Below are 57,671 nucleotides of genomic sequence, written 5' to 3' on the forward strand. Positions count from 1 at the left end.
AAGAGAACCATAGTGATTATTAATCCATGAACGTAAAAAAGCTGTAGGAACAGAAAGCTTTACAAGAGTATGGCTATATTCAGCAAGCTTCACACGTCCAAACCAACTGGTATAAGCCTCAACACCAACCTGCACCTTTAATTGCGCCATAACACGTATAAAAGCCGCCGCACTTTCCTCCTCTGAAACAATAGAATGCCCTATAGAAGCATTTCTACAAACGTCCTCATCACTCTCTGTCATCCTATTCTTTATTATGTTCTCTGCCGACAGGATATTCACCGAAACCCTTTTAAAGGAACTAGCTTTAGAGTTCAATTTATCCACCATCTTTCATCCTGATAAAAATAAAATTCTGTCCTGCCAAACAGCTAAAATAAATCTAGCGAAGGCAAAACGCCCTACCCCAAATAAGATTACTCACCCTCCCCTAGGATAGCCTCATCACAACCCCACTAACAAAGATGACCAATAAGATTTACTTGCACTCATGATATGACCCACCCTTCTAAAATGGTAAACATATCTATTCAGAAAACTAAAAAATCGTCAGAAAACCTCCCCAGCACAAAAGCTTCAAAAAGCCTAAGTCAAAACATCTTGTACTCAACAAAATACAGAACAATGTGCTGGTGTGACCCCTTCATGCTTTTTAGTCTTCATAAGAACCATACAAAACAGCAGAGGTAAAATGCAAGAGGTCAAAATAAAATCAAAAAACCCGAAAAAAATGCTTGTATCAATGAGGAATGAAAAAAATATTGATTCAATTCATTTTTTTTCTCTAAATTTACCAACAATTAAAGAATCTCTTCAGATTTAAAAAAAAAAATAAAATGCTTGACAAAAAAGACTCTGTAAAAATCCACAAAGCTTGTGGATAACCATACCCCTCCTATAAACTTTCTCTCCTTTTTCAAGAGGAGAATCATTATCGATTCTTATTTTCGATAGAAACTTTTTGAAATAATAAACAAAAAGCCAGCATCCTCATGGATACTGGCTTGATTCTCAATAAAGGAGAAAAAGCTTAAACGCTGAGAGCCTTCAAACGTTTAGCTAAACGCGATACTTTCCTCGCAGCAGCATTTTTATGAAAAACTCCTTTAGAAACCGCACGCATAATTTCAGGCTCAAAATTCTTAAATGCAATCTCTGCAGATGCCTTATCACCACCCGCTAAAGCATCATCAAACTTACGTATAAAGGTACGAACGCGCGAACGGCGGGCCCTATTAACCTGTGTGCGCGCCGCAACCTTGCGCACCGCTTTTCGAGCAGAAGGTGTATTCGCCATAAATATAATCTCTCTTTCAACACCTTGGTAAAATGAGTCTAAAGAACAACTCTACCAATATAAATAAATTCAACCCAAGCAAAACTATAAAGCTGCCTATAACTGTGTGGCTTATAGCGCAATCCCAAAGCTAACGTCAATTAGATTTTCAAAGATAGTCATAAAAAAACGAAGCCAAACTCTTTGATCCGCAGCTTTATAGCTTAATAATAGACATTCCTTAACAAATAAAAGAATTTAAACGGCCAACTTACGCAAGACATATTGCAAAATCCCCCCATGATGCAAATAATCTAGCTCATCTTCAGTATCAATACGGCATAATAACGGAGCGGTTTTTATCGTACCATCAGAAAAAGTAATTTTCGCTACTGTCTTTTGACGAGGTTTCAAGTTATGAATTCCTTCAATTGTCACCTTTTCATCTCCCTTTAAGCCTAAAGATGTCCAACTTACACCCTCCTCAAAGACAAAGGGAACAATGCCCATACCAACAAGATTAGAGCGATGAATCCTTTCAAAAGACTGTACAATCACTGCTTTTATACCAAGAAGATTGGTGCCTTTGGCTGCCCAATCGCGCGATGATCCATTGCCATATTCAATACCAGCAAAAACAACGAGTGGAGTACCTTCTTGTTTATACGCCATTGCCGCATCGTAAATGGCTTGTTCTACCGCTGACGGATAATGAACCGTATAACCTCCTTCTCGACCATTTTCTCCCAACATGAAATTACGAATGCGAATATTGGCAAAGGTCCCACGCACCATAACTTCGTGATTCCCACGACGCGTTCCATACTGATTAAAATCAGCCACTTTAACACCATGATCCATTAAATATTTTCCGGCAGGAGAAGCTGCTTTAATAGAACCAGCAGGAGAAATATGATCCGTCGTGATTTTATCACCAAATAAACCTAAAATCCGTGCATCTTTAATATCTGGTAAGATATCAGGTGTTTTCTGCATATCATCGAAATAAGGTGGATTGCGTACATAGGTGGATTGCTCATCCCAAGAATAGGTAGAACCCGTAGGAATCTGAACTTTTTGCCAATTTTCATCTCCCTTAAAAACATCTGCATACTTTTCAGCAAAAACCTTACGCGTGACATTTTTTTCGATGAATTCCTGTATTTCTTGAGAAGTTGGCCAAATATCTCTCAAATAAATGGGTTGGCCATTTGAATCTTCACCAAGAGGTTCCTTGGTTAAATCTTTACACACCGTCCCGATGAGCGCATGTGCAACAACTAACGGTGGTGAAGCTAAATAATTCGCTTGCACATCAGGGGAAACACGCCCTTCAAAATTACGATTTCCTGAAAGAACTGCAGATGCAACTATACCATTGTCATTAATCGTTTTGGAAATAGCTGGATGCAAAGGACCAGAATTCCCAATGCATGTTGTGCACCCAAATCCTACTAAGTTAAATCCTAATGCATCTAAATCTTTTTGCAGACCCGAATTTTGAAGGTAAGCTTCAACGACTTGTGAACCAGGTGCAAGAGAAGTTTTTACCCATGGCTTGCTCTTGAGACCTTTTGCCACAGCATTTCGTGCCAAAAGACCCGCTGCAATAAGAACACTTGGATTCGATGTATTCGTACACGACGTAATCGCAGCGATCACCACATCACCGTGACCAAGCGTATATTCTTCACCCTCGACCTGATAACGCTTATCTTGTTCAGAAGTCTTCTTATAGTCTTCGACCAATGCCTTCTCAAAACCCTGCCCAACGTTTTCCAATGCAATACGTCCTTCAGGACGTTTAGGACCAGCCATAGAAGGAACAACAGTTCCCATATCCAATTCAATTGTATCACTAAAAATGGGATGAGCCACCATTTCGTCATGCCACATCCCTTGTGCTTTGGTGTAAGCTTCTACTAAGGCAATCCGATTTTCATCACGCCCTGTCATATTGAGATAACGCACTGTCTCCTTATCAATTGGGAAAAAACCACACGTCGCTCCATATTCAGGTGCCATATTTCCAATCGTTGCCCGATCAGCAAGCGTCATCTGCTCCAAACCAGGACCAAAAAACTCAACAAATTTACCGACAACACCCTTCCGGCGTAGCATTTGAGTCACCGTCAATACGAGATCGGTGGCTGTTACACCTTCTTTAAGTTTACCTGTTAGACGAAAACCAATCACTTCAGGTAACAACATAGAAACAGGTTGACCTAACATTGCTGCTTCTGCTTCAATACCACCAACACCCCAACCTAAAACCCCTAAACCATTCACCATAGTCGTATGCGAATCAGTTCCCACACAGGTGTCAGGATAAATCGTCTCACAGCCCTCTTCATTCTTCATCCATACACATTGTGCTAAATATTCTAGGTTAACCTGATGACAAATCCCTGTTCCTGGAGGAACAACGCGAAAATTTTGAAAGGCTTGCTGCCCCCATTTAAGGAAACGATAGCGTTCACCATTGCGTTCATATTCATGCTCAACGTTTTCCTTAAAAGCCATGGAATTGCCAAAAGCATCAACAATAACTGAGTGATCAATGATGAGATCAACGGGAATGAGAGGATTGATTTTTTCAGCGTTACCGCCAAGTTTAACCATAGCATCACGCATTGCAGAAAGATCAACAACTGCTGGAACACCTGTAAAATCCTGCATAAGAACACGTGCAGGACGGTAAGCAATTTCTGCCCCGGCGCTCCCTTTGTCGTTTAACCACTTAGCAACATTGAGGACATCCTCTTTTTTAACTGTGCGACCATCTTCAAATCGCAATAAATTTTCGAGAATAACTTTCATCGAAAACGGTAAACGAGAAACACCTTCAAGCCCATTCTTCTCCGCTTCGATCAAGCTATAATAAGTATATTCTTTGCCACCAACATTTAATACTCTGCGACAATTAAAGCTATCAATTTGAGTCATGACTGTCCACCCTCATACTATAACCACCCAATTTCCAGGAATGAACAACACAAACTACGATTCAAGGTCGCAGCTTGAGCGCAGACGCTATCACCTCCGCTATCCATTTCCCCCTCCACCTCTCATAGGCAAATGCGGAAATCAGCGCCAGAAACCATTTTACACCAGATATTGATGTAAGGTATCCCTTATAGAACTATTTCTAGAACTATTCTAGGTACAATTGCACAAAAAATGTGTTTTTTATTCTATAATGCAATAAAGAATATGAAAATAAAAACAAAATAGGTAATCACATGGTGTTATCAGGCAAAGATTTAGCCGCTTACAGAAACGAGGAAATTCTGTTTAAAGGTCTTTCTTTTTGTTTATTTTCACAGCAACTGATGACAATCACCGGTCCTAATGGTATCGGAAAGTCTACATTACTCCGAATCATTGTCGGTCTTCTTGAAGCTGCTGAAGGTCATATAATACTTAAAGACCATGATCAAATATACCCTGTTGCAACTGCGTGTCATTATCTTGGTCCTCAAAATGCTATGAAACCTCTCTTATCTGTCATTGACAATTTGCAATTTTGGGCAGATTTTTACGGTCAACATTTACGCTTTGTGCATGAGGTTCTTGCCGATATTGGTCTTTCTAACCTTGAACATTTACCCTTTAAAGCTCTATCAACTGGACAACAAAGACGCGTAGCTATTGCTCGCCTTTTGCTCTCCTATCGTCCTCTTTGGATTTTAGATGAACCAACATCTGGGCTTGATAACCATGCTCAAAAACTCCTTGCTCGTATTTTCCAGCGTCATCTCAATCAAGGTGGTATGATTATCGCTGCAACTCATAATTCCCTAGGTATTCCAGAAAACCATAAAATCGCTCTGGAAAATTTTTTACCTCTCTAGGAGAGAATAAAATGAAAGCACTGTTCTGGCGTGACCTTAAACTATTATTAGCGCCACAAGCCTCTTCACTAACAGGACTATTGTTTTTTATCGCTGTTGTTGTCATAACCCCCTTTGCCATTGGACCAGATCCCAAAATTCTTGCACAAATAGGGCCTGGTATATTGTGGTTTGGAGCCCTTCTTGCAGGACTCCTCAATCTGAACAAACTTTTCCAAATCGATCGCGATGATGGTAATCTCGACCAATTTATCCTTTCAGGAAAAAGACAAAGTTTTACACTAATTGTCTTTACCAAATGTCTTGCCCATTGGGTAGGAACAATGCTTCCTCTTATTTTTGCTACACCTATTTTAGCCCTCATGCTCCATTTAGATGTAGCAATAACTTTTACAACAATACTTACCCTTTTATGCGGAACACCAGCCATTATTTTTATTGGCGCCATAGGTGCTGCACTCGCAACCTCATTGTTGCACAGTACTCTGCTTATTTTTATCATTATCTTGCCGTGGATCATTCCAATTATGATTTTTGGTGTTTCGACTGCTACAGCCCCAATAAATCCAAATATTTCTTTTCTCACGTCCTTGGCTCTTCTCAGCGCTTTTTCACTTCTTTTGAGTCTCTTTGGCTCTTTTGTTGCTGCGATAACGCTTAAACTTTTATCAGAATAATAAAAGATGATTGCCGCATTGAAAAACTCTGCCTATTATGAATTTCATGAATGAACTATCTCGTCCATATAAAATCAGGTCACTCCCTGAAAGTTTTATCCTTTTTATGAAAATAAGCAGTGTCGTCTTACCTTGGTTGGCCGGTATAACATTGTGTTTCCTTATTTTAGGGCTTATTCTGGTGATGCATTCCCCTGATGACTATCAACAAGGCATTACTGTTAAGATTATGTACCTTCATGTACCCTTTGCGTGGTTGTCTACATTCTGCTATGTAACGATGAGTGCAGCAGCATTAGGAAATCTGATTTGGAAATATCATCTTGCTGATGTGGCCCTTAAATGTGGGGCGCCTATTGGGGCAATTTTTACCGCCTTGGCTCTCATGACAGGAGCACTTTGGGGGCGACCTACATGGGGAACATGGTGGGTCTGGGATGCACGTTTAACATCAGTTTTAATTCTGCTTTTTATCTATCTTTCCATTATCCTGCTCGGACGTACTTTTGAAAACCAAGTAAAAGGTGCTCGCGCTACTGCAATTCTTACACTTGTTGGATTTGTTAATATCCCTGTTATTAAATTTTCCGTTAATTGGTGGAATACATTGCATCAGCCAGCATCATTGTTACGTGCTGGAGGATCAACAATCGACAATGCTATGTTATGGCCTCTTATAACAATGCTATTTTGTTTCATCTTTATGTTTATTGCGCTCTATTTGATGGCTATGCGAAATGAAATCAATAGTCATTATATCCGAATACTTCAGATTAAAAAATCCCGCCGTGCACAACAACAGGACTCTTCATCATGCTCGACCTAAATGGCATCCAGGGCGGACTTTTAGGAAATCTATCTCAGAAAATTGATTTTTTCCTTAGCACCCTTAAACACGAGCAAATTGTTGTTTTAAGCTATGTGCTTTCTGCAATATCCCTCTTATGTCTTATTGGATATATTCTTTGTAAAGCCCTATACCAAAAAAAAATTCTCCAACAGCTAAACAAAAAAGAGCTGCCACAAAAAGAAAAGTATAATGAAAAACATCCCTCCAAAACTTAAAAAAAATATATCTTTGCCTGTTCTGCTTGTTTTTTTTGGACCATTTGTGCTTTTTCTTCTTCTCATGGTGTTTTTTTTCAACTTTATGGATAAAAAATACCTTCAAGATTCTTCTCTTCTCCCAAACGCATTAGCTGAAAAATCTGCTCCCAATATTCATCTTCCTCTTCTTGATAAAGAAAGTTATCTCAATTCAAAACAGTTTAAAGGACGTGTCACATTGGTTAACTTTTGGGGCTCTTGGTGTTTGCCATGCCGCGAAGAGCATCCTATTCTTATGAAAATTGCACAAGATAAACGTTTTGATCTGATTGGTATTAATTATAAAGATAACAAAACAAACGCCCTGCGCTTTTTAAACAATTTTGGTAATCCTTTTAAATTTATTGGCTTTGATGTTTCAGGATATACAGCCATTGATTGGGGAATATATGGACCCCCAGAAACCTTTCTCTTGAATAAAGAGAGCATCATTATTGTCAAACATGTTGGTCCCTTAACATGGAAAATTTATCAAAAAAAAATTCTACCAAAAATTGAACAAGCGCTCATGACAGAAGAAAAATAAAATATCAACATATTGATTTATAAATAATAATTTACCATTTTTATCTATTAAATGAAAATGCCCTATACTATGAGATTTTTAAAATTTCTATATGTTGAATCAAAAAAACATTTAAGATAAAGACTAAAAATACCTTTTATGAATTGTCTAAACGTGAAAATAATTGGCAATATTTTAAGTTGAAAAATATAATAATGCAGGTTTGTAAAAACATAACGTTTTATCATGCTATGTATGCTATTTTATTTATATGGATCCTCATTCTTCTTAGGAAAATTTGACAAGAGCATTACCATTGTTGATTCAAAAACATGTGCAAAGAAATATCTGTAGAGCAAACCTCCCAAGTATGACAAAAATTTAAGTAGTTTTCATTTTTTTAGCGATTAAATATCTGTTTGGGAGCTTTATTTTTGATTATTTGGACAAAACAATATTGTTATAGAAACATCGTTAGATTAGTGAAAGAAACCAACTATTATTTTCAAAATCATATAGTGTTCTGTCTCCGCTTTTTTATCTGAAATGCACATTGTTATGAGGGGACTTCACCACTATTTTCATCTTTATAAAATAACAAATCCATTCCTTCGCAGCGTTATTGGTATATTTATTCCCATTATACTATCTGTTCGTAATAGACTCCATAAATTCCATATTGAGTCTATACATTCTTATTCTTTCGATAATTTATCTTATGATTATAACTAATAAGCTTTTTTGACTCTTAATAAGATAAATTCGAGTAAGCAAATATGACTATAATCAAAAAATCTCATTTAACAGAAAAGATAAGTTATGAGTACATGATCAATCTATCAATGAATATTATAAAAGAATTCATTGTAAGAAATAGGCTTTTGAGATGAAAAAAATAAACAAGAAGCTTTTTCGAGAGGAGAAAATATATTTTACAGAGAACTCTTTTTTAAGCACTCTGTGACGTGATTACTGATTTCAACAGAAAGATCACTCGTATACATTAAAAAACTCTAAGACAAGAAATATTCTAGAAGTTTATATGAGCTTATGGGTAAACTTTTATAACGCAAATAAAATAGGCTTTTGTTGCAATCATCATTTTTTATGAAAAATATTTGATTATGTTTTTTCTTCTAAAAATTCTTGTGGTGTAAAACAATACGTTTTTGAGCAAAATTCACATGTGACTGAAATATATTTATTTTTAACCATTTTATTGCGTTCATCAATAGAAAATCCTTCTAGGATTCCTTTAATTTTTTCGTGTGAACAAGAACATTGATCGACAAGAGAAAAAGGATTAAAAACTCTAACACCTTGTTCATGAAAAAGACGGAACAAGAGCTGTTTACTACCAACTTGGGGATCTGTTAATTCTGAACTTTCAATCGTTGCCATGAGTATTTTAGCTTCCTGCCATTGGTTATCCAATTGGGTGTGGGTTTTCGTTTCTTCTCGCTTTTGATGAGAGACATCTATTTTATGATGAGAGGATTCTTGAGGTAAAAGTTGGATCAAAATACCTCCAGCTCGCCAGCTTTTCTGCGTTTTTCCTTGTTGGTCACGATTAATTAATATAGCAACAGCCAAACGGATATCGGTAGGAATTTGTTCTGATTGATCAAAATAAATACGAGAAGCTTCTTGTAAATTTGATCCATCTAATGCAACTATCCCTTGATAGGGTTGCATATGGGGACCTTGATCAATTGTGAAGGCTAAAGTGCCTTTCCCTAAAAGTGTTTCTGAAGAGATTTGATTATTGTCTATGGCTTGTTTAAGCTGTTCTTTATCAAAACGAGCGTATCCACGTAAACTGGAAGGAGGCGAAAAATCGCATACCAACATATTAACCGGTCCATCGGAATGAGTTTGTAAAATAAATTTTCCCGTAAGCTTTAGAGAAGTTCCAAGCAGAACAGTTAAAAGTAAAGCTTCTGCTAGAAGATAAGAAACCGGTTCAGGGTATTGATGTCTGTTAAGAATAGAATTTAAAGTTTCCCCAAGTTGTACGGCACGTCCACGGATATCAAGTTCTTCGACTTGAAAGGGAATAACAGTATCATCTTCATGCAAGAAGTTGTTGTCGAGAGAGGCTTCATCTTTAGCTTGTTTACTCATAGCTTTGCCTTTTTTATATAATTTGTTGTAGAGGAGCTATTGTGGAGAGAAAAACGCATCTTGTAAACACCAAGAAAGAATTGCTTTTTGAGCATGAAGACGATTTTCAGCCTCATCGAAAACAACGGAGTGCGGTCCATCAATCACAGAATCAACCACTTCTTCACCACGATGAGCAGGAAGACAATGCATAAAAAGAGCATCAGATTTTGCTAATTTCATGAGAGCTTCATTGACTTGATAAGGCTGAAAAATAGAACGACTGCGAGCACGAAATTCTTGTCCCATGGAGACCCATGTATCGGTCATAATACAATCAGCATCTTGAGCTGCTTTTTGGGGACTATGAGTTAGTGTAAGGTGTGCTCCTCGTTCACGTGCCCAATGTATAAATTTTTCTTGTGGTTCACTGCCCTTTGGAGTAGCAATACGCAAATGAAAATCAAAAAGAGCTGCGGCCTCAATTAAGGAATGGAGCACATTATTACCATCCCCCATCCACGCGAATATTTTGCCAGCAATTGGCCCCCGATGCTCTTCATAGGTTAATATATCTGCTAAAATTTGGCAAGGATGTGTATCATCTGTAAGGGCATTAATGACAGGAATTTGTGCATATTGTGCCAATTCGAGCATACGTTGATGTTTTGTTGTTCGTAATATCACGATATCCACAAAACGGGATAAAACACGAGCTGTGTCAGCTATAGTTTCACTATGACCAAGCTGCATCTCTGAACCCGTGAGCATGATTGTATCTCCCCCAAGCTGGCGCATACTGATATCGAATGAAATACGGGTTCGTGTGGATGGTTTTTCAAAAATCATCGCAAGTGTTTTACCCATAAAAGGTTTTGAACCTTTCCCTGCTTTAAAAGACGCTTTAAGGATTTTTGCATAATCGATCAGTGCGCGCGCTATTGCTGGCGTTAAAATGGATAAGTCCGTGAAATGACGAAGAGCATTTGTCATGTGTGTAATATTTGTCTTTCTTTGTTTACTTGCGAAAGATAAGCTATTGCTTTTTCAATACGATGCAAACTTTCATCTATTTCTTCTTCCCTAATGATAAGAGGAGGCAATAAGCGCACAACGTTGTTGTTGGCAGCAACACTTAAGAGATATTCATTTTCTAAAGCATTAACGACAAGATTTGAAGGCACAACACACTGAATACCCACCATTAGGCCCATCCCCTGAACTGCGCAGATAATATCAGGATAGATATTGAGAATGTGCAAAAGTCCACTTTTTAGTTTATCCCCCATGCGCTGAACATGGTTGAGAAAATTTGGCTCTAACAAAATATCAAGAACACTATTTCCTACAGCCATTCCAAGAAGATTTCCTCCAAAGGTTGAACCATGGGTCCCAAGTGTCATGCTTTTTGCAACTTTATCAGTTGCAAGGCAAGCACCTAATGGAAATCCTCCTCCTAATCCTTTTGCGAGGGTAAGTATATCAGGAAAGACATCACTCCATTCATAAGCAAAAAGCTTTCCTGTTCGTCCTATACCCGTTTGGACTTCATCCAAAATCAATAACAGACCATTATCATCGCATATTTTGCGCAAAAATCTTAAATATTCATGAGGGACCGTTCGTATTCCTCCTTCTCCTTGAATAGGTTCAATAAGAATAGCGGCGGTATTTTTATTAATAGCGTTACGCAAAGCGATTTCATCACAAAAAGGTACTTGAATAAATCCACCAGCTTTAGGTCCAAAGCCTTCAAGATATTTTTCATGCCCAGTCGCAGCAAGTGCTGCAAGTGTACGTCCATGAAATGCCCCTTCAAAAGTAATTATTTCAATGCGTTCTGAATGACCCGCAGCATAGTAATAATGACGTGCCGTTTTGAATGCGCACTCCAATGCTTCAGTGCCTGAATTGCAGAAAAAAACCTTATCCGCAAAACTATTTGCACAAAGCCGCGTAGCAAGAGCTGATTGTTCAGGGGATTGAAAAATATTAGAAACATGCCAAAGTTTTTCAGCTTGCATTTTGAGCGCATCAACTAATTTTGGATGTGAATACCCTAATGCATTAACAGCAATGCCAGATGTGAAATCAAGATAATGTTCTCCCTTATCGGAAATAAGCCATACACCATGCCCCTGTTCAAAATGCAAATCTCGTCGTGCGAAGCATTCATAAAGTGGTTGTATAGAGACGGCATCCATCATAATTTCCTTTATATTTTAACCTTTTCAATATATATACAAAGCAACACTACAAATAAAACAACATGGTACATTTCGTTACGGTGCTTTCAACATTTCATTACGATTAATGATTACACCTATGGAATAGATCATTACACCAATTGAAAAAAAGTCAATGAAGGTTCTACAAATAAGCATTTTTGGAAAAATCCTTAAACAAAAGTAAAAGTTTAACCTATGATTGATTTGCAAGTTGGGGAAAACATTCTAAATAAACTCTTCAAGAGGTAAAGACTCTTGTCATAGAGTGAGTGCATATTGTAATTTATTATATAATAAGCAAGATGATGTGTTTTGGTTTGTAAGTCCAAAGGTTGGATGATTTTCTTATGCTCGCTTAGAGTGTAAAATTCTTTCATTCAGCGTAGTGAAAACATTATTAAAACATTTGAAGATGCAAAGGGGGAGAGCATCTTAGTGACGTAATCGGAATGGAGTGCTGGTATGGGTTGGACATGTGAACGCGTTGAGCTTCTTAAAAAGCTTTGGAGTGAAGGGTTAAGTGCAAGTCAAATTGCTGCTCAATTAGGTGGGGTCAGCAGAAACGCAGTCATCGGCAAAGTACACCGATTAAAGTTGCCAGGACGCGGTAAAACACCACAAGGAAGTGCGCGTACGCAAAAAACCCCCGTGGGAAGCAGCCCATCATCTCCACGTGTGCGTCGCAACACATCCACGGTATCGCCAATAAACACATCATCTGTAGGTATTGAAGAACCAGTTTTAAAGACAGAATTTGTAGCAGAAGATGTAAAAGAAGTTGATATGTCCACAAAATCCAATGTAGTTGTGCCTATATCACGTCAACTTAATCTTTTACAATTGAGTGAAAATACATGTAGATGGCCGGTTGGCGATCCATTATCAGCAGATTTTCATTTTTGTGGTGCAGATTCTGATGAAAATAGCCCCTATTGTGCCTTTCATGCTAAGCTAGCATTTCAACCAATATCTGAAAGACGTCGGATAAGAGTGTAATATCCTCGATTGAATCTCATATTCTAAGCCTTCTGCGCTTCGTTATTAAATTTTAATTATCGAATTATTATGAGAAAGAAATTTAATAAAGCTTTTAATGAGTGAAAAAATTTCTTCATGAAACTATTCAACGAAATTGTATCTTTTGGTGCTATTGCACAATTATGTATTGTAAAGTTATATTCCTGTTTATTTTCAAGATTCTCTTTAATTTAGTTGCACTACTTTTAACACTATCCATAGCAATATCTTTTGAATAAGATAATTTCTCATGTTTTTATTCTTCGTGTATTTAATAGAGTAATGCTGTGGTTTATAAAAATAATTTATCGCGTTGCAACCTAAATGCGACCCATCAATATCTCTTTCATTTTAAGCCTCTTATATTGAATCAATCAAAATCTTTCGTTTAAGCGTCACGAGCAAGATGAGAGCTGCGAAGAATAAAAACACTTAAAGAAAAGCATGCCTTTTATAAATGCTTTCAAGGAACAAGGGCTTCAAGGGGTGTCGCAAAATAGGCTTGGGAGCGTTGAGAAATGTTTCTTTAAAACAAGCCTGTGAATATATGCAACAATGTCATTCTGTTTTGCGTGAGGGATGTGCTCCATTAAAGAACGCGATAAACAAAAGCGTGAAGCAATACGTAGAATGTAAAATGATATATTTATAATTATTTATAAAAAATTATAAATAAGGGGATATTGTATTCAAGACTCTTACGAAATATACGAAAACAATAAATTATTACGTATAAATAAATATTAAACCTAGAACGACCACAATAACATCACTTTCCTTTTCCCGACACAAAACGGCGCAACCAAACATAAAGTGCACCTTCTCCGCCATGTTGACGCCCTGCTTGCTCAAACGCGTGGACATAATATCGAAAAGCTGGTGTTGATAACCAATACGGAACAAATCTATACAAAGTTCCATCGCTCCCAACGGATCGTCCTTTTCCTGTAATCACAAGGACATAACGTAATCCTCTCTGCTGAGAGGATTGTAGAAATTTTTTTAAGAAAAAATAAGCTTCTTCCTGCATATAACCGTGGAGATCAAGGCGCGCCTCAAGAGGATAACGACCTTGGGAAATTTTACGATGTGCAACATGATCAAAGAAATGAATCTTTTGTGCTTGTGTAACTGCCCTCTTTTCGCTTTTAATAATTGTCGAGGGTTGTTGATTTTCCTGAGACAATGAGGAGATTTGAGTTACAAGCTGTTTTTTATCATTAATATTTGCAATCGTTTCTGAAGTAGAAGAGAGCATCTTACCGTGAAGCGGTGTTATCGTACGACAAACCGTCTCCCATAAAAGGCGATCTTGTGAAGCCAATAAATCTCTTTTTTGTCTCCATTTACTTGAGGACATTTTAATTTCTCATAAATCATTGAATGCTTATGGAAGAAAAACAAAAAGTATTTTAATTTTCATTTTCTGTAGCAAAAAGCTTCCAGTTTGGATCTGATGATAAACTATTGCGAACAAAAGTCCAAATATCTCTGATTTCTACAATAGCATCAGGATCACCGTCTATACGCTCGCCCTGTTCATTATAAGTAACAGAAATCATCTCACTGACAATACGTATCGTTAGAAGTTCATCCTTTTCTTGTATTGCCGCCGCAACAAATTCGATCTTATTAATTCCAACAAAAGTGAACTCTATTCTCTCTTTATTTTTTTCTCGTTGCTCAATAGCCGTACAAAAGCTCTCAAAAACATCCTGACAAAGCAAGCTTCTAAGTTGATTGCGATCACCTTTGGCAAAAGCTGTTACAATCATTTCATAAGCAATTTGTGCACCTTTTATAAAAAATTGAGGAGAAAATTGAGGATCAATTTTATGCAATTCCCGCAAATTTTTATTCAAAATACTCCCCTCCGGTGCAATTTTATCAATTTCACTAAAGTCGTCTTTTTGTGAATTTTTCTGATGAGGGAACGAAACAATATTATCAGTCGTTTCTGCTTCAACCTGTTTTTTAGAACGACGTGAATAAGGATCAAAGGGGGGCTTTTCAAACCCAATTCGTTTCCCTAATACATTACGGAGCTGCACAAAAATAACAACCATAACAACAAGAGCTATGACAAGTATAACGTCAAATTCCATGGGCGCTGTCAATCTCCAAAGCTTAAATCTCTAATAAACATTGCAGTCAATACCATTTATCAATAAATATGTAAAATAAGGAATCCTACCATTCAAATATTTTTATAGATTTTATATTAAATGGAGTGCTCTTAAGAATTTCTCCCCTTACTCATCCAGAAGGAAATTTGCATGTGATAAAATTTTATTCTATAAATCCTCGTTTTTTTGTTGTTATCTTTCTTTGCAGTCTTTTAATCGAGATCGCTGGTTTTATCTTTGTTGGTCAAGAAATTGGTATTTTAGCAACTTTGAGTTTGGTTATTCTCACAGCCATAGTTGGGGTTGTTTTATTGCGAGTTCAAGGGTTTAGCCTTTTAAAAAACATACAAACTGAACTTATCCAAGGACGCACATTAGAGAATAATATTATTAATGATGTTTTCATCATGTTTAGTGCAATTTTACTTATTCTTCCTGGCTTTGTAAGTGATCTCTTGGGAATATTACTTCTTATTAAACCAATTCGCTCTGTTGTTTGGCATTTTTTTACATCATTACAAAACAAAATGAATCTCAATACTAAAAGAAAAAATGACGCTGAAAAAGTAATTGATCTTAACGCAGAAGATTACACAATTTATGATACGACAGAATCTCCATGGCGCAAAAATGATGATAACCATTGAAATGCCTAAAAAACCTGTAACAAACTAAAAAAATATTCAAGATAAAGAGCGCATTTCTTGCAACCTTTTGCAAGGCGTGATAACCAGTTTGGTCTTTAGATCTAAAATAAATATACATATTATAATGAGAGAGGTTCGTCGTATGGCCGAAGATGAAATGAATAACAGTGGTGGAGAGCCGGTTTTTGCTGTATTAACTCAATATTTAAAAGATTTATCATTCGAAAACCCGGGTGCTCCTCGTTCATTGCGTACACGTGAAAAATCACCACAAATTGATATCAATATTAACGTCAATGCTAACCCAATTGGTGATGACAATTATGATGTCGTTTTGTCTCTCTCCGTCAAAGCCAATGATGAAACTGAAACCTTATTTCATGTAGAACTGATTTACGGTGGTGTTTTCCACCTTAAAAACATTCCACAAGAACATGTTATGCCATTGGTCTTTATTGAATGTCCCCGTCTTTTATTCCCATTTGCTCGCCAAATTATATCTAATGCTACTCAAAATGGTGGTTTTCCACCTTTATGGATTGATCCTATTGATTTTGCAGCCCTCTTCCAAAAGCGTCTCGCTGAAGAACAAAACGACAATCAAATACAACCCTCTTAAAAAATTTATTCTTTTGCTATCATAAAGCCCCTTAATATATTATTGGTATATTAGGGGCTTTTTTTCTTTAGACGACTTTTGCGGCATGATAAGCCGCAAGCATTGCGATATTGACAACATCTGTATCGCTTCCACTAAACGGTACAATTTGGACAGATTTTTCCAATCCAATTAAAATAGGACCAATGATGGTTGCTCCACCAAGTTCTTGTAACATTTTGCTTGCAATGGAAGACGCGTGATATCCAGGCATAACCAAAATATTAGCGGGCTCTGTTAATCCCATAAATGGATATTGCTGCATCAATTTGGAATTGAGTGCCACATCAGCGCTCATTTCTCCATCAAACTCAAAATCAACCTTGCGTTCATGCAAAATATTAATCGCATCCTGAATTTGCTGTATGATCTGCCCTTTCATATAACCAAACGTAGAAAATGCTAGAAATGCTACCCGTGGTTGATATCCAAATCCACGTACAAACGAAGCGGTTTGTTCCGCTATATCCGCAAGTTCTTCAGCATTAGGATTTTCATAAACAGCTGTATCCGCAATAAACACAGTTCGTCCACGGCAAATAGCCATTGAAATACCAATCAATCGTTCTTTTGGTTTTTCATCAATCGCACGACGTATATCGATCAGCGCTGTTTCATAATTGCGTGTCACCCCTGTAACCATTGCATCAGCATCTCCTAGTGCCACCATACACGCAGCAAAATAATTGCGATCATTATTGATACGACGATGACAATCACGCAACAGCCAGCCTTGACGCTGCATCTTTTTATAAAGATAATTCGCATAAGCATCTGTACGGCAAGAAAGCTTAGCATTCATAATAGAAATACCTTCACGCTCCAGATCAATTCCAGCGATAACAGCCGCTTCTCTTACTTGCTCTTCACGACCAACCAAAATCGCTTGTCCTAATTTTTGATGAACATAGGAAACGGCCGCCCGCATAACTTGCTCTTCTTCACCTTCTGCAAAGACAATTTGTTTTGGCGCTTGACGAACATGATTATAAATCCCACGCATCATCGAGGAAGTAGGATCACGTCTCGCATTCAAATCGCGCTCATAGGCCTCTAAATCATCTATGTTCTTTTGCGCAACACCACTTTCCATTGCTGCTTTTGCTACCGCTATTGAAACAACCGTTAATAAACGCGGATCAAAAGGAACAGGGATGATATAATTAGGACCAAATTTTAATCGCTTTCCACGATAAGCTTCTGCAACGCTGTCAGGCACTTCTTCGTGCGCTAAATTAGCAAGAGCCTTTGCCGCAGCAATCTTCATGTCTTCATTAATAACTCTTGCACGCACATCAAGTGCACCACGAAATATATAAGGAAAGCAGAGAACATTATTAATCTGATTTGGATAATCGGAACGCCCTGTTGCGACAATGGCATCATGACGCACTTGCATAACCTCTTCCGGCGTAATTTCTGGATCAGGATTAGCCATAGCAAAAATGATCGGCTGTGGTGCCATGGATCTTACCATTTCAGGAGTAAGAGCACCTTTAGCAGAAACCCCAAAAAATATATCTGCACCTTCCATTGCTTCCATAAGCGTACGTTTATCTGTTTGAATAGCATGCGCAGATTTCCATTGATTCATTCCCTCTTTGCGGCCTTCATAGACCACACCCTTTGTATCACATAATATGATATTTTCGGAACGAAAGCCCATCGCTTTAATCAGTTCAATACAAGCAATCCCTGCAGAACCAGCACCATTACAGACTAACCGCGTATTTTGCATATCGCGCCCTGTTAAAGTCAAAGCATTGAGAACACCAGCAGCAACAATAATTGCTGTACCATGTTGGTCGTCGTGAAAAACAGGTATATTCATCACCTCGCGTAGGCGGCTTTCAATCATAAAGCACTCTGGCGCCTTAATATCTTCAAGATTAATTCCACCAAAAGAAGGTTCTAAATGACGCACCAAATTGATAAAACTTTCTGTATCGTTTATATCAATTTCTAAATCAATGGAATCAATATCCGCAAAACGCTTAAACAGCACTGCTTTGCCTTCCATGACCGGCTTAGAGGCAAGGGCTCCTAAGTTACCTAACCCTAAAATAGCGGTTCCATTTGAAATAACAGCAACAAGATTGCCTTTTGCTGTATAATCATAAGCTAACGCTGGATTTTGAGCAATTGCCTTAACTGGAACTGCAACACCTGGTGAATAAGCAAGTGCTAAATCATGCTGTGTTGCCATAGACTTTGTTGCAACAATCTCAAGCTTTCCTGGTCGACCACGACTATGAAAATCTAGAGCTTCTCGTTCGCTCGCACTGTAAACAGTTTGAGACATTTTCTGATCCTGCTCGCTCTCTTTCATCTCACTTTATTTTCTCCAAAAACAGTGTAAATTTTGCTTGATAATGCGTATAGTCATTAAATTTGATTCATATATTAGAAATCGCTATTCTTGCCTTAGCAAATCTGATGATGCGTTGCAATTTAGAGATAAATAGATATTGAAGTAAACAAAAAAGAGTAAAAACTTCACTTAAAGGAAACAGGCCTCATACAAATGGATAAAAAAGACAACCATAAAAATAATTTAATTCCACAGCCTGCCTCCTCATCTGCTTCCTCTCAAGAACGTCTGACACCTATGATGGAGCAGTACATAGAAATCAAAGCCGTACATCATGATTCTCTTCTCTTTTACCGAATGGGGGATTTTTATGAATTATTTTTTAATGATGCGATTGAAGCTGCTCAGGCTTTAGGAATCACACTCACAGCACGCGGAAAACATTTAGGACAAGATATTCCTATGTGCGGTGTTCCCGTTCATGCTGCTGATGATTATTTACAAAAACTGATTGCTTGTGGTTACCGAGTTGCTGTTTGTGAGCAAATAGAAGATCCTGCTGAAGCAAAAAAACGTGGCTCAAAATCTGTTGTTCGGCGTGATGTTGTTCGCCTTGTAACACCTGGAACTATAACAGAAGAAAAACTCCTTGATCCAACACGCGCAAATTATTTGATGACACTTTCCCGTATAAAAACTAGCGATGGAGAGGAATTTGCTCTTTCTTGGATTGATATCTCAACAGGCATATTTCGTGTAACAGAAAGCCGCCAAGAAAAACTTTTAGCAGATATTATGCGTGTGGATCCACAAGAAATCATTGTTGCTGATTCATTCTTTCATGATAAATCTCACAAATCACTTTTTAATGTTCTTGACCGTATCATTTCACCTCAACCTGCTTGTCTCTTTGATGCACTAACCGCTGAACGCGATATTTGCAATTATTTTAAACTCTCAACTCTTGAAGGTGTTGCTGATTATTCACGTTCCGAACTCTCTGCAATTGTAGCTGCTATTCGTTATATCGAAAAAACACAAATAACGCATCGTCCTCCCCTCATGCAGCCTGAGCGCCAAAATGAAAGTGCAACTCTTTTTATTGATGCCGCAACCAGATTAAGCCTTGAACTTATTCGTACGACATCAGGTCAACGGGATGGAAGTTTATTAAAAGCTATTGATCGCACTGTAACAGGAGGAGGATCACGCCTTCTTATTGACCGCCTTATTGCTCCCCTCACCACTCCTTCAGCTATTGATACGCGTTTGGATTCTATCGATTTTTTTCTACGTAATCCTTCTCTTGCAGAAGCGATAAAGCTTATTTTAAAAGGGGGACCAGATATGCCCCGCGCCGTTTCACGTTTGGCTCTTGGACGAGGAGGTCCCCGTGATATGGCGACAATCCAGCGCGGCTTTGAAATCATTCGTGAATTGCATCAACTTCTTGATAATGAGCTTCTGCCTCAAGAAATAAGTGATGTACAACAGATGTTCTCAAACTTACCCACAGCGTTATATTTTCATTTAGAACAAGCATTAGCTGATGATCTCCCGCTCCTTAAACGTGATGGTGGTTTTATTCGTTCAAATTATCATAAAGAGCTCGATGAAATGCGTGCTTTACGTGATGAATCGCGCCGTGTTATTGCTGAACTTCAAGCGCAATATGCTCAAGAAACAGATATTAAGACGCTTAAAATAAAGCATAATAATATTCTAGGTTATTTCATTGAAGTAACCAGTACACAAGCATCTGCTCTTACAAATAATCCACAAGCTAAAGCACGTTTTATTCATCGGCAAACAATGGCAAATGCTATGCGTTTTACGACAACAGAGCTTGCTGACCTTGAAAGCCGTATTGCCCATGCCGCCAATCACGCATTAACACTTGAACTAGAGATTTTTGATATTCTCGTTCATGAAATTACCGAACAAGTTGATTTTATTCGTAAAGCCTCTGAAGCACTTGCTATTTTAGATGTCTCTGTCGCTTTAGCATATCTTGCTGAAGAACAAGGATATTGCCGCCCTAAAATTGATCTTTCACTTACCTTTCGTATCACAGCAGGACGCCATCCTGTCGTCGAGCAAGCACTTCGCAAACAAGCAGCAGAACCTTTTATTGCCAATGATTGTGATCTCTCTGTACAAGAAAATCAGCAATATGCAGCAATATGGCTGTTGACAGGGCCTAATATGGGAGGAAAATCAACTTTTTTGCGGCAAAATGCTCTTATTGCTATTATGGCGCAAATGGGGTCCTTCGTTCCAGCAAGTTCAGCACATATTGGTGTCGTTGATCGCCTGTTTAGTCGTGTCGGGGCTTCCGATGACCTTGCACGGGGACGCTCAACCTTTATGATGGAAATGGTTGAAACAGCAACGATTCTCAATCATGCTAGCCACCATTCCCTTGTTATTCTTGATGAAATAGGGCGTGGGACATCAACCTTTGATGGACTTTCTATTGCTTGGGCTGCCGTTGAATATCTCCATGAGGTTAACCATTGTCGTGCTATTCTCGCTACCCATTTTCATGAAATGACCGCACTTACCGAAAAACTTGACAGACTGCATAATGTAACCATGAAAGTCAAAAATTGGGATGGTGATGTAGTTTTTCTTCATGAGGTCACACCAGGAGCTGCTGACCGTTCCTATGGTGTACAAGTCGCAAAGCTTGCTGGACTTCCCCCAGCCGTTATTACACGAGCAACAGATGTACTCCATCAATTAGAACAAGGTGAAATGGCTGGAAAAGGACATAAACTCATTGATGATTTACCACTCTTTTCTCTTAAAGCAACATCTCCCGTCAATGAAGCAAGAAACAAACATTGTGTACTTCACGAAGCTTTAAAAAATATCCATCCCGATGAACTCTCTCCTAAACAAGCTTTAGAAGCAATTTACCACCTCAAACAGCTTGAAAAGAGCAACCCTTTATAGAAAACGGATGTTATTTTTTATTAAAAAGCTTTCTTAATAGGAGATAAAGTATCCCTTTTTGATATGCCACAGCATAAACTGTTGTTTACCGTATTCCCATCGCTTTTCTACACAATATATTTTGATAAGTGTAATGCATATAGAGGCAAAATCCTATGTATTATATTTCATATTTCCTTAGATCAATATTGGCCCGTATACAAAAAATTGGTCAATGTCGAATATTTTTACAAGATAGTCGTTTTTTGCAAAGATTGTCATGAAATCTCCTCCACCTTGCAAATACGCAATATTTAATGAATTATGCTTTTTCATAATCAATATTATTGTTATCATAGCAACAGTTTTAGTTTAAAGCTGTCGGTGTTGGGATGCCACTCCATTTTGCATAATAACTTCACAGATAATGGGTCTCGCATTTTCTTCACATTTTAAGTTATAAAGAGCTCTTTTACTGTTTTCATATGAACCATATAATCAAATATATCACAGCAGTATTTTATTTTCCTAAACATCCTTGAACTCCTTCCCGCATCTCAAAGGATAAGGATTTTCATTCGAATCAAGTCTGCAAACAGTCCAGATTCTAAGAGATTTACCTTGACTTCCTAGTCATGTGATTCACCTAAACTCAAAGCCTGATAAACAAATCTAAGAATATTCACCACACACTAAAAAAATACTTAAATATATTAAGAAGAATACCATATATCACAGCTCTAAATGACAGTGTTTTACGGTATTGCAAGATAATGCCACCACTACAATAAATATCTTTCATAAATATGAGTAACAAGAAATCGTAATTTCGTATAAAATTGGAATATGATATGAAAAGTAATCATACCATATCTATCTTTATCTGTCTTACCTAGCTGCTAAAATAAGCAATCCTCAGCAGCTTTTAGTTGTATTGATAGCTTTTTAATCATACTCATCATGACTCGAAATATTCTGTTAAGTTCATAAACTCATAAAATAATTAGCTTAGAATATCGTGCAAAAGATGCAAAAAATCAGAATACTATCTCTCTTTTATAAGACGCGTCATTCATCTCATCAAATATTACGTACTGCACCCTTTGCAGCAGATGTGGTCATCGCTGCATAGGCTTTGAGAGCCTTTGAAACTTTACGCTGACGCTTCTCAATCGGTTGCCAAGCACCTTTTCCTTTTGCTTCCATCTTAGCACGGCGCTGCTTCATCTCAATATCATCCACCAACATATGAATTCTACGATTTGGAATATCAATTTCTATGATATCCCCCTCCTCTACCAACGCAATTTCTCCTCCTTCAGCAGCTTCTGGTGAAATATGTCCTATCGAAAGCCCTGAACTTCCCCCTGAAAAACGCCCATCTGTAACAAGTGCACAAACCTTGCCCAATCCTTTAGATTTGAGATAACTTGTTGGATAAAGCATTTCTTGCATTCCAGGTCCACCACGTGGACCTTCATAACGGATTAAAACAATTTCACCTGTTTTAATCTTATCAGTTAATATAGCTGAAACAGCTGAATCTTGGCTTTCAAAAATTCTTGCCGGACCTTTAAAAGTTAAGATTGATTGATCAACGCCTGCTGTTTTTACAATGCAGCCATCTTTTGCAAGATTTCCATAAAGAACTGCCAATCCTCCATCTTGTGAATATGCATGTTCCCTATCGCGAATCACACCTTTTTCACGATCAAGATCAAGGGTCTCATAGCGACAAGATTGGCTAAAAGCTGTCTGTGTTGGAATACCACCAGGAGCAGCACGATAAAATGTACGAACTGTTGGTTCATTAGTTTGTTTCACATCCCAACGGTAAAGAGCTTCTTTCATTGTTTTTGCGTGAACCGTATAAGTTGACGTATCAATGAGTCCTGCCGCATCCAGTTCACCTAAAAGCCCCATAATACCACCAGCGCGATGAACATCTTCCATATGTACATTCGCGACAGCAGGAGCAACCTTACATAAAACAGGAACACGACGTGAAAGATGATCAATATCCGTCATGGTAAAATCCACTTCACCTTCTTGCGCCGCGGCTAAAAGATGCAGTACTGTATTGGTTGATCCCCCCATAGCAATATCAACGGTCATTGCATTTTCAAAAGCCTTGCGTGAAGCAATAGAGCGCGGCAAGACTGTTTCATCATCTTTTTCATAATAACGTTTAACCAATGCAACAATCTGTTTTCCAGCTTCTTCAAAAAGCATCCGTCGATCTGCATGTGTTGCTAACATTGATCCATTTCCGGGAAGCGAAAGCCCCAATGCTTCCGTTAAGCAATTCATGGAGTTGGCTGTAAACATTCCTGAACAAGAACCACATGTAGGACAAGCAGCACGCTCCATTTCAGCAACTTCTTCTTCTGAATTCTGTTCTGAAGCTGCTGCGACCATGGCATCGACCAAATCAACCCTTAGATCTTGATCCTTCCATTTAATCTTACCTGCTTCCATAGGACCGCCGGAAACAAAGATTGTCGGAATATTCAACCGTAAAGCAGCCATTAACATACCAGGCGTAATTTTGTCACAATTAGAAATACAGACAAGTGCATCCGCACAATGTGCATTAACCATGTACTCTACAGAATCAGCAATGATTTCACGTGAGGGCAAAGAATAGAGCATTCCATCGTGCCCCATCGCAATTCCATCATCTACAGCAATGGTATTAAATTCTTTCGCAACACCACCGGCAACTGCTATCTGTTGTGCGACTAATTGCCCAAGATCTTTTAAATGGACATGCCCTGGTACAAATTGTGTAAAAGAATTCGCAATCGCAATAATGGGTTTACCAAAATCAGTATCTTTCATCCCTGTTGCACGCCAAAGTCCGCGGGCTCCTGCCATATTACGCCCGTGGGTCGATATTCTTGAACGGTAAGAAGGCATTATTTTTTTCCCCTCAAATAATTCCATTTTGCTTGTTGTGCTGTAACTTCATTATAAAAACAAGAGCTTTAATATTCAAAAGAGAAAAATACCTTGTACTGAGGCATTTGAAGCACAAAATTAAAAGCTCTGCATAAACTTTTTCATAAAGCCTTTGTTTTTCTTATTACCTGTTAATCAACATCTAATCCCTGTGCAATTCCACGTTTGAGACAAATATCAAAACGCTTCAGTGTGGCACGAACTGTTCCAGATTTTTGTATGCCAGATTTGGCCAGATTTGGTAAGTATATTGCATCTATCTGTTTGCGTAATTTCTGGAACAAGAAGACAGCCTAATTTGGAAAGAATATAAAAGCATCATGTAAAAATCTATCATCTCCTTACAATTCAGCTTTACACTTTTCAAAAGCATTCATAGCAATATCTTTTTAATAATGATGACGCATTATCTCATGCTTTTGTTTTTACACTCTTCAATGGAGTTACTCCCCTTAGGAAGAACAGAACACCCCAAACAAAATACACTTTTATAGCCTTCATGTACTCATTTTAAAGAAACACCTTTCAATGCACACTCGAACCTATTTCACGATAGCGCCCATGAATGGTATAAAAATCCCCGTGAATAATATAAATCTATAGAGAACATCTTCACACTTATGAAGAAACAAACTGACACCATCATACATTTTTCTCATCCCCAATATTGCGAACATCCTTGGTAATTAAGACAATTAACAAGAGATATTTTTATTCCTTCCTTCAAGCGTTTTTATCTAAATGGCTTTCCCTGCGTGTGACATACAAGCAAGTGACTTTAATTGTTTTAATACAAGAGGATCTAAAATGAGAGAACCTTATGATATTCGGGACTCTCATTCCAGTTGTAAAAAATTAATTATGAATATAAACCAATACTTATCTCATTATAACTCACATTACACCCTTTACGAAAAAACAGATAGAATTTACAAAGAGTACAGCGTTTTCTCGTAAGGTAATCTAGTGCAGAGTTACAATTTGTAGTTCATGCTCATTGGCTCCAGCAAGAGCGATAGAACGCTCATCGGATAAAATGATAGGATAACCTGTTTCACCAAAGAGAGCCCATATCGTAATTCCTGGGGTCATTGGTGGAAGATCTGGAAAATTTTTAGCCAAATCATCTGTACAAACTTTTTTTAAATAGGCAATCTGTCCCGCATCAGAGTAGGATGTGTTCTGAAACGACAAGTTCTGTTTATGTTCTCCCATTTCACTGTTCCTTTACGCCTTAACTTTTATGACTCACCACTACTGACTTTAATTGGAATCTGTTTTATTTCTTTTTTTAACTTTGGTTGATACAGATTAATTGATAAAAGACCATTTTTCAACTCTGCATTTGTAACATGCATCCCTTCCGCGAGAACAAAGGTTCGCTGGAATTGTCGCGCAGCTATACCGCGATATAAATATTGATGATTTTGGTTATCTGTTTGTTTACCATGAATAACCAATTGATTATCATCGAGAAAAATATTAAGATGGTTAATCTTAAATCCAGCAACAGCCAAAGTTATGCGGATATGATTTGCATCATCATTTTTATGCAAACGTTCAATGTTATAGGCTGGGTAAGCCTCATCAGCTTTACCGATACGTTGCAATATTTTTTCTACGGTTTCAAACCCTAAAAGGAAGGGATTGGAGAAAGGTGTCACATGTGTCATTCATGAGTATCCTCTTTAAAACGGCTTTACTTGACCAAACTCTATAAAAGTGTTCGCTGCATTCCTCTCATATGGCGAGCGTGAATGATAACTTCAAGAGAGAAGATTTAAGAGAGTTCAATGCCTCAAAGTACCATAAAATTGTCAAACGTGCGAAATTTATCTGGTATATTATATAATGAAAATGAAATTGCAGAAATATTTCGCCGTTTTTCTGTGCAACGCCCAGCGCCTAAGAGTGATCTTATCTATACAAATATTTTTACGCTTTTGGTTGCCGTTGTGCTTTCGGCTCAAGCGACAGATGTAAGCGTTAATAAAGCGACAAAAGAATTATTTCGCCTTGCTGATCAACCGGAAAAAATGGTTGCATTAGGAGAAGAAGAAATAGCACATCATATCCGTTCAATTGGTCTTTGGCGAGCAAAAGCACGCAATGTTTATGCACTTTGCAACTGTTTAATTGATTGTTATGGCGGTCAAGTACCTGATACGCGTGAAGCACTTATGTCCCTTCCTGGAGTGGGGCGCAAAACGGCTAATGTTGTTTTGAATGTTGCTTTTGGTCAGCCTACATTGGCAGTAGATACACATATTTTTCGCTTAAGCAATCGTCTTGGTTTAGCGCCTGGCAAAACACCGGAGATTGTTGAGAAAAAATTATTAAAGATTATACCAATCCATTATCTTCGTCATGCACATCATTGGCTGATTTTACATGGACGCTATGTTTGCCAAGCACGTAAAGCACAATGTAGGCAATGCATTATTGCTGATCTATGTAAAGCAGCTATCAAAACAAATGCTATTCCGGCACCTTTAGTTGAGCTTCAAGGCAATGGAGCTCCGATTTTTTTGTAATACGGTCTTGCTATTTTGTGTATACTAGCTTATGGAAACACTATTAGAACCGCCCGGCAGGGCATGCCGTGGCTGTTTAAATGCTTGTTCAAGCGTTGGTCCGCTTGAGTGAATAAAATGTTTGATTGAATAAATTAATGTACGGAGTAGCAAAATGCCCAAGATGAAGACCAAATCATCCGCTAAAAAGCGGTTTAAAATCACTGCGTCAGGCAAAATTAAAGTAGCAGCTGCCGGTAAGCGCCACGGTATGATTAAGCGTTCGAATAAATTTATTCGCGATGCACGTGGAACAATGGTTTTGTGTGAACAAGATGCTAAAAAAGTCGTTCAGCATTATTTGCCGAATGGTGTTTAAACCTTACGCTTTTGATTTTGAGGAGATTATAATATGGCACGTGTGAAAAGAGGTGTGACAGCACACGCTAAGCACAAAAAAGTTCTTAAACAGGCTGAAGGTTTTTACGGTCGTCGTAAAAATACCATTCGTGCAGCTAAAGCAGCAGTTGATCGTTCAAAGCAATACGCTTATCGTGATCGCAAAAATAGGAAACGTACTTTCCGTGCTTTGTGGATTCAGAGAATTAATGCGGCTGTTCGCGCAGAAGGTTTAACTTATGGACGTTTTATTGATGGTTTATCAAAAGCCGGTATTGAGGTTGATCGTAAGGTTCTTTCAGATATAGCGATCTATGAGACAGAAGCATTTTCTGCTTTAATTGCCTCGGCAAAAAAGGCTTTGGAATATTTAAAAGATACGACACCTAATGCTTTCGAAGGCGCTGTCAAGTAAGCCAGTCGTGTTCTCTTAAAGCATTTATTTATTCGAGGTCCCGTGCTGGCTGTTGCGAGTGCGGGTTTTTCTTTATTAAAAAATAGGCAAAAATATGAATGATATTGAGCGTCTGGAACAAGAAATTTGTTTAGCCTTAGAGGCAGCAGGTGATGAACAAGCACTTGAGGAAGTGCGTATTGCAGCATTGGGTAAAAAAGGTAGTATCTCTGAAAAATTAAAAGAATTAGGAAAAATGGATGCTGGCGAGCGTCATAAAGTTGGACCAGTTCTTAATGGATTAAAAAATCGTATTTTAGAATTATGGGCACAAAAGCGTGATCTTCTGAAAAGACAGGCAATGGATGCTCGGCTTTCTCGTGAAACAGTTGATGTTACCTTGCCTGTTCGCTCTTCACCTATAGAACGGGGGCGCATTCATCCTATTTCACAGGTAATTGAGGAAATTATTGCCATTTATACGAAGTTGGGTTTTTCTCTTGCAGAGGGACCTGATATTGAAACAGATTATTATAATTTTACGGCATTGAATTTTCCTGAAGGGCATCCAGCACGAGAAATGCATGATACCTTCTTTTTTGATGTCGATAAAATGGGAGAACGAAAATTATTGCGGACCCATACATCACCTGTACAAATTCGCACACTAGAAAAACAAAAAGCACCGATACGGATCATTATTCCTGGAAAAACGTACCGCATGGATTCGGATGCAACACATTCTCCCATGTTCCATCAGGTAGAAGGTCTTGTCATTGATAAAACCTCCACCATTGCCCATATGATGTGGTTACATGAAACCTTTTGTAAAGAATTTTTTGAAGTTCCCTCTGTAAAAATGCGTTTTCGTCCCTCTTTTTTCCCTTTTACCGAACCATCTATGGAAGTGGATATTCAATGTGATCGTTCTGGTTCAGAAGTAAAATTCGGAGAAGGACAGGATTGGTTGGAAATTTTAGGATGCGGAATGGTGCATCCTCATGTGTTGAAAAATGTTGGTTTAGACCCCGATGAATATCAAGGCTTTGCTTGGGGAATGGGCATTGATCGTATTGCCATGTTGAAATACGGTATGCCTGATTTACGGGCTTTTTTTGATGCCGATCTGCGTTGGTTAGACCATTATGGCTTTCGTTGCTTTGATATGCCTGCTTTTTTTCCTAATAGAAATATGTGATCTTAGTCATCGCTTTCATGTGAGGTTTTAAAATGAAATTTACATTGTCGTGGTTAAAAGATCACTTAGAGACAAATGCATCTTTAGATGAAATTTGTGAGAAACTAACAGCTATAGGTCTTGAGGTTGATTACGTTGATGATCGGTCTTCTTTAAAAGGTTTTGTGATTGCAAAAGTTTTAACTGCAATAAAACATCCTGATGCAGATAAACTCCAGATTCTGTCCGTCGATACAGGGATTTCTACACCTGTTCAAGTTGTCTGTGGAGCACCAAATGCGCGTGCAGGTCTTGTTGGTGTTCTGGCACTACCAGGCACTTATATTTCAGGACTCGATGTGACATTATCTGTAGGAAAAATCCGCGGTGTTGAAAGTTTTGGGATGATGTGTTCGCAAGCGGAGCTTGAATTATCAAATGAACATGACGGGATTATCGAACTTCCAGAAGATGCACCTATTGGAGATTCATTTGCAGCTTATGCTGGTTTAGATGATCCGATTATTGATATTGGTTTGACCCCCAATCGCTCTGATTGTACAGGTGTTCGTGGTATTGCCCGTGATCTTGCTGCCACCGGAATGGGAAAATTAAAAGAATTATCCTTGTCAAAATTTGAACCTTCCTTTGAAACACCTCTCGATATTTCATTAGATTTTTCACAAGATTCATCATTATGTTTAGGTTTTGCTTGGCGTGAAGTTCGCAATGTTCAAAATGGAGCATCGCCACAGTGGATGCAACAGCGTTTGAATGCAATTGGTTTGAGACCGATTAATGCGCTTGTTGATATGACCAATTACATCAGTTTTGACCTTGGTCGTCCACTCCATGTTTTTGATGCAGATAAAATTAAAGGTAATTTGTGTGTACGTTGTGCTCGTGAGGGAGAACAGCTTCAAGCACTGAACGGAAAAATCTATCATTTGGGCGCTAAGAATTGTGTCATTGCAGATGACGATGGGATTGTTTCGATTGCCGGTATCATGGGCGGTGAAAGAACGAGTTGTGATGAAACAACACATCGTGTTATTATTGAATCGGCGCTTTGGGATGCGAAAAACATTGCACAAACAGGAAGAGCATTAGGTCTTATCAGTGATGCGCGTTATCGATTTGAACGAGGTGTTGATCCGGCTTTTATGGAAACAGGGCTTGAGATTGCAACAGAATTGGTCTTACGTCTTTGTGGTGGTGAAGTATCTAAGAAGAGGATCGCTGGCTATCAGCAACAAGAAATCAAACAGATCGTTTTTCCTTTTTCTGAAATTAAACGTTTAACCAATTTGGAAATAGAGCCTGAAAAAGTCATCTCTATTTTAACAAAACTTGGATTTTTCGTTGAAGGAAAAGGAGATGTCGTTACAGTAAAAGTACCATCATGGCGCCCTGATATTATGGGGAAAGCCGATTTGGTGGAAGAAGTCATGAGGATTTATGGGCTAGATAAAATTAAACCTATTCCTTTGGAAAACTTCGCAGAAGGAAAAGATCAAATTTTAACATGCGCACAAATTCGTTCACGTGCTACACGTTTGGCTTTAGTGCAACGTGGTATGAAAGAAGCGGTAACATGGTCTTTTATTTCTGAAAATCAAGCTCTTGCTTTTGGAGGAGGTCAAGAAAAGCTTAAATTGGTTAATCCTATTGCTGCTGATATGTCAATGATGCGTCCTTCCCTTTTACCTGGTTTGATTATGGCGGCACAGAGAAATGCTGATCGTGGTTTTTCCGATCTTGCTTTGTTTGAAGTTTCCAATATTTATGAAGGCGATACCCCTGATAAACAACACCGTGTTGTTAGTGGGATTCGTCGTGGAACAGAGCAATTTAAAGGGGCTGGTCGTTTTTGGAATGGAAATGCAACCGTCGTTGATGTTTTTGATGCCAAAGCAGATGCTTTAGCTATTTTAGAGGCATGCGATATGGATGTTGGAAAAGTGCAGATTGAAGTTGGAGCGCCCGATTGGTATCATCCTGGTCGTTCAGGTGTCATAAAACTTGGATCAAAGATTATTCTTGGTTTTTTTGGTGTTTTTCATCCTGCTACATTAGAAAAGTTAGATGTCAGTGGCCCTTTATGCGGCTTTGAAATTTTTCTAGACAGAATTCCAGAATCAAAGAAAAAAACGACCAAAAGCCGTCCTCCTTTGAAACTCTCACCTTTTCAAATGGTGCGGCGTGATTTTGCCTTTATAGCGGATAAAACTGTTGCCTCTTCTCTTATTATTCGTGCGGCAAGTGGAGCCGATAAAAAACTTATTCATTCAGTGCAGATTTTTGATATTTTTGAAGATTTAAGCTTTGGCGAAGATAAAAAATCTGTTGCGATTGAAGTAACTATTCAGCCCATAGAACGGACTCTAACAGATGAAGATTTAGAAAAGCTTGCCTTAAAGATCGTGGATAATGTTACCAAAATGACAGGTGCATATTTGCGCTACTGAGTATTTTCATTTTTTATGAGATATTTTACATGAAGTGGGAGCATTTTTGAGTGCTCCCTTTTTATTTGGCATTCAAGAGCGATGGAGCTTCTTGAAAGCGGTGCTCCTTACCAAAACAAGCTGCTTAAATCATCAATTTTTTCAATATGAAAAAAACTATTTCTAAACATCTTGAAAAGTTATTTTTTCTCTTAATCCTTCATTGCAAATGTAAAAGATAACTGCTATTGCTAAATGATAATGCAAATTATTTGCAATAAAAAGAAAGCATATAGAGGAAAGAGAGAATCAATGAACGTAAAAACGTTTTTCAGCATAGTTTTTGGAAGTGTTATTTTTTTTACACCCAATTTTGCTTTGTGTGCTGGTAAATTTAAAGCTGTTACGACATTCACTATCATTGCTGATATGGCACGCAATGTAGCAGGTGATGCCGCTGAGGTTGAATCCATTACAAAACCAGGTGCGGAAATTCATGAATATCAACCCACCCCACGCGATCTTATGCGTGCCCAGGGAGCTAACCTTGTATTGTGGAATGGATTAGAGTTAGAGCTTTGGTTTGAAAAGTTTTTTCAAAACATCAAGGATGTTCCAAGTGTTGTTGTTTCAAAAGGTGTTGTACCCATTAAAATTGGTGATGGCCCCTTTAGCGGCAAACCCAATCCTCATGCGTGGATGTCACCGACCTCTGCTTTGATTTACGTTGATAATATTCGCGATGCTTTTGTAAAATATGATCCTGAACATGCTGAAATTTATAAAGAGAATGCTGAAATTTATAAACAGAAAATTCGTGCAACAATTGATCCAATTAGGGCTGAATTAGAAGCCGTACCACAAGATAAACGTTGGCTTGTGACCAGTGAGGGGGCTTTTAGCTATTTGGCGCGTGATTTTGATCTAAAAGAACTTTATTTATGGCCCATCAATGCTGACCAGCAAGGAACACCACAGCAAGTCAAGCATGTTATTGATATGGTTCGCAAATACAATATTCATGCAGTTTTTTCTGAAAGCACTATTTCCCCTGCACCTGCTAAGCAGGTTGCCAGAGAAACAGGGGCTAAATACGGTGGTGTTCTTTATGTTGATTCTTTAAGTGAGAAAAATGGTGAGGTACCCACTTATATTGATTTATTACGTGTCACGAGTGGGCGTATTAGCAATGCTTTATTAGAGGGAGTAAAAAGCCAATGATGGAATCTGGAATATTTGCCCAAGGAGTAACGGTAACTTATCGTAATGGACATACAGCTTTACGCGAAGTAAATTTTGAAAGTCCAAAGGGTTCTATTACGGCATTAGTTGGTGTTAATGGATCCGGTAAGTCAACGTTATTTAAAGCGATTATGGGGTTTGTACGCCCCTCAAAGGGAAAAATTCGCATGTTTGATTTGCCCGTTGATATAGCTTTGAAAAAAAACCTTATTGCTTATGTTCCTCAAAGTGAAGATGTTGATTGGAATTTTCCCGTCTTGGTCGAAGATGTTGTATTGATGGGGCGGTACGGTCATATGAATTTCTTTCGCTATGCCCGTACACAAGATTATGAAGCCGTTCGTATTGCCTTAGAACGCGTTGACATGTTGGCTTTTGCCAAGCGCCAGATTGGAGAACTTTCTGGTGGACAGAAAAAGCGTGTTTTCCTAGCACGCGCTCTTGCACAGAAAGCAAAAGCTATTTTATTAGATGAGCCATTTACAGGGGTTGACGTTACAACAGAAGATAAAATCATTGCTTTGTTACAAGATCTTCGTAAAGAAGGAGCAGTGATCTTGGTTTCAACTCACAATTTGGGTTCTGTTCGCGAATTTTGTGATCATACAGTTTTAATAAAAGGAACCGTTTTAGCTTCTGGGTTAACAGAAAAAATCTTTACAAAGGAAAATCTGGAGAAAACTTTTGGAGGGTCTTTGCACCACCATATTTTTGATCTTCAAAGCACAAAAAAAAATGATGTTTTCATGGGAAGAAAGCAGGCTGCAGTTTGTGAAGATATTGAAAGAGTGGAGAACGTTGCATGATTTCTTGGTTGCTTGAGCCACTAAGCTATCAATATATGGTGAATGCAATGTGGGTTTCTGGGTTAGTTGGGTGTGTTTGTGCCTTTCTTTCAGCTTTTTTGATGTTAAAAGGTTGGTCATTAATTGGTGATGCTCTTTCCCATTCGATTGTTCCTGGTGTAGCAGGAGCTTACCTTTTAGGGTTACCTTTTTCACTCGGTGCTTTTTTTTCTGGTGGTCTTGCAGCAGCAGCAATGCTCTTTTTTAACCACCGGACAAAGCTGAAAGAAGATACCATTATTGGACTCATTTTTTCTTCCTTTTTTGCCTTTGGGTTGTTTCTCAAATCATTAAAACCAATGGCTGTTAATATTGATACGATTGTTTTGGGAAATATTTTAGCCGTCAGTTCATCAGATATTCTACAATTGGCTTTTATCGGCTTTTTTTCGTTGCTTATATTGCTTTTGAAATGGAAAGATCTTCTTGTTTCGTTATTTGATGAAACGCATGCGCATGCCATTGGATTAAATGTAAAGTTTTTAAAGATTCTCTTTTTCACATTACTTGCTGCTTGTACTGTTGCTGCTATGCAAACCGTTGGAGCGTTCTTGGTTATTTGTCTTGTTGTGACACCTGGGGCAACAGCCTATCTTTTAAGTGATCGTTTCGTGAATATCTTGGTTATTGCAGTTATAATTGGAACATTCACGAGTGTTTTGGGTGTTTATGTGAGTTATTTTTTAAATGCACAAACGGGGGGGGTTGTTGTGCTTTTTCAAGCATCTTTATTTGTTTTGGCTTTTATTTTTGCTCCTAAACATGGGTATATTGCTGCGCGCTTACGCATAAATGCGGCAAAAAAGGGTGTAATATTATCATGATTGATCAATTACTGCTTCCGTTTCAGTTTTCTTTTATGCTTAAGGGTATGCTTATTGTCATGATTCTTTCTATTCCCATGGCGATGCTTTCCTGTTTTCTTATTTTGAAAGGATGGGCGCTGTTAGGCGATGCCATTTCTCATGCAGTTTTTCCAGGTGTTGTTGTTGGCTATATGACAACACCATGGGTAATCGCATTTTTAACTTCTTTGCCATTTGCTTGGTTTCAGCATATGCGTCCAGAGAATATTACAATGACTTTGATTACTTGCGGTGCTTTTGTTGCAGGAATGGTGTGTGCACTATTAACGGGTTTTTTAGGGAGCAATAGCCGTATCAAACAGGACACGGTAATGGGTGTGGTATTTTCTTCGATGTTTGGTTTGGGGCTTGTTTTAGCCACGTCTATTTATAGTAGCTTAGATTTAAATCATATTCTATTTGGTAATCTTTTGGGTGTTAACTGGCTTGATATAACACAAACGGCGATTATTTCTGCTGTTGTCACTTTCATTTTAGCAGCAAAATGGCGCGACTTTATGCTGTATATTTTTGATACAGTTCAAGGACATGCAATGGGGTTACCAATATCTCTACTCCACTATACCCTTCTAACGATGATTTCTCTTACAATTGTTGCGGCTCTGAAAGCTGTAGGTATCGTGCTCGTTATTTCTTTACTGATAGCACCAGGAGCAATTGCTTATCTTGTTACAAAGCGGTTTTCTTTTATGTTAATGATCGCGATACTTGTTGCAGCTTTTTCTGGTTTTTTAGGGATTTATCTCAGCTTATTTATCGGCTCTGATTCTGCTTCCACAATTGTGTTGATCTTGACGTTGATTTTTATGGCTATTTTCATGATGATTTTCTTTCGTCAAAACACAGTTCAAGAAACTTGAAAGTGTTAAATTTCATGCATATCAGCCATGCATTTTTATATATTGTTTCTCATTTTTATTTTAATTAGAGTTCGGGGTGCTAGGTTATTTTTCCTCCTAATGTCTAGCAGGTGAATGCAGTGCATTTTCTCCCCCCCCCCAACGCTGCATTCTTAATTAAGAGGCTGCATTGATTTATTCTGCAGCCTTTTTATTTTTTTGATTTTCTAAAATCTCTTCTCTTTTCTTGAAATCATTTAAAATGATTATCATATTGCGTAAGCTATTCGGTATTTTCAAGGAACTTATAACAGCAAAGACGCTTACGCATAAAAGGGTAGAACGTAATTGTGCACTCGGACATGTAAACAGAAAAAAACAGATACAATGTTTTTGTAGAAGGTTTTGCGTAGAGGAAAATAGTACGAGAAAATGAAAAACGATTTGAAGATATCGCATCTTTTGCGTATCTGCTATTATATAGCAGGTTGGATAATGGTTATATTAGGTATTATCGGTGTAGTATTACCTATTATGCCAACTGTGCCTTTTTTATTGGTTGCCTCATGGTGTTTTACGCGTTCTTCTCCACGTTTTCATCAATGGTTGAATAATCATCGTATTTTTGGTCCCCCTCTTAAGCGATGGGAAGAAAAAAAAGCAATCTCTCCATTCGTTAAAGTTTTTGCAATGATGAGTATGACAGGAGGATTTTTATCCTTTTTCGTAATGGTACACCCTCCTTTATGGATTTCCTTACTTGTTGCGGTTATATTATTGCTAATTGGCATTTATATTGTAACACGTCCATCTTCATAAGGATAGAAAAGGCTTTATGAGATATTCTTTTTAGCTTCGACTTATTTGTAAAAACTATGAGGACTTTTAAGTTTTGAATATAAGCTCTCCATATCCAAAATGCATATGAAGTAGTAAGCTTTTTGAAAGCAATTAATTAATAATATGTTTGTGAAATGATTTTTATGAACAAAGAAGACTGTTTACGCACACTCAAAATGTTCTCACTTGGATAAACCACATTCATGGAAGAGAGTCATTATTTTTATAAGACATGTTTGTATGAATCTCTATATATACGTCATTGAAAAGTCATTGATATGATAGCCTTTTCTTTCTAAAAAGACGTTTCGTTTGTTTTCATATCTCTTAATGAGGATATAATACAAAGCTTACTAAACATCATCATTTTATACTTATACAGTTAAGAAACCGGTCTATTATATCAATCTTTAATGTTACATCTGTTCTTAGCTTAAGGATAATTCTTAAAAAACAACAGAATTTTTCAGATGGTTTTATGCATACACGCATTCTTATTATAATATGCGAATAAATAAATTCTCTATCTTTGTATAAGTTTATTCGAAATAAAAATATTATTGCATTCTCTGTTTGTTAATGAGGTCATGCCCCCCATGTAAAACAAAAGGTCTCCCAAATCATGTTATTTACACATTTATTTTTATGAAACATTTCTCAACGCTTTACGCATTTCATGATAGCAGACCATACATTGGATAAAGTAAAATCTCCTGTAAAGTTTATAAAATCTATTTGGGCACTATCATCCTTGCCTTGCAAAATGCACACTGATAGTCACCATGCTATTTGTCATCCTCCAATGTTGCCTTAGCAATTCCTAATGTTACAATTGTAGCTTATCATTTGGTTTTGTATATTTTGACGCTAGTTTTTTTACCAATTTATTTTTTTTCAAAGAATTTTAAAGGTGTTCTCAAAGGGGTTTCAAAGCCTTTTTTCATTTTTACTATGGAAACGCATTTTTTCTGATTTTCGGTAATTTTTGCAATTTTAGGCGTCAAAATTTATTTTGACAAAATGCGCATTTAATGGTCAAAATTGTACATAAAAACAACAAATTACCACGTATTCCTACTTAATCCTATCTCTTCCCACTTAGTACAAAACCTACTGTCGAGCTACAACAACAACCCTTAAAAATTGAAAATCTTCATACACGCAAGGAGATTAGTGTGCTTGATTTAACAGGGTTGAAATGAGAAAAATTTATGATATTCGCGCTCATTCAACATGCAAAATGATAGTATCTTGTTATGCCGTATAACACCGTTATTTATGAAAATGATATAAGGAAGCCCCCTTGGCTAAACTTCCCTAGCACGTTAAGTATTTTTTTAAATCTGATCTGTCGATCCTTATGTAAGTGAAGCGTATGCGTGGTAGCCCAAGTAGAATCTGCTCAAAAAACAGCCGAACTATTTACAGATCAGCAAAGGTTAAGAACCCCATCTTTAGGGCAGGACAAAAATCAATCTTATAAACAATATGGTGAGTCAATATACTCGTTTTAAAGAACCGGAAACTACGTCTTTATAGATCTAGCAATTCGCTTTTTATTACTAAAAAAATTGAGATAACGTTGTACTTCTTTTGAATTACCGATCGTTTTTTCAGGATTATCTGAAAGTTTTACGGCTGGTCGACCATTAGCATAGGTCACCTTACAAACAAGGGAAAGAGCATCAAGAGTTTCGATTTCCTGAGGTGCACAGCCTGTAAAGTCATTGGTAAGATCCGTGCCCCATCCAAAACTCATGCGCACTCTACCATGGAAATGATGATAGGTTTTTTCAATTGTATTGACATCAAGAGCATCAGAAAAAATTAAAAGTTTTTCGCGTGGATCTTTTCCTTTTTCTTTCCACCATTGAATAATACGTTCGCCACCTTCAATAGGGGGCGCACTATCGGGTCTGAAACCTGTCCAATCAGCGACCCAATCTGGTGCATTGCGTAAAAATGCTTCTGTACCAAAGGTATCAGGTAAAACAATGAGAAGATTTCCACCATAATAACGGTTCCAATCTTGCAAGACTTGATATGGAGCTCTGCGTAATTCATCATCGTTGTTGCTGAGAGCCGCAATAACCATGGGCAATTCGTGTGCATTGGTTCCAAGAGCTTCTAAATCCGTATCCATGGCAAGAAGAACATTAGAAGTTCCAGTAAAAGAATTACCAATGCCTTCTTTTAATGCTTCCACACACCAGCGCTGCCATAAAAAAGAATGGCGACGCCTTGTCCCAAAGTCAGATATTTTAATATCAGGCAATTTTTTGAGACGTTCAACTTTACTCCACATTTTTGCTTTAGCACGCGCATAAAGTACATCAAGAGCAAAACGATCTAGTTTTTTGAGAGCTGCACGTGAACGTAATTCACTGATAATAGCAAGGGCTGGAATTTCCCATATAGAGCTATGAGCCCACGAACCATAAAAATGAAGCATATATTGGCCATCTTTGCGGGTTAGTTCATATTCTGGGAGTTGAAAATTCTCAAGCCACTGAAGAAAATCCGGTTCAAAAATTTGTTTGCGTCCATAAAATGTATTACCAGCAAGCCAGATCATTTCTTTTTTTGTAAAGCGCAAACTAAGAGCATGATCAAGTTGAGCACGTAATTCACTCTCATCAATATCATCGGCAAGACGTATTGTTTTAGAGCGATTTATGAGGGAAAAAGTAACATTAACATCAGGATACAACCCCCAAATCATCTGTACCATAAGAAGCTTATAAAAATCCGTATCGAGAAGTGAACGAATAATGGGATCAAGTTTCCAAGTATGATTGTAAACACGTCTAGCAATATCCGGATGATTCATAACCCTTTTTCTTTCAGTCTCATAGAATCTAAAATTATTGTGCACCAATATGGTCAATATAGGGAGTGCAGAAAATATAACAATTCTGTGGCTTTGAGCAAGAATAAAAAAGCCTGTTATTTTTTCTGTTTTTAAGATTTAAGAATACGTATGATTTCATGTTGACCTATTTTTTTTAACTTTATTCCTGCGTTAAGTTTGGCATATTTCTTACCGTCAACACTAAGCATATTTTCAGATCCCCATTTTACTTTGATAGTATAGATGGCATCATAAAATTTTATTTTTGTTTCATATTTAGGCCAAGAGGAGGGTAAATGTGGTTTTAAAAACAACAGATTGCCTTGACGTTGAATCCCAAGAATGGCTTGTATCGCGGTATGGTAGAACCATCCTGCTGAACCTGTATACCATGTCCAACCGCCTTGTCCACGACGTGGTTCAATGGCGTAGATGTCTGCAGCCATAACATAGGGTTCAACACGATAAACTTCAGGATTTTTACCATGGGTGATTGGATTGATCATAGAAAATAGAGAATAAGCTTTGTCTGCTTCACCCATCTCAGCAAGCGCTAGAATGCTCCAAATAGCACCATGCGTATATTGACCACCATTTTCTCGAATGCCTGGAGGATAACCTTTTATATAACCAGGTTCGAGAGTACTTTTATCAAAAGGAGGCCAAAAAAGACGTATAATGCCGGCTTTTTTGTCCCATAGATGTTCAAGCATAGAAGCCATTGCTTGTTTTTGGCGCTTAAGTGATGCCATTTGAGAAATGACAGCCCAAGATTGCGCAATGGTATCAATTTGGCATTCATCATTTATTTTAGAACCAAGGGGTGTTCCATCATCAAAATAACCACGTCGATACCAAGCGCCATCCCAACCATTTTTTTCTAAAGCTGTAGTCAAATGTTTAAGGTATGCACTCCATGTGTTAGCATGGTTATGGTCGCCACGTTTTTTGGCAAGAGGAATAAATGCTTGTAGTGTAGTGCCAAGAAACCAACCCAACCAAGTACTTTCCCCTTTTTCTCCAATGCCCACTAAATTCATGCCATCATTCCAATCTCCGCCTAAGATGAGAGGAAGACCATGTTGACCACAACGTTTGATGGCAAGATCTAAAGCTAAAGAACAATGTTCATAAAGTGTTGCTGTTTTTTGAGATTGCGTGGGTTGAAAATAAGCATCTTGTTGTTCTATCTCTAGAGGAGGGCCTTCAATGAACGCAATGGGAATATCAAGAAAGTCGTACTCACCAGTGGTGTTAACATAAAGGGCGCTACCATAGGCTAGCCAAACAATGTCATCAGAAATGCGTGTGCGAACGCCTGCGTTGGTGTCAGGCAACCACCAATGCTGTACATCACCTTCGGGAAATTGATGGGCTGCAGCGTTTAACAATTGTTCACGTGCCAGTTGTGGTTCAAGGAGGAGTAAAGACAAGCTATCTTGCAATTGGTCACGGAAGCCAAATGCACCACTAGCTTGGTAAAATCCTGCGCGTGCCATGATGCGGCATGCATAGGTCTGATAAGGGAGCCAATGATTGACCATAATATCAAAAGAGGGATCCGGTGTTTTAACTTGAAAAGGAGAAACAAAATCGCTCCATTGCTGTTTTTGTTTTGTGAGCAGAATTTCAAAATCACTTGCACGTACTTGATTGAGTAATTTTTCAGCTTCTTGTCTATTTTCAGCACTACCAAGATAAAAGATGATTTCTTTTGTTTGCCCTGCTTGAAGATCAATATCATAGGAAAATGCTGAACAAGGATCACATCCTGCTTCAATGGTATTCGAAAGAGCACCAGCTTTACGGATCGCAGTTGGATGCGTTACGGTTCCCGTTGCACCAATAAATTCAGCACGATTGGTTGTGGTGCTGGTTGGCATTTCAGATGCCGATAAGAATGTGACTTGTTGAGATTTTTCAATGTGATAAGGATTTTGAATAAAATGTACACCCCTTTTGTCCTCATAAGAGGAAATAATGAAGGGGGCATATTTTGTACGGGTATTTCCCAAAACCCATTCAACATAATTATAAAGGCGTAAACTGCGTGGTTCTTTCCCTTCATTCGTAAGGATAAGACGTGAAAAGCGAATAGGTTTTTCGGGATCAAGTGTATGAGTCAGTTCTAATGCGATTTCTGAATGTGTTGATTTAAAAGTTGAGAATCCAAACCCATGACAAGCCTCATAGACAATATTTTCATCACATTCAACAGTAGAAACGGGTGAAAAACGTTTTAAAGACTGGCGATCAACCAGATAAAGTGCTTCTCCTGGCCGGTTAGATGTTGGATCATTTGCCCAAGGAGTTAATTTATAATCGCAGCTATTGTTAACCCAAGTAAAAATTGCACCTTCAGCAGAGACATGAAAACCAAATTTGTGATTAGCGATGACGTTAATCCACGGGTGCGGTGTAGTTGTACGTCCATGAAGACGTATTACATAATGGTTATACTGGTTAAAACCACCGTAACCATTCCAATATTTTAGATCTTCTCCATTTATGGGAAAAGAAGATGGTTTTCGTTGGCTAATAAGACCAATGGAAGCAAAAAAATTTTGTTCAGTTTGTGTTGTAACTTGCCTTCCTTCGTTATATTTTTGGTAATCTAATTGATCATAAGATTCTTGATAATTTTTACGAATTGTAAGATCAAAATCACTCTCATCAAATCGTTTAAGCTGTTCAGATAAAGAGCCATTTTGGGCATCAAGAACGATGCGCGCTGATGCAAGAAGCGTTTTAAAGCTTTGTTCACTCATTTGATCGCGCCGAAGCATGAAAATATGTTGGCGTTCATCTGCTTTTTGCATGTGGTGATAATAAGATTCACAGACCCACTCAAGAGCGCGTTGTGTATTTTGTATATAGGAAAATGTTTGTTCATTAAGAATGACCAAATCCACAATGAGTCCGCGCATACGCCAATATTCATGTGCTTTAAGGAGCTCGCGCAGTACGGTTATATTTCCCTCGTTATTTAATCTAAGAAGACAGAGTGGATTGTCTCCTGAGATAGACATGGGCCAAAGATCAGACTGTTTTCCTAGCGTTTTTGCTAATATTTCAGAAGGAAGACGCCACGTTCTTTCTGGATAAATAAGCGGTGTTGCATATTTTTGATAGACAATAGCTTCTTTAAGCTGGGTTCCGCTCTGATACAGTGCAACTTGTGAGCGCGTCCATGCCATTGAAAGTTCTTTTTGAAACATATCAGGTTGTCGATAATGTTTAATATGATTATTTAGTGCTTCTTTTGTATGAGCAGCAAAAGTCCAAAAAATAAGTTCTGCTTTTTCATGGGCTGGAATTTTTATACGGCATCGCAATGACATAACAGGATCAAGAACGCAACCTTGACTGTTACTGAAACGAGCATTTTGATCAAATGCAGCGGGCCGATGAATGGATCGGCCCCGCCCAATAAACAGAGAGCGATCCGTTTCAGCTTCTGTCTCTCGGAGAGTATCTGTTGTACTGGAGACAAAATGAGCAACATAGATTTCAGGATCGCTAGGTGAGCGTTTGCGCCTTTTGGCAAAAATTGTTTTACCTTCCTCAGCAATTTCTGTCTCTATAAACATGCGGGAAAAAACAGGATGAGCTTGGTCTGTGCCCATTGTGGCAAGCGCTAATTCACCATAAGAAGTCACTTCAATGAGGCGCTCTTTATTTGTCGTATTCATCAGTTGAATACGTCTACCTTCGCCACATCCTTCAGATGTAATAAGACATTCAAGTGTTGATTTTATACCATCAACCATTTTTGTATATTCAGCCTTTTCATCTGTAAAAATGCTGACAGCTTCTTCTTCAATAACACGTGTTGGTTCACCAGTAACAGACCACCACCGTCCACTATGCGTATCCCGTAAGAAGAATAAAGTACCTTGTTGATCTTCTGTTGCATCGGGAATAAAACGCGTAATCGCATAATCGCGCCAACGGCTGTAACCAGAACCATTCGCTGTTAACATAGTAAAATAAAAGCCATTAGACAAAAGTAAAGTTGCTCGTGGTTTGAACAACGGGTTTGTAATAATGCGCAAAGGGGCGGCGTCAAATGCTTGAGACTTGTTGCGCATACGATTAACAGCTTTGGTATGAATAATAGGAATAAGATGAGGCGCTCTTTCCTGTAACAGCAGTTGCGTTGCTTCAACAACGGGATCACGGTGAAAACGATCACGCATTCGCCCTTGAAAAATAACATTGTTAAGAGCAAGGATAGACATGCCATGATGATGCGCATAATAATTGCGTACAACAGCGTATTTTTCCCCTGTTTTCACGCGTGAAGGGGTAAAATCGACAGAGTCATAATAACCATATGTTCCTAAAGCTCCAAGATCACGGAGTCGTTTTAAATTAGCAACAGCACAAGCAGGAGCATATTGTGCCGCTAGAAGGCTGGCATAGGGAGCTATGACAGCATTGCGTGAAAGACCACGTTGGAGTCCGAGGTTTGGAACACCAAAATGAGCGTATTGGTAATTCATTAAATGATCGCGAGCGTTAAATGCAGCCTCTGAAATACCCCATGGCAATTCCCGTTTATGGGCATATTGTATTTGACAACGAATAATCAATCGATTTGTTTGATCTAGGAGAGATCCTAAAGGTTCATGCATTATGAGAGATGGCATAAGATATTCGAACATCGATCCAGACCATGATAGGAGCGCACCTTTCCAACCTATGGGTACGAGGAGTCGGCCAAGACGAAACCAATGTTTAAGTTTTATGTCTCCTTTTGCGATAGCAAAAAAACTTGCAAGACGTGCTTCTGAAGCAAGTAGATCATAACAATTGTCATCGAGTTTGTTTTCTTGAACACGATATCCAATAGATAAAAGATGCCGTTTAGGCTGTTCTAAAAAGTCAAATTTCATATCAAAGGCTACTTGCCGTGCCACTATAGCCAGTCTGTTTAATTTTTTACGTAATTTGTCAGTATCACAATGAGCAGTCGCATCATAATGATAAGCGTTACAGGTATCGATAAGGCATTTAGCCCAAGAAAGCGCATGAGCAGATTCTATCGTTTGAATTTTGTGGTCAAGTTCACTGACTAAGTGCACAATATCGTGGGCTGCATGTGAAAGGTCTGTGATGTGAGAAGGAATCGTATTTTCTTGTTCTACAAAAGTGAGGACAGAGTCATGAAAACGAGTGATGTTTTCTTCAATTTTTTGACGTAAAGAGCGTAAATTGGGTTGATGATCTGGAATTTCTCTGACAGTTTCTTCAAGAATAGCAAGAACATCCGATAAGCCTTCTCGATCACTTTGAAAAAAAAGATGCGGTTTTTCAGCCCATTCACTTAAGGCAGAAGAGAGTGTTATCAAATGACCGGCAAGATTTCCTGAATCAACGGTTGATACATAAGTAGGCAAAAGAGGCCTGAGTGTATCCGTTTCATACCAATTATAGAGATGACCACGGAACTTTTCCATTTTTGTAAGAGAGCGTAATGTACACTCAATACGGGTAATGGTCTCTTCAAAACCAATCCAGCCAAAATCACGTGCCGCAATAATAGAAAGGAGATAAACGCCAATATTCGTAGGAGATGTACGTTGAGCAACAAGAGGTTCAGGATCTTCTTGAAAATTATCGGGAGGCAAATAGTTGTTTTGTGCATTGACAAAGGTTGTATAATAAAGCCATGTACGCCGTGCAATAGAGCGAAGTTTTTTTTCATCTTTTGAAGAAAGATCAAGGCTATCTTGAAAGGTTGAAGGTTGACTCACAATCCAAGCAATGAAGGGTGAAAAAAACCATGCTATCCCAAAAGGCAAAGCAATCAAGCTTGCAAAACTATCAGAAAAAAGAGGGAGTGCTATAGTAAGGATACCAATAAGCGATGCTGGTGCCATTGTAAAAACATAGAAACGCAAACTATTGGGCATTGATTTTGTTGCGGCAGAAGTTTTCCATTCAAGAAGATGCTGTTTTGAAATCGTCATACGATAGAGTGTACGAATAATCGCATCGGTCATAAAATACGCCGAATGAGCAAGAAACGTCGTTTTAAGAAATATATCAGCGCTTGTAAGAGCAGTTTTGTTCCAAATTAATTGAAAATGTCCACGCAAAGAATGATCTATATTGGACGAGACTAGCGTTTTTAATACACATAGAATGGGAGAAATGAAGGAGCTAAACAACAAGAATATTTGCCAGACAATTGCACTCTTGAAAGACAAAAAAGCCCATCCTGCAAATGCTGCGATTAACCACATAAGTGGAGTAAGAGAACGACGTAAATTATCCTGCATTTTCCAACGCGTCACGAAACTTATTTGACGGTGGAAAAAAAGATAAGGCAAAAGCTGCCAATCACCGCGAATCCAGCGATGATAACGCATAACATCAATATTATAAGCGGTTGGATAATCTTCAATGACTTCTATGCTACTCACCAGAGCAGTACGAGCATAACCTCCTTCTAAGAGATCATGACTAAGGATAGTATTTTCTTTAATTTTGCCATCAAGCGCTTGTTCGAATGCATCAATATTATAAAGACCTTTACCGATAAAGGTGCCTTCTCCTAAAAGATCTTGATAAGTATCAGAAACAGCAAAAACATAAGGATCAATGCCACGGTTGATAGAAAAAATCCGTTGGAGAATTGATGTTTTTTTTCCTGTTGTAAGCGAAGGAATAATGCGTGGTTGTAAAATGCTATAGCCCTTTACAACCTTTCCACTTTGCGGATCAAAAATGGGATGATTGAGTGGATGGTTAAGCTTTCCAACAAGTTTTGCGACGCTCTCTGGAGTAAGACGTGTATCACAATCCAACGTCATAACAAAACGGCAATCCATAGGAAGATATGGATTGGGAGGGTAAAAGCTTGTGTTTTTATCGCCTCTTAAAAGCTGATTAAGTTCATGAAGTTTTCCTCGCTTTCGTTCCCATCCCATCCAACATTTTTCGCTTGTATTATAAAGACGTCGGCGATGTAAAAGGAAAAAAAGAGGAAGTTCATCACGATGATAACGACTATTGAGTTTATCAATACTCTTTTGCGCATAGTGCAATAAATCAAGATCATCTTGCGTTTCTCTCAATGGAGCATCCACCCAATCTGTAATGAGTGCAAAATGAATGGCACCTTTAGGATTGGAAAGATAGTGCACTTCAAGATTGCGCACTTGTTCATCAATATCATCGCGTGATGTCATCAAAGTAGGTACAACAACCATTGTCCGTGCATGTTTTGGAATACCTTCTTTATATTCATAACCAATGAGTTGTTTTGATGGAACAAACCACGAAACAACAGTGTTAAATAAAGCAAAAGCAGCATCGATAGAAGGAAAAAGCGCCAATACAGTAAAGCAAAAAGACTTCCATTGTGTCATGCCAGATATTTGTAAAAGGGCATAAATTACAAACAAAAGAGTGAGCGTCAGAAAAGAGACAGGAATGGCGATGACTCTCAATTTTGAGCAACAGGAAGCGCGTATCCATTTTATGAGAAAGGGCGGAATATATCCACAAGCCTTTTCAAATATGCCACGACCTTCATCAACAAGGTACCATCCCACACAAGAATGATGAGGCATATCTTTAGAAGTGGAATTTGCCATTTCTACAACTTTATGTGCAATTTCCAACTCACTAAGAGGCGAAAAGCGTGCAACTTTTTCAATGACTTGTCGATAAATATTACGTGAGTGAGAATCAATTTCAGAAAAATCACTATTTTTACGCAAAATAGAATCGACACAACTCACTGTTTCAAACCATGCTGTCCAATCAACATCATCTATAGTTTTAAGAGCACGGATAATATTTCCCATGGTCACACCATCTGCTGCTTGTCGGGTATGTTCATCGGCTGTTACAATCTCTAAGCTACTTCCTTGGCTTTTCAATTGCTTTTCAAGCCAAGTTAATGCTACGGTTGTATCGACAGATGCGCTGCGCAGGCGATAGAATAAATGTGCTGAAAAAGTTGGATCAACAGTAAATGGTTTATACCGCGTAAAAAGAGAGTGTAGATTTGTTTTATTTTCTACAAGAGAAATTTTATCCGCTACTTGACTAGCAAGATGGCGCATATGTCGCGCTTTTTCGATACGGACTGAAAGACGACGGACATTTTCAATGAGCAGCATTTGCATAACAGAAGGAAGAGCCCACAATTCACCAATTGTGAGCGCACAAACTTCTTGAAATCCGTTGGTTATAGCAGTGAGTGTTTCTTGTGAAAAGCTGCTATCGGTATGCGCAATATAAAGCCAAGTTAAAGCAAAAATTCGTGGTATTCCCGCTTTGTGTGTAGAAAGAGGAAGTTGCTTTATGAAAGACTTGGGCAGATTACGACGTAGCTTTTGTATGGTTTTATCAATGGTGTAATGATTATCAATGAGCCATTGAGCAGACGGTGCGATGGTCTCATCATTTCGGGCAGCAAAATCACTGGTATGAAAGGCATGAAGAATAAGTTTAGCATTTTCATTCAATTTCTTGCGAAAATCTTCTACTCCGTCATATTCAGGGAGTAAAATTTCTTTACCAGAAGCTATATCATGCCCTAAGTTATAAAGATCTTCCTGTACCTTATAAATTGCACGAAGAGGAAAATCCGTATTAATAAAATAGCCTTTTTTCTCTTTTTGAGAAAAAAAGCACTTTATGAAAGGTATTATGCACGTCATAATGTCCCATTGTTATCCAATTACATCGTTTTTATTTAAATTGTAAGCATTTTATCTGAATAGTGAACCGTTGATAGACAAAAAACAAACTTTTTGTTTTTATTTGCAAGCATTTATAATTTTTGACGCCAATAATTAGAAAATAAGCAGACAATTTTTTAGAAAATAAAAAGGTCACCCTAAAATGAGTGACCTTAATAACACCGTCAACTTTAGTGATTGATGATTAATCTTGTTCTTGTTTTTTCAAAGCTGCACCAAGAATATCACCAAGAGAAGCACCTGAGTCTGTAGAACCATATTGTGCAACAGCTTCTTTTTCCTCTGCAATTTCTAAAGCTTTAATCGATACTGAAATTTTACGTGTTTTTTTATCAAATGCTGTAATGCGAGCATCAACCTTTTGCCCAATTGCGAAACGCTCAGGACGTTGCTCATCACGATCACGCGCGAGATCAGCACGCCGAATGGTTGTCTCAAGGTTGTGGTCAATCAATTTCACACCAATGTCATTGTCGTTAACAGCAATCACTTCGCATGTTACAACAGCACCTTTTCGCAATTCGCCAGAAGCAGCTGCTTCTCCAACTTTATCGCTGGAAAGCTGCTTAATTCCAAGAGAAATGCGCTCTTTTTCAATGTCAACATCAAGGACCACAGCTTTAACGATATCGCCTTTATTGTAAGTATCAATGACTTGTTCACCAGGACGGTTCCAATCAAGATCAGACAAATGAACCATACCGTCAACATCGCCTTCAAGCCCAATAAACAGACCAAATTCTGTTTTATTTTTAACCTCTCCTTCAATTTGCGAATTGACAGGAAATTTATTGGCAAAAGCTTCCCATGGATTTTCAAATGTTTGCTTTAAGCCAAGAGAAATACGCCGTTTAGAAGGATCAATCTCAAGAACAACCACTTCTACTTCTTGTGATGTAGACAGAATTTTTCCAGGATGAACATTTTTCTTTGTCCAGCTCATTTCAGAAACATGGATCAGCCCTTCAATTCCTGGTTCAATTTCAACAAAACCACCGTAATCAGTAATGTTGGTAACAGCACCCGTAATTTTTTTACCAATCGGATACCGAACACTGATGCTTTCCCAAGGATCACTTTCAAGCTGTTTCATTCCAAGAGAAATACGGTGCGTATCTTGATTAATGCGAATAATCTGCACTTTAATCGTTTGGCCAATTGTGAGCACTTCAGATGGGTGATTAACACGCCGCCATGCCATATCTGTAACGTGCAAGAGACCATCAATCCCACCAAGATCAACAAAGGCACCATAATCTGTGATATTTTTCACCACACCTTCAACGATTTGGTTTTCTTCAAGATTTTGTACAATTTCTGAACGTTGCTCAGCGCGACTTTCTTCTAAAACAGTGCGACGTGAGACCACAATATTGCCACGACGACGATCCATCTTCAAAATTTCAAAGGACTGTGAATTATGCATGAGAGGTGAAACATCGCGAATGGGACGAATATCAACTTGGCTGCGCGGCAAGAAAGCAACGGCACCATCAAGATCGACTGTAAAACCACCTTTTACTTGGCTAAAGATCACTCCATCAACGCGCGCACCAGCATTGAATTTTTCCTCTAAACGGACCCAACTTTCTTCGCGCCGTGCTTTTTCACGCGATAAAACAGCTTCACCCATCGCATTTTCAATGCGTTCAATGTAAACCTCAACTTCATCGCCAACTTGCAAAGAACCGTCTTTTGCTTTAGCTCCAAATTCTTTGAGAGGAATACGTCCTTCGACTTTAAGACCAGCATCAATAATGGCCATGTCTTTTTCGATTGCAATAACACGACCTTTAACAACAGATCCTTCATTAAGATCATTAGTTTGAAAAGATTCTGTTAAAAGGGCTTCAAAATCCGCTGTTGTGGGATTGTATTGTGACATAAGAACTCCTAATATATACCTTGTATTATAAGGTATGAGCGCTAGGTTAGTGTTAACATAAGCAACTCCTAGCCTTTTTCCTTGAATAAAGGAAGAAAAGTTAGCGCTAGGCTGGAAGTTACCTTAACGAATTTATCCAATTATATGCATTTTTATGATTGGATCAATAAAACTGCATGCAATTTCAAATGTTGCTTCTATACTCAATTCTGACGTATCAAGCAAGTGGGCGTTTTTTGCTGGTTTTAGTGGACTTTGTTTGCGCGTTATATCGCGACTGTCGCGCTGTTCAAGTTGAGCTAGGATTTCATGATAATTTGCCTGAACACCTTTTTTTAAAATCTCCTGATAGCGACGTTTGGCGCGTGTTTGAACATTGGCTAGAACATAAAACTTGATATCGGCATCAGGACAAACAATAGTTCCGATATCACGCCCATCAAGCACACAGCCGGGTAAAACTTTAGAAAAGTTGCGTTGTTTTTCGACAAGAATTTTGCGTACAGCAGGGTTAATCGCTATTTTTGAAGCCGCTTCACCAAGTTCATGAGAAGAAAGAAGAGAAGGATTTAAGGTGTTAAAATCGAGTTCTTTAGCATAAATAATAGCATTTTTTTCATCATTAAGAGCTAAATTTTGTTGTAAAAGCGTATGAGCAACACTACGATAAGTAAGACCAGTATCGAGATAGCGAAGACGATAATGTACAGCAATTTTGCGTGCTAAGGTTCCTTTGCCTGAGGCTGCAGGTCCATCAATGGCAATAACAAAAGGCTTCAAGCGATTTTCCCCCCAAGTTGTTTTATAAAAGGAATAAATTCTGGAAAGCTCGTAGCGATCATTCGTTTATCATCAATGGTAACAGGTTTTTCTGATACAAGCCCAAAAATGAGAAAACACATAGCAATTCGATGATCAAGATGTGTGGAGACATGTCCACCACCCAAACCTTTGGCAGAACCTTTCCCATAAACAATAAGAAAATCTTGACCTTCTTCACAGTCTACGCAATTAATTTTTAATCCTTGAGCAACAGCAGACAGTCGATCTGATTCCTTTACACGCAATTCTTCAATTCCTAACATCACTGTTTTGCCTTCTGCAAAGGCTGCTGCTACTGCCAAAGCAGGATATTCATCAATCATCGATGGAGCACGTTCTTTGGGCACCGTAACGCCTCTAAGAACCGATGATTTTATCCGTAGATCAGAAACATCCTCTCCACCTGTTTGACGTCGGTTCAAAAATTCAATTTGAGCACCCATTTCCCACAATGTTTCGATAAGTCCCATTCGAGAGTTATTTATCAAAACATTTTCAATGGTGATATCAGAGTCTTCTACAAGAAGGGCTGCGATAATTAGAAAAGCAGCAGAAGAAGGATCACCCGGAATATGAATTGTTTGCCCAATAAGATGGGGTTGACCGTTAAGATGAATCAAACGCGCACCTTCATTATCTTTTTCTATTTCAAGTTGTGCACCGAATGCTTTTAACATTTTTTCCGTATGATCTCGTGTCAGAACTGGTTCAATAACAGTTGTAATGCCGGCGGTATTGAGTCCAGCAAGCAAGACTGCTGATTTAATTTGAGAGGAAGCTATTGGAACACGGTAACGAATCGGATTAGCCATTTTCGGGCCATAAAGCGTTAAAGGAAGGTGATCGTCGTGCGTTGCTTCAATTTCAACCCCCATGAGACGCAGTGGATCAAGGATACGTCCCATTGGACGTTTAGAGAGAGAAGCATCACCAATAAAGGTTGTTTTCATATGATATGGACCAACCATTCCCATAACCAAACGAGCACCCGTTCCAGCGTTTCCAAAGTCTAAAGGTTTTTGTGCAGCTAAAAGGCAACCATTCCCTGTTCCTCGTATGGTCCAGAAGCCATCTTTTTTAATAATACAGGCACCCATAGCTTGCATAGCAGCAGCTGTATTGAGTACATCAGCGCTTTCAAGTAATCCATGAATATGTGTCTCACCACTTGCTAATCCTCCCAATATAAGAGAGCGATGAGAGATTGATTTATCTCCTGGTATTTTAATTTTTCCAGAGAGACTACTCGATTTATAGGTGGTTATAGGGATTGCTTTTTGCATGGAAATTCTATTTAATTCTATCTAACTTTTATGAAATTGTGCATCCTTTAGCACATGCTTTAAAAGACGTCATGAAAAAATCACTGTGGAACAGTGTATTTATCTTTGACAAAGGCATTATTTTTCGATTAAGCACCATACAATTTATCTTTTAATGGAATAATAGTTAATCAAAGAGGCACGGTTTATGGCAAAACAAGAACTTGGAACTAAACGTGTTGATCCAGAAACGGGAAAAAAATTTTACGATCTAAATCGCGATCCTATTGTGTCGCCCTATACAGGAATTTCTTATCCGCGTTCTTACTTTGAAGTTGCAGCAGCTGAAGCAAACAATGAGGAAGACGTTGATGCTGAAGAGCTTGATACAGCACTTGAAAAATCTGCTTTTATGCTTCTTGAAGAGGATGATGAGGATTCTAAAGATGACGATCTTCCTGATTTAGAAGATAGTGATGTAGATCTCGGTGATGACGATGATACATTTTTATCTCATGATGATGACGATGAAGATGATGACGTTACTGATATTCTCGGAGGCGGTGTTTCTAATGATGACGATGCTTAAGAGAAGTAAAAGAGGATATCTTTTCCATTGAATGTAAATTCTTCTTGATCTTCAATTTTGATCGTTCTAGAAAAGCTGAAATTGTATACTTCCCTTTTGGGAAAGATTGTTTTTGTAGGGGCTATAGCTCAGCTGGGAGAGCGCTTGCATGGCATGCAAGAGGTCAGCGGTTCGATCCCGCTTAGCTCCACCAAAAGGACCAGCTATCCTATCAAGGGTTAATTATAATAGAGAATGTGTGCATCAATTTAAAAGGTCTATGTGCTATTTAATCATCATTCCAATAGCGCCTGTTCCTTGCATTTTTATGATATTATAACACATTTTTAATCATTTGTTGGATTATAAAATTTTACTGTCGTAACTGTAAAAGTAGATAATTTTTATGCTTTGCATAGAAATAGACGATGAGCTGTTTAACTTACGCTTTGTTTTAAAGGACAAATTTTGAATTCCCTTTATCACAATATTTCCACAAAATCATAATATGTTGGTTATCTATATCTTTTTAAAAGGTACGAAGTACCTAAACAGAGATGAGAGAATAAAATATTAAAATATACTTCTCAGTTATTGCGAATGAGAACTTTTTTTGAGTATTTTTACCCTAGTCAGATGTCCTGCAAATTAAAAAATTGCCCACCTTGAGTAGCATCTACCTGCTCAATACTAAGGTATATTCACGCTTAAATAACATATTGAATCAATTAATTTTGTTTCCTTGCCCGTCACAAGCAAGGTTGAGTTGTGAAAGCAAAGTGGCGCCATCATTATATGTGCTAATTCCCTATGTTGCCGATAATTCTTACATTTGAGAATGTTCATAAAAAACATTTTTAGTCTTTTCTTTCACAGTTTTTATCCACATGCCAATTACGCTTGTTATGTGCAAGCCAATAGTTTTTATTGATTTAATCTCAAGAGATCTGAAATGATAAAACCCTACGCCATTCGAGATTCTTACTTTGAATATGATGCTCGAATTGCATTTTTTTGATTGCTATTTTATACGCTTAACAAAGAAAATATTCATGTAATAATCAGCCAGTAATACGCATAATGAAAATAAAAAATGATATTAAACTTTAAAATTTTTCTTTAATAATCTCTGATATTTAGACCTGTGCGAAATGCCTGAGCCAAATAGGATATAGTTTCCATTGTAAATTTTTTAAACAAAGAAGGTAAAAATATCGAGAGTACAGTCAAATATATTGAGCATTGCAAAAGCTTTCTGTCTCTTGGGTTTATTCTAAAAAATAACAATTTATTTCATTTAACAATCAGAAAAACGATACAACCTTATTACGCCATAAGAAATTTGGCTCTCAAATAATTTTACCGCAACAATTCCCTAATTGAGATTTTCAAAAATCTTCCCTAATGCCATCCACATCTCTTTAATTGCTGTTCATAGAGCCTTGATATCCTTGCCATGCGCTGTGCTGCCTGTGAAAGTGCAGCAGTGACACGCCCGCCACGCGCATAAGCACCATGTCCCATATGATAATTTAAATAAAGGCTATATGCATCATCAAATCTCACCCCATTGCGTTGAACACTTTGGCGATGGTACCAAGCAATAAAATCAGCAGAATCTGCAAAATTCGTACGCCATGCAAAAGATCTACCCGTAGAGCGAAGATACATTGCCCATGTACTGTCAAGCGCTTGAGAATAACCATAGGCTGTCGATTGACGCTTCCATGGAATAAAACCAAGTAGTTTTTTACGTGGAGGACGTGCATTGTGACGAAAGCTCGATTCCATATTAATGGTTGCAAGAATAATAGGCATAGGAATCCCATAGCGCATTTCTGCACGTTTAGAAGCCTTACCCCAATTGTCAAAAAAACCATTTTTTTGTGCCAAAATAGCACAAGCATTGTTTGTGTGGGTGGGAGTGGTCGTTGCACACCCATCTAGCAGAAACACCAGTGCCCCTAAAAACAAAAGGTGTCGCATATTCCTATTCCTCTCGTTTAAGAAATAAAACAAGATAGAGATACTAAAAAAGTATTACCAATCAATAAAGAACATGATCTGACTTGTGATTTTAAAAAGCTTTCTTTGCTTTATTCCTCGTCAGCAAAACGCAATGTTTGCGACTGAGCCAATGTTGTTATTTTTGTTTGTTCAGAGTGATTCTCTTTTAATTCGACAGTTTCAATGCGATTTGCCCGTTTCATAATTTTGGAGGATGATATCAAAATTCCCTCTATATCTTCACCTGCTTTGTGAAAGTGCTTCTGTAACGCACGAACACGTATATCCATTCGTCCAAAATCTTCCATCAATTTTGCTACTTCTGATTGAATTAAATGTGCTTGTTCACGCATCCGTGCATCTTTCATAATGGTTTGTACCACTTGGACAGAAAGCATCAACAAAGATGGTGAAACAATAATCACATGGGCTCTATTGGATTTTTGTACCAATGCCTCAAAGTCCTCATAAATTGTTGCAAAAATCGATTCAGATGGCACAAAAAGGAAAGCAGTGTCATGGGTTTCTCCCGGAATCAAATATTTTTGTGCAATATCACGAATATGAACTTCCATATCGGTACGAAATTGGCGTTCTGCCTCTTGACGCTCTTGCGCTGATTCTGCCTTACGCATAGCATTCCAAGCCTCCAGAGGGAATTTAGCATCAACAACAAGAGAAGGGGCTTTATTGGGCATATGAATGAGACAATCTGGGCGCTTTCCATTGGAAAGAACAGCCTGAAAAGCATAAGCATTTGTTGGTAAGGCATCGGCAATAATTGCTTCCATCCGCCCCTGACCAAAAGTACCACGTGTCTGCTTATTGCTTAAAATGGACTGCAACTGAACAACTTGTCCCGTAAGCGATTGAATATTATTTTGCGCCGCATCAATCACTGCTAAACGCTCTTGCAAACGATTCAAATTTTCATAAGTGGATTTGGTCTGTACCTGAAGTGTTTGGCCTAAGCTTGTTGTCATCCCATTGAGTTGCTCACTGAGTGATTTATTTAATTCAGCCTGCCGTTGACCAAAAATTTCCGCCATCGTTTGCATTCTCCCTTGCATTTCAGCTTGTGTTTTCAGCAAGGTAGCCATCTGCATTTGTGCCTCACGTGCGCGTTCAGCAATTTCATTTTCCAAAAATGCTTTTTTTCGATGAGAATGTATCAACATAAAAAATGCCAAACAGACAAATATAAATAAAAGCAAAAGCATTAGTTTAGAAAAAAACTCACCAGCGAGTATGGAAAAAAACGAATCAAACATAAATTATAATATAACGCTCTTATTGTAAAAAAACGCAAGAATCCGTTATTCAATATTGACCAATAACAAACCATTGATTAATCTCTACTTATGCCAATGAGATCTTTAGTTACTTTACCTGATCCGATTTTACGGGAAGTGTCCAGACCTGTTGAGCAGGTCGATTCAGCTCTCCAAAAACTTGCGGATGATATGTTGGAAACCATGTATAATGCTAAAGGCGTTGGTCTTGCTGCTATTCAAATTGGTATACCGCTACGTATGTTGGTTATAGATGTCTCTGGAAATTCTGAAGATGAGCAGAAAAGACCATTTGTTATTATCAACCCTGAAATTTTATGGCTTTCAGATGAGCGTAATATTTACAAAGAAGGTTGTCTTTCTATTCCTGATTATTTTGCAGAGGTTGAACGTCCTAAACGCCTTCGTGTTCGCTATCAGAACCGTGAAGGAAAACAAACAGAAATTGAAGCAGACGATCTCTTAGCAACTTGCTTGCAGCATGAAATTGATCATTTAGATGGGCGCCTTTTTATTGATTACATTTCAAAGATCAAACGCGATATGGTGATACGAAAATTTAAAAAACGCGCAAAAGAAAAAAACATGCAGGAAGCAGTTTTGTAATGGCTTTACGATTAGCTTTTATGGGGACTCCAGATTTTTCTGTTCCTATTTTACATGCTTTATTGGATGCAGGTCATGATGTTGTTGCTGTTTATAGTCAACCCCCTCGCCCAGCAGGACGTCGAGGACTTAAATTAATCCCCTCAGCTGTTCAAAGTGCAGCGCAAGAAAAATCTATTCCCATCTTTACGCCACAAACACTCAAAACAATCGAACAACAGGAGCAATTTGCAGCACTTTCTGTTGATGCTGCTATTGTGGTGGCTTATGGACTCCTTTTACCCAAAGCTATTCTCGAAACGCCGCGTTTTGGTTGTTTTAATGCCCACGCTTCACTCTTACCACGTTGGCGTGGTGCTGCGCCTATTCAACGAGCAATTATGGCTGGTGATAAAGAAACAGGTATTATGATCATGAAAATGGATGAAGGACTTGATACGGGACCTATCGCTCTTTCTCGCTCCATCCCCATTACTGATAACACCACCACTGCTGAGCTTTTAAACAAACTTTCACATATTGGCGCAGAACTTATGGTAGAAACCCTATCAACTCTTGAAAAAGGACAACTTAAACTGACCCCACAATCAGAGGAAGGCATCACCTATGCTGCCAAAATCAAAAAGGAAGAGACCCGCATTAATTGGACAAAACCTGCAGAGTTTATTCATAGGCATATCCGTGCGCTCTCTTCTTCTCCTGGCTGCTGGTGCAATATGAATATTGGGGGACGAGAAGAACGTGTAAAAATTCTTGATAGTCGCTTAACAACAGGTCCTTCTCTTGAAATTGGACGAATAGAACCAGATTCTTTGATTGTCCATTGTGGACAAGGGCGGATAGAAATAACCTCTCTCCAAAGATCGGGTGGTAAAGTCCTTGATAGCGCAACCTTTTTGCGAGGCGCTCATATTTCTGCTGTTTTTTAAGATGCCACGTTTTAAACTCACTCTTGAATATGATGGCTCAAATTATGCTGGTTGGCAGCGTCAAGCAAAACTTCTCACTATACAAGGAGCTCTTGAACAGGCGCTCTTTTCCTTTAGTGGACAACAATTGACCATAACAACAGCAGGAAGAACCGATGCGGGCGTACACGCTACGGGACAAGTTGCGCATGTTGATTTCATAAAAAACTGGCATCCCCATACTGTACGTGATGCGCTCAATGCTCTTTTACGTAAACAGGGAGAAGCGATTTCAATCTTAAACGTACAAAATGTCCCTGATGACTTTGATGCACGATTTTCCGCAACCAAACGCCATTATCTTTTTAAAATACTTAATCGTCGCTCTCCACCAGCCTTAAATGCCAAACGCGTGTGGTGGTTGCCAAAGCCTCTTAATGCTGAAGCCATGCATGAAGCTGCTCAAAAGCTTGTAGGAAAACATGATTTTACCACTTTCCGTTCAGCACATTGCCAAGCCAAAAGCCCTATTCGCACCCTTGAACGCCTCGATATTCAAAGAGAAGGAGATGAAATTTTCCTTTATGCGCAAGCCCGTTCTTTTCTTCATCATCAAATCCGTTCATTCGCAGGAAGCCTCATGGAAGTGGGTATTGGACGTTGGACAGCTCAAGATCTCGAAGCAGCTCTTCATGCTAAAGATCGTAAACGTTGTGGTGTTGTTGCTCCTCCTTCAGGACTTTATTTAACCAAAGTAGAGTATTAATTATCCTTCAAG

43 protein-coding genes and 1 tRNA gene (1 of these 44 only partly in view) are annotated in these 57,671 nt (G+C 38.3%); 24 read left to right on the plus strand and 20 right to left on the minus strand.

From position 1 onward, the window contains the following. The 3 genes from dnaA to acnA all read right to left on the minus strand — a co-directional run. Positions 1-330, minus strand: partial view of a chromosomal replication initiator protein DnaA gene (gene dnaA, locus ACFIKG_RS01660; RefSeq protein WP_375648581.1) — the 5' end (the start) only. 1,242 nt of this gene lie to the left of the window's left edge; 330 of the gene's 1,572 nt are visible here — the first part of the coding sequence; its start codon is at positions 328-330; its stop codon lies beyond the left edge, outside the window. A 700-nt stretch (positions 331-1,030) separates the two neighbouring features. Continuing rightward, entirely contained in the window at positions 1,031-1,297 is a 267-nt protein-coding gene (rpsT, locus tag ACFIKG_RS01665) for a 30S ribosomal protein S20 (protein ID WP_012754537.1), read from the minus strand. A 237-nt stretch (positions 1,298-1,534) separates the two neighbouring features. Further along, positions 1,535-4,222 carry an aconitate hydratase AcnA gene (gene acnA, locus ACFIKG_RS01670; protein ID WP_375626254.1) on the minus strand — a complete coding sequence of 896 codons (2,688 nt, stop codon included), beginning with the start codon at positions 4,220-4,222 and terminating at the stop codon, positions 1,535-1,537. A gap of 296 nt (positions 4,223-4,518) precedes the next feature. On the opposite strand from acnA, the gene ccmA reads away from it, so the two are divergent. Genes ccmA through ACFIKG_RS01695 form a run of 5 tightly spaced genes read left to right on the plus strand, consistent with a single transcriptional unit; the run spans position 4,519 to position 7,440 of the window. Beyond that, positions 4,519-5,130, plus strand: a complete 612-nt coding sequence (gene ccmA, locus ACFIKG_RS01675; protein WP_375651635.1) for a heme ABC exporter ATP-binding protein CcmA — start codon at positions 4,519-4,521, stop codon at positions 5,128-5,130. An 11-nt stretch (positions 5,131-5,141) separates the two neighbouring features. Further along, positions 5,142-5,807 (plus strand): heme exporter protein CcmB, encoded by a 666-nt coding sequence (ccmB, locus tag ACFIKG_RS01680; protein WP_375648578.1) that lies wholly within the window; start codon positions 5,142-5,144, stop codon positions 5,805-5,807. 46 nt (positions 5,808-5,853) lie between these two features. Next, positions 5,854-6,633, plus strand: coding sequence for a heme ABC transporter permease (locus ACFIKG_RS01685; RefSeq protein WP_375651636.1), 780 nt, complete (start codon positions 5,854-5,856; stop codon positions 6,631-6,633). After that, positions 6,621-6,872 carry a hypothetical protein gene (locus tag ACFIKG_RS01690; RefSeq protein WP_375625432.1) on the plus strand — a complete coding sequence of 84 codons (252 nt, stop codon included), beginning with the start codon at positions 6,621-6,623 and terminating at the stop codon, positions 6,870-6,872. The genes ACFIKG_RS01685 and ACFIKG_RS01690 overlap by 13 nt, the downstream gene beginning before the upstream one ends. Further along, entirely contained in the window at positions 6,847-7,440 is a 594-nt protein-coding gene (locus ACFIKG_RS01695) for a DsbE family thiol:disulfide interchange protein (RefSeq protein WP_375625433.1), read from the plus strand. Before ACFIKG_RS01690 ends, ACFIKG_RS01695 begins: the two co-directional genes overlap by 26 nt. Before the next feature lie 1,101 nt (positions 7,441-8,541). Here ACFIKG_RS01695 and ACFIKG_RS01700 read toward each other — a convergent pair. From ACFIKG_RS01700 to ACFIKG_RS01710, 3 genes are read right to left on the minus strand one after another with little or no spacing between them, the layout of a single operon-like run. Further along, a complete protein-coding gene (locus ACFIKG_RS01700) occupies positions 8,542-9,543 on the minus strand; it encodes an Hsp33 family molecular chaperone (protein ID WP_375626247.1) in 1,002 nt (333 codons plus the stop codon). Between the two features lie 36 nt (positions 9,544-9,579). Beyond that, positions 9,580-10,515 carry an ornithine carbamoyltransferase gene (gene argF / locus ACFIKG_RS01705; protein ID WP_375625435.1) on the minus strand — a complete coding sequence of 312 codons (936 nt, stop codon included), beginning with the start codon at positions 10,513-10,515 and terminating at the stop codon, positions 9,580-9,582. After that, the gene (locus ACFIKG_RS01710; protein ID WP_375626245.1) at positions 10,512-11,726 is read right to left on the minus strand and encodes an aspartate aminotransferase family protein; all 1,215 of its coding nucleotides are present in this window, start codon (positions 11,724-11,726) and stop codon (positions 10,512-10,514) included. The genes argF and ACFIKG_RS01710 overlap by 4 nt, the downstream gene beginning before the upstream one ends. A gap of 486 nt (positions 11,727-12,212) precedes the next feature. Here ACFIKG_RS01710 and ACFIKG_RS01715 point away from each other — a divergent pair, with 486 nt between their 5' ends. Continuing rightward, positions 12,213-12,746: a GcrA family cell cycle regulator gene (locus ACFIKG_RS01715; protein ID WP_375626243.1), complete on the plus strand. Its 534-nt coding sequence runs from the start codon at positions 12,213-12,215 to the stop codon at positions 12,744-12,746. Between the two features lie 790 nt (positions 12,747-13,536). Here the strand turns inward: ACFIKG_RS01715 and ACFIKG_RS01720 are convergent. Both ACFIKG_RS01720 and ACFIKG_RS01725 read right to left on the minus strand, forming a co-directional pair. Further along, complete coding sequence (locus ACFIKG_RS01720) at positions 13,537-14,127, minus strand: Smr/MutS family protein (RefSeq protein WP_375648461.1); 591 nt, start codon at positions 14,125-14,127, stop codon at positions 13,537-13,539. 52 nt (positions 14,128-14,179) lie between these two features. After that, positions 14,180-14,872: a Tim44/TimA family putative adaptor protein gene (locus ACFIKG_RS01725; RefSeq protein ID WP_375625438.1), complete on the minus strand. Its 693-nt coding sequence runs from the start codon at positions 14,870-14,872 to the stop codon at positions 14,180-14,182. Between the two features lie 173 nt (positions 14,873-15,045). On the opposite strand from ACFIKG_RS01725, the gene ACFIKG_RS01730 reads away from it, so the two are divergent. Both ACFIKG_RS01730 and secB read left to right on the plus strand, forming a co-directional pair. Beyond that, positions 15,046-15,540, plus strand: a complete 495-nt coding sequence (locus ACFIKG_RS01730; RefSeq protein ID WP_375626238.1) for an FxsA family protein — start codon at positions 15,046-15,048, stop codon at positions 15,538-15,540. Positions 15,541-15,682: 142 nt separating this feature from the next. Continuing rightward, positions 15,683-16,159, plus strand: a complete 477-nt coding sequence (gene secB / locus ACFIKG_RS01735) for a protein-export chaperone SecB (RefSeq protein WP_375625440.1) — start codon at positions 15,683-15,685, stop codon at positions 16,157-16,159. Between the two features lie 67 nt (positions 16,160-16,226). Here secB and ACFIKG_RS01740 read toward each other — a convergent pair whose 3' ends face one another. Next, entirely contained in the window at positions 16,227-18,527 is a 2,301-nt protein-coding gene (locus ACFIKG_RS01740) for an NADP-dependent malic enzyme (RefSeq protein ID WP_375626236.1), read from the minus strand. 195 nt (positions 18,528-18,722) lie between these two features. Here ACFIKG_RS01740 and mutS point away from each other — a divergent pair, with 195 nt between their 5' ends. Next, positions 18,723-21,467 (plus strand): DNA mismatch repair protein MutS, encoded by a 2,745-nt coding sequence (gene mutS, locus ACFIKG_RS01745; protein ID WP_375651637.1) that lies wholly within the window; start codon positions 18,723-18,725, stop codon positions 21,465-21,467. Between the two features lie 1,059 nt (positions 21,468-22,526). Here the strand turns inward: mutS and ilvD are convergent. The 4 genes from ilvD to ACFIKG_RS01765 form a co-directional block, all read right to left on the minus strand. Continuing rightward, positions 22,527-24,365 (minus strand): dihydroxy-acid dehydratase, encoded by a 1,839-nt coding sequence (gene ilvD, locus ACFIKG_RS01750; RefSeq protein ID WP_375625443.1) that lies wholly within the window; start codon positions 24,363-24,365, stop codon positions 22,527-22,529. A gap of 173 nt (positions 24,366-24,538) precedes the next feature. Beyond that, positions 24,539-24,691 carry a hypothetical protein gene (locus ACFIKG_RS01755; protein ID WP_375625444.1) on the minus strand — a complete coding sequence of 51 codons (153 nt, stop codon included), beginning with the start codon at positions 24,689-24,691 and terminating at the stop codon, positions 24,539-24,541. Between the two features lie 679 nt (positions 24,692-25,370). Beyond that, a complete protein-coding gene (locus tag ACFIKG_RS01760) occupies positions 25,371-25,622 on the minus strand; it encodes a DUF1150 domain-containing protein (RefSeq protein ID WP_012754519.1) in 252 nt (83 codons plus the stop codon). Between the two features lie 26 nt (positions 25,623-25,648). Beyond that, positions 25,649-26,080: an Hsp20 family protein gene (locus ACFIKG_RS01765; protein WP_375651638.1), complete on the minus strand. Its 432-nt coding sequence runs from the start codon at positions 26,078-26,080 to the stop codon at positions 25,649-25,651. A gap of 120 nt (positions 26,081-26,200) precedes the next feature. Here ACFIKG_RS01765 and nth point away from each other — a divergent pair, with 120 nt between their 5' ends. The 10 genes from nth (at position 26,201) to ACFIKG_RS01815 (ending at position 35,948) form a co-directional block, all read left to right on the plus strand. After that, positions 26,201-26,941 (plus strand): endonuclease III, encoded by a 741-nt coding sequence (nth, locus tag ACFIKG_RS01770; RefSeq protein ID WP_375651639.1) that lies wholly within the window; start codon positions 26,201-26,203, stop codon positions 26,939-26,941. A gap of 154 nt (positions 26,942-27,095) precedes the next feature. Beyond that, entirely contained in the window at positions 27,096-27,299 is a 204-nt protein-coding gene (gene rpmI / locus ACFIKG_RS01775; RefSeq protein WP_012754516.1) for a 50S ribosomal protein L35, read from the plus strand. A 33-nt stretch (positions 27,300-27,332) separates the two neighbouring features. Beyond that, positions 27,333-27,734: a 50S ribosomal protein L20 gene (gene rplT, locus ACFIKG_RS01780; RefSeq protein ID WP_375625447.1), complete on the plus strand. Its 402-nt coding sequence runs from the start codon at positions 27,333-27,335 to the stop codon at positions 27,732-27,734. A gap of 94 nt (positions 27,735-27,828) precedes the next feature. Further along, positions 27,829-28,911, plus strand: coding sequence for a phenylalanine--tRNA ligase subunit alpha (pheS, locus tag ACFIKG_RS01785; RefSeq protein ID WP_375626226.1), 1,083 nt, complete (start codon positions 27,829-27,831; stop codon positions 28,909-28,911). 32 nt (positions 28,912-28,943) lie between these two features. Beyond that, positions 28,944-31,358: a phenylalanine--tRNA ligase subunit beta gene (gene pheT, locus ACFIKG_RS01790; RefSeq protein ID WP_375626224.1), complete on the plus strand. Its 2,415-nt coding sequence runs from the start codon at positions 28,944-28,946 to the stop codon at positions 31,356-31,358. A gap of 291 nt (positions 31,359-31,649) precedes the next feature. Then, positions 31,650-32,558 (plus strand): metal ABC transporter substrate-binding protein, encoded by a 909-nt coding sequence (locus ACFIKG_RS01795; protein ID WP_375625450.1) that lies wholly within the window; start codon positions 31,650-31,652, stop codon positions 32,556-32,558. Beyond that, on the plus strand, positions 32,555-33,385 hold the full coding sequence (locus tag ACFIKG_RS01800) for a manganese/iron ABC transporter ATP-binding protein (RefSeq protein WP_375626222.1): 831 nt from the start codon (positions 32,555-32,557) through the stop codon (positions 33,383-33,385). The genes ACFIKG_RS01795 and ACFIKG_RS01800 overlap by 4 nt, the downstream gene beginning before the upstream one ends. Then, positions 33,382-34,248 carry a metal ABC transporter permease gene (locus ACFIKG_RS01805; protein ID WP_375625452.1) on the plus strand — a complete coding sequence of 289 codons (867 nt, stop codon included), beginning with the start codon at positions 33,382-33,384 and terminating at the stop codon, positions 34,246-34,248. The genes ACFIKG_RS01800 and ACFIKG_RS01805 overlap by 4 nt, the downstream gene beginning before the upstream one ends. After that, positions 34,245-35,150: a metal ABC transporter permease gene (locus ACFIKG_RS01810; RefSeq protein ID WP_012754509.1), complete on the plus strand. Its 906-nt coding sequence runs from the start codon at positions 34,245-34,247 to the stop codon at positions 35,148-35,150. Before ACFIKG_RS01805 ends, ACFIKG_RS01810 begins: the two co-directional genes overlap by 4 nt. Positions 35,151-35,561: 411 nt before the next feature. Next, positions 35,562-35,948: a YbaN family protein gene (locus ACFIKG_RS01815; protein WP_375626219.1), complete on the plus strand. Its 387-nt coding sequence runs from the start codon at positions 35,562-35,564 to the stop codon at positions 35,946-35,948. A 1,546-nt stretch (positions 35,949-37,494) separates the two neighbouring features. Here ACFIKG_RS01815 and pncB read toward each other — a convergent pair. The 5 genes from pncB to aroA form a co-directional block, all read right to left on the minus strand. Further along, positions 37,495-38,799 carry a nicotinate phosphoribosyltransferase gene (gene pncB / locus ACFIKG_RS01820; RefSeq protein WP_375651640.1) on the minus strand — a complete coding sequence of 435 codons (1,305 nt, stop codon included), beginning with the start codon at positions 38,797-38,799 and terminating at the stop codon, positions 37,495-37,497. A gap of 131 nt (positions 38,800-38,930) precedes the next feature. Beyond that, on the minus strand, positions 38,931-47,501 hold the full coding sequence (locus ACFIKG_RS01825; RefSeq protein ID WP_375651641.1) for a GH36-type glycosyl hydrolase domain-containing protein: 8,571 nt from the start codon (positions 47,499-47,501) through the stop codon (positions 38,931-38,933). 226 nt (positions 47,502-47,727) lie between these two features. Then, on the minus strand, positions 47,728-49,428 hold the full coding sequence (rpsA, locus tag ACFIKG_RS01830; RefSeq protein ID WP_026500132.1) for a 30S ribosomal protein S1: 1,701 nt from the start codon (positions 49,426-49,428) through the stop codon (positions 47,728-47,730). Positions 49,429-49,560: 132 nt separating this feature from the next. Then, positions 49,561-50,208: a (d)CMP kinase gene (gene cmk / locus ACFIKG_RS01835; RefSeq protein WP_375651642.1), complete on the minus strand. Its 648-nt coding sequence runs from the start codon at positions 50,206-50,208 to the stop codon at positions 49,561-49,563. Next, positions 50,205-51,533 carry a 3-phosphoshikimate 1-carboxyvinyltransferase gene (gene aroA, locus ACFIKG_RS01840; RefSeq protein ID WP_375651643.1) on the minus strand — a complete coding sequence of 443 codons (1,329 nt, stop codon included), beginning with the start codon at positions 51,531-51,533 and terminating at the stop codon, positions 50,205-50,207. The genes cmk and aroA overlap by 4 nt, the downstream gene beginning before the upstream one ends. Positions 51,534-51,720: 187 nt before the next feature. Here aroA and ACFIKG_RS01845 point away from each other — a divergent pair, with 187 nt between their 5' ends. Next, positions 51,721-52,101 carry a TIGR02300 family protein gene (locus ACFIKG_RS01845; RefSeq protein WP_012754501.1) on the plus strand — a complete coding sequence of 127 codons (381 nt, stop codon included), beginning with the start codon at positions 51,721-51,723 and terminating at the stop codon, positions 52,099-52,101. Positions 52,102-52,218: 117 nt separating this feature from the next. Further along, positions 52,219-52,294 (plus strand) — tRNA-Ala (locus tag ACFIKG_RS01850). A 1,187-nt stretch (positions 52,295-53,481) separates the two neighbouring features. Here the strand turns inward: ACFIKG_RS01850 and ACFIKG_RS01855 are convergent. Then, on the minus strand, positions 53,482-54,066 hold the full coding sequence (locus ACFIKG_RS01855; protein WP_375651644.1) for a hypothetical protein: 585 nt from the start codon (positions 54,064-54,066) through the stop codon (positions 53,482-53,484). A gap of 110 nt (positions 54,067-54,176) precedes the next feature. Further along, positions 54,177-55,358, minus strand: a complete 1,182-nt coding sequence (locus ACFIKG_RS01860; RefSeq protein WP_375626208.1) for a DNA recombination protein RmuC — start codon at positions 55,356-55,358, stop codon at positions 54,177-54,179. 90 nt (positions 55,359-55,448) lie between these two features. Here ACFIKG_RS01860 and def point away from each other — a divergent pair, with 90 nt between their 5' ends. From def to truA, 3 genes are read left to right on the plus strand one after another with little or no spacing between them, the layout of a single operon-like run. Further along, a complete protein-coding gene (def, locus tag ACFIKG_RS01865) occupies positions 55,449-55,985 on the plus strand; it encodes a peptide deformylase (RefSeq protein WP_375626206.1) in 537 nt (178 codons plus the stop codon). Further along, the gene (gene fmt / locus ACFIKG_RS01870) at positions 55,985-56,914 is read left to right on the plus strand and encodes a methionyl-tRNA formyltransferase (RefSeq protein WP_375625464.1); all 930 of its coding nucleotides are present in this window, start codon (positions 55,985-55,987) and stop codon (positions 56,912-56,914) included. Before def ends, fmt begins: the two co-directional genes overlap by 1 nt. 1 nt (position 56,915) lies before the next feature. Next, a complete protein-coding gene (gene truA, locus ACFIKG_RS01875; RefSeq protein ID WP_375651645.1) occupies positions 56,916-57,659 on the plus strand; it encodes a tRNA pseudouridine(38-40) synthase TruA in 744 nt (247 codons plus the stop codon). The last annotated feature ends 12 nt before the right edge of the window (positions 57,660-57,671 follow it).

The organism is Bartonella sp. LB28NMGDW (genome assembly GCF_042194435.1).
Taxonomy (GTDB): Bacteria; Pseudomonadota; Alphaproteobacteria; order Rhizobiales; family Rhizobiaceae; genus Bartonella; species Bartonella grahamii.

What these genes read in the sequence shown, in the direction of transcription:
- ACFIKG_RS01860 (WP_375626208.1), bottom strand. Translation starts at nt 55,358, where the DNA reads ATGTTTGATTCGTTTTTTTCCATACTCGCTGGTGAGTTTTTTTCTAAA.
- ACFIKG_RS01825 (WP_375651641.1), bottom strand. Translation starts at nt 47,501, where the DNA reads ATGACGTGCATAATACCTTTCATAAAGTGCTTTTTTTCTCAAAAAGAG.
- argF (WP_375625435.1), bottom strand. Translation starts at nt 10,515, where the DNA reads ATGACAAATGCTCTTCGTCATTTCACGGACTTATCCATTTTAACGCCA.
- secB (WP_375625440.1), top strand. Translation starts at nt 15,683, where the DNA reads ATGGCCGAAGATGAAATGAATAACAGTGGTGGAGAGCCGGTTTTTGCT.
- ACFIKG_RS01795 (WP_375625450.1), top strand. Translation starts at nt 31,650, where the DNA reads ATGAACGTAAAAACGTTTTTCAGCATAGTTTTTGGAAGTGTTATTTTT.
- truA (WP_375651645.1), top strand. Translation starts at nt 56,916, where the DNA reads ATGCCACGTTTTAAACTCACTCTTGAATATGATGGCTCAAATTATGCT.
- ACFIKG_RS01695 (WP_375625433.1), top strand. Translation starts at nt 6,847, where the DNA reads ATGAAAAACATCCCTCCAAAACTTAAAAAAAATATATCTTTGCCTGTT.
- ilvD (WP_375625443.1), bottom strand. Translation starts at nt 24,365, where the DNA reads ATGCCTTCTTACCGTTCAAGAATATCGACCCACGGGCGTAATATGGCA.
- ccmA (WP_375651635.1), top strand. Translation starts at nt 4,519, where the DNA reads ATGGTGTTATCAGGCAAAGATTTAGCCGCTTACAGAAACGAGGAAATT.
- ACFIKG_RS01720 (WP_375648461.1), bottom strand. Translation starts at nt 14,127, where the DNA reads ATGTCCTCAAGTAAATGGAGACAAAAAAGAGATTTATTGGCTTCACAA.
- pheS (WP_375626226.1), top strand. Translation starts at nt 27,829, where the DNA reads ATGAATGATATTGAGCGTCTGGAACAAGAAATTTGTTTAGCCTTAGAG.
- rpsA (WP_026500132.1), bottom strand. Translation starts at nt 49,428, where the DNA reads ATGTCACAATACAATCCCACAACAGCGGATTTTGAAGCCCTTTTAACA.
- ACFIKG_RS01715 (WP_375626243.1), top strand. Translation starts at nt 12,213, where the DNA reads ATGGGTTGGACATGTGAACGCGTTGAGCTTCTTAAAAAGCTTTGGAGT.
- mutS (WP_375651637.1), top strand. Translation starts at nt 18,723, where the DNA reads ATGGATAAAAAAGACAACCATAAAAATAATTTAATTCCACAGCCTGCC.
- ACFIKG_RS01685 (WP_375651636.1), top strand. Translation starts at nt 5,854, where the DNA reads ATGAATGAACTATCTCGTCCATATAAAATCAGGTCACTCCCTGAAAGT.
- ACFIKG_RS01700 (WP_375626247.1), bottom strand. Translation starts at nt 9,543, where the DNA reads ATGAGTAAACAAGCTAAAGATGAAGCCTCTCTCGACAACAACTTCTTG.
- ACFIKG_RS01710 (WP_375626245.1), bottom strand. Translation starts at nt 11,726, where the DNA reads ATGGATGCCGTCTCTATACAACCACTTTATGAATGCTTCGCACGACGA.
- aroA (WP_375651643.1), bottom strand. Translation starts at nt 51,533, where the DNA reads ATGCAAAAAGCAATCCCTATAACCACCTATAAATCGAGTAGTCTCTCT.
- acnA (WP_375626254.1), bottom strand. Translation starts at nt 4,222, where the DNA reads ATGACTCAAATTGATAGCTTTAATTGTCGCAGAGTATTAAATGTTGGT.
- nth (WP_375651639.1), top strand. Translation starts at nt 26,201, where the DNA reads ATGCCTCAAAGTACCATAAAATTGTCAAACGTGCGAAATTTATCTGGT.
- ACFIKG_RS01810 (WP_012754509.1), top strand. Translation starts at nt 34,245, where the DNA reads ATGATTGATCAATTACTGCTTCCGTTTCAGTTTTCTTTTATGCTTAAG.
- ACFIKG_RS01800 (WP_375626222.1), top strand. Translation starts at nt 32,555, where the DNA reads ATGATGGAATCTGGAATATTTGCCCAAGGAGTAACGGTAACTTATCGT.
- rpsT (WP_012754537.1), bottom strand. Translation starts at nt 1,297, where the DNA reads ATGGCGAATACACCTTCTGCTCGAAAAGCGGTGCGCAAGGTTGCGGCG.
- rplT (WP_375625447.1), top strand. Translation starts at nt 27,333, where the DNA reads ATGGCACGTGTGAAAAGAGGTGTGACAGCACACGCTAAGCACAAAAAA.
- def (WP_375626206.1), top strand. Translation starts at nt 55,449, where the DNA reads ATGCCAATGAGATCTTTAGTTACTTTACCTGATCCGATTTTACGGGAA.
- ACFIKG_RS01815 (WP_375626219.1), top strand. Translation starts at nt 35,562, where the DNA reads ATGAAAAACGATTTGAAGATATCGCATCTTTTGCGTATCTGCTATTAT.
- ACFIKG_RS01855 (WP_375651644.1), bottom strand. Translation starts at nt 54,066, where the DNA reads ATGCGACACCTTTTGTTTTTAGGGGCACTGGTGTTTCTGCTAGATGGG.
- ACFIKG_RS01740 (WP_375626236.1), bottom strand. Translation starts at nt 18,527, where the DNA reads ATGAAAGAGAGCGAGCAGGATCAGAAAATGTCTCAAACTGTTTACAGT.
- ACFIKG_RS01760 (WP_012754519.1), bottom strand. Translation starts at nt 25,622, where the DNA reads ATGGGAGAACATAAACAGAACTTGTCGTTTCAGAACACATCCTACTCT.
- ACFIKG_RS01690 (WP_375625432.1), top strand. Translation starts at nt 6,621, where the DNA reads ATGCTCGACCTAAATGGCATCCAGGGCGGACTTTTAGGAAATCTATCT.
- ACFIKG_RS01725 (WP_375625438.1), bottom strand. Translation starts at nt 14,872, where the DNA reads ATGGAATTTGACGTTATACTTGTCATAGCTCTTGTTGTTATGGTTGTT.
- fmt (WP_375625464.1), top strand. Translation starts at nt 55,985, where the DNA reads ATGGCTTTACGATTAGCTTTTATGGGGACTCCAGATTTTTCTGTTCCT.
- ACFIKG_RS01765 (WP_375651638.1), bottom strand. Translation starts at nt 26,080, where the DNA reads ATGACACATGTGACACCTTTCTCCAATCCCTTCCTTTTAGGGTTTGAA.
- ACFIKG_RS01805 (WP_375625452.1), top strand. Translation starts at nt 33,382, where the DNA reads ATGATTTCTTGGTTGCTTGAGCCACTAAGCTATCAATATATGGTGAAT.
- pheT (WP_375626224.1), top strand. Translation starts at nt 28,944, where the DNA reads ATGAAATTTACATTGTCGTGGTTAAAAGATCACTTAGAGACAAATGCA.
- pncB (WP_375651640.1), bottom strand. Translation starts at nt 38,799, where the DNA reads ATGAATCATCCGGATATTGCTAGACGTGTTTACAATCATACTTGGAAA.
- ACFIKG_RS01845 (WP_012754501.1), top strand. Translation starts at nt 51,721, where the DNA reads ATGGCAAAACAAGAACTTGGAACTAAACGTGTTGATCCAGAAACGGGA.
- rpmI (WP_012754516.1), top strand. Translation starts at nt 27,096, where the DNA reads ATGCCCAAGATGAAGACCAAATCATCCGCTAAAAAGCGGTTTAAAATC.
- ccmB (WP_375648578.1), top strand. Translation starts at nt 5,142, where the DNA reads ATGAAAGCACTGTTCTGGCGTGACCTTAAACTATTATTAGCGCCACAA.